Source organism: Chryseobacterium lathyri, assembly GCF_030812195.1.
Classification (GTDB): domain Bacteria; phylum Bacteroidota; class Bacteroidia; order Flavobacteriales; family Weeksellaceae; genus Chryseobacterium; species Chryseobacterium lathyri_A.
This window is the reverse complement of sequence record NZ_JAUSSF010000002.1, coordinates 634,384-691,251: the sequence shown is the minus strand read 5'-3', so window position 1 is coordinate 691,251 and position 56,868 is coordinate 634,384. Positions and strand designations below refer to the sequence as shown.

Genomic DNA, 56,868 nt, shown 5'->3' with positions numbered 1-56,868 from the left:
CAGCTTTTGCTCGAAAACTGCATCAAACACAATTTTGCGACCTCTTCAAAGCCTCTGGTCATTAAAATATTTTCGGATAATGATACCTTATGCATAGAAAATAATCTTCAGGCAAGAGAGCAGATGAAAGAAAGCGCGGGGATTGGCTTGGCTAATATTGTTCAGCGGTATGCCCTTCTTACCAAGAAGAATGTTTTCATTGAAAAATCAGAGGATTATTTTAAAGTAAAAGTTCCGATACTATCCAATAAGCCAAATAATATCAGTATAAAAGCTGGCAATGAAAACGAATCCTATGAAAAAGCCAAAAAACGCGTAAAAGATTTAAAAAGCTTCTATGGAAATCTTATTTCCTACTGCACAATCATCCCCTTTTTAATCATTTTGAACCTTATTGTTTCTCCTAAAAATCTTTGGTTCTATTTCCCAATGTTAGGATGGGGAATTGGTGTGGTTTCCCACGCATTTCAGGTTTTTGGGGTTGGAGAATCATGGAAAGAAAGGAAAATCCGGGAAATTATGGATAAACAAAAAAATAGAAATAATGGAAACCTACGATGAAAATGATATCCGGTACCAGCAGGCCAAAAGGCAGGTTGAAAGATTAAGAGGATTTTATGGGCATTTATTCTCGTATATTGCAGTAAATGCTGTGATTGTCCTTTATAATTATAGCCAGTTGGAACCCGGTGAAAGTTATTTTCAGTTCAAAAATTTCTTCACGGCAACATTTTGGGGAATTGGGCTGGTAGCTCATGCTATTGTCACTTTTTTACCCAATATCAGCTTCGTTAAGAATTGGGAAGAAAAGAAAATCAGGAAACTGATGGAGAAAAGAAGAGCTGAAAAATTCTGAAAGTGAAGTTTAAATTTACTTTTCATCTTAATCTTAATCTTAATCTTAATCTTAATCTGGAAATATGCATGTACTACAAGTTTTGTTTACGATTTCAATGGTTGCCTGGTTTCTTACGGAGATTCTTTATAAAAACATTTTGAAATCCGGCAAAGAAGACAAGAAAGACAAAGATAAATCTACACTGAATATCTTATGGATGGCTATTCCATTTTCCATTGCAGCTTCAGTGACAGTATCTTATATGACAGAATTTCCAATCACTGAAGGAGTCTGGGTTTTATATGCAGGGGAAGCATTTATTCTCCTAGGAATTATATTCAGATTTATAATTATCAGATCCTTAGGGAGATACTTTACAGTGGATGTGACTATAAAGCAAGATCATAAAATTAAAAAAGAAGGTTTCTATAAATACCTGAGACATCCGTCGTATGCATTTTCTCTTTTAACTTCTTTAGGATTAGGTCTTTATCTTAATAACTGGGCTTCATTGGTTCTGGCTTTCCTGCCGCCATTTATAGCTTTCACTTACCGTATCAAAATTGAAGAGCAGGCTCTGATAGAACAGTTCGGAGAGGAATATATAGAATACCGGAAAAAGACCAAAAAGCTCATCCCTTTTATTTACTGATCCTCCTTTTCATTAAATATAATCATCTGTAAAATCTGTAGGATGCGGGAACTTACAGCTAAGCTAACCTTTTTACGATTCAGAAAGCATATTCTACGGTTCAGTCATATAAAATTGATCGGAATTCTATTTCTGACCTATCTTTGATTCAACAAAAAACAAATTTACCTTTTAAAATAAAGATTATGGAAACATTAGGTTATACAAAAGAAACACTGGCTTATGAAAAAGCAGTAAAAAGAGTAAAAGAACTGAAAGGATTCTACGGAAATCTTACTTCATACTGTTTGGTTATTCCTTTCCTGCTCGTATTGAATTTGCTTACATCTCCAGAGCATTTATGGTTCTACTGGCCAATGTTGGGATGGGGAATCGGAATTTTAGCACATGCAGTGAACGTTTTCGGAATCGGAAAAGAATGGGAAGAAAAAAAGATCAAAGAATTGATGGATCAGGACGCGAAGAACATAAAAACATTATAATTTAACCAGAAAATTTAACGATCATGGATTACGATAGTGCATACGAAAGAGTCACCCAACTAAAGAAATTTTACAAAAGCCTTCTTTGGTTTGGGATCGTAGCCGGAATTATATTTTTTGATGATGTTTTTGAAAAAGGAAAAATTGATTTTTCTTTATTCAACGGATCTGTTATTCTGGTTATATGGGGCATTGTTTTGACTGTAAAAGCTGTAAAGCTGTTCCTTTTAGATACAGAATGGGAAGGGGATATCATAGAAAAAGAGATGAGGAAAAGCAAAAGAGCATAGAATTTTTAAACTGTATTTTTTTCTCTAATTTTATTCTTTATTAAAAAACCATAACTCAATGATAAAGACGGTCATTATCGAAGATGAAAAACCTGCTTTAAGGAAACTGGAAAGAATGCTGAGTAATTTCCCTGAAATAGAGATTATTGGTAAAATAGAATCGGTAGAAGAAGGAATTGCTTGGTTTTCTGAAAATGAACATCCGCAGCTGATCTTTTCAGATATTGTTCTTGGCGACGGCTTATCTTTCGATATTTTTGAAAAAATGCCCACCAAAGGCTTTATCATTTATACCACAGCTTTTGATCAGTATACTCTGAAAGCATTTAAGCTGAACAGCATTGATTATCTTTTAAAGCCTATTTTAGAAGAAGACCTTTTGGGAGCAGTAGAAAAATTCAAATCATTTATCCCGGCAAGCAATACTACTGGTTCTGAAGATATCAAACAGCTGATCAGGAAAGAAAAATCTACACTTTCCAGGGTTTTGGTGAAAATAGGGTATAATCTGAAAATAGTCCAGGCACAGGAAATAAGCTGCTTTTTCAGTGAAAATAAGATTGTCTACCTTCAGACCGGAGAACGCGCTTATCCGTCAGATTTCACCCTGGATGAGCTGGAAGATATTCTGGAAGAAAAGAAGTTTTTCCGGGTAAACAGGCAGTTTATCATCAATTCAGATTATATAAAAAATATCCATACATCACCGTATTACAAGGTTGATATGGAGTTTCAGCCACAGGAAGAGATCACGGTCAGCCGTGACAGGGTAAAAGATTTTAAGGAATGGCTGGTAGGGTAGATTATTAGATACTAGATTTCAGACATCAGACATCAGACATCAGGCTGGGAGTAAGGTTAAGGCCAAGACTGGAATATTTTAATTTTAAACCCAGAACCTTAAATTCTCTTTACCCTAAAATCCTCAAGCTATCAAACGAAATGTAACTACCTGTAATCTATCCTATTAGATTCGGTGTCTTCAAGTTGTTGTATAATAGATTTGGGAATTTCATCACTGTCAATCGGAAAGCTGATAGAGTCGGAAATAAATGTCTTTCGGTCTGCTTTCTGAAATATCTCGAACAGGGCTATCGGCTCTTGATTAAAACTGATACATGTACTTATAAAATGAACCTCATGGAGCTTATATTCTGGATTTTTGAGCTTTTCCTTAATATCTTTTATCCTTGAGATAAAATGTCGCTGGCGGATGAACGTATTGCTGTTCATAATAATGAATATGTAATCAGAATAGGCCGTCACTTTTCCGAAATATTTATGGTGGTCGCCGCCGCTTCTTTCGATGAAATATTCGCCGGTGGTTTCAGACTTATAGATCTCCATAGCGGACCGCCATATACGCTCTTCCCGAGCCTGAAGAGGATTCTCCGGGAGGTTTCTGTTGTAAGAATACCAGCAGCCAACCAAACGGTCCAGCAAAGCCGCATTCTGATTCACATTATTCATATCAATCCTGAGGCTATTGAAATTGAATGCTTCAGTATTGGAATTTATAAAATCAATGTAATTGGAATAGCCTAAAACCTTAACGATCTGGCTTAGTTTAGCAAGATTTGGCCTGCTTAGAACTGCATTGTTATTTTGCTGGTATTTCTTTAGTTTGTTGATAATCAGATGCTCATAGAGGTAATTGGACCCCAGGAGATCTGGGTCTTTTTTGATTTCTTTTTCAGAATAATCACCGATGATCAGGTCATTAAGCTCTGCGCTGATGTATGACCATTCGGTTTTCGTCACATCTGCCCAATGATTTTTCTTTAAAAAATGCAGGCTTAAAAAATTCATTAATTTCTCAAGATGTAGTATATCTTCCTTTTTCATCAGCTTTAGTCTTAAATATTAATATACAAGATAAATTCCAATTTATAAGACTAATATAAGATTTTTATACGTTTAAATAAGATTTTTGAAAGACTTTTATATTCTAAAATCAAATGATATTTGAGTAGAAAAACAAAAGTTAACACAATGAAAACAACAATCTTATTAAAAGACGAAATCCTTTGGAACAGGATCCAGGGTTTTTCATTAGATGCTTCAGATGCTGATTTTCCTTTTTCAAAAAAACTGGCCAAAGAAGAACGATGGACATTAGATTTTACTCAAAAAGCCATTCAGGAGTATAAAAAATTTGTTTATCTCTGCTGTATCCTTCCTGATGGAGCCTCTCCAAGCGAAACGGTAGACAAAGTATGGCACATGCATTTAATTTATACTCAAAATTACTGGGAAGATTTTTGCCCGAATATTTTAAAGAGAAAACTCCATCATCATCCTTCTAAAGGAGGTTCTAATGAAAATACAAAACACAGGAACTGGTTTTCAGATACCTTGAAAAGCTATCAGGAGATTTTTCATCAGGAAGCTCCTAGGGATATCTGGCATGAAAAAGAAAAAAGCGGGGTCAGGACAATCTGGCTGAGGAGGTTAAGAATTATCCCTTTATTGATTGCCCTTTTTATGCTGTCGTCCTGTCTGGGAGAAGTTATAGGGACATTAACATTGGTTGCATTACCGATCATTGGCTTTTTTATTTTCTTTCATATTGTCGGTGCATTTCAGGCTAGCAGCGAAAATGTTGTCGTTAAAAAGAAAGATGACAAAAGCATAGACGGAAGTGGTGATGGAGGCGGCTCCAGCTGTAACGGCGATGGAGGGGGAAGTGGGTGTAGCAGTGGCTGCGGAGGAGGTTGTGGTGGTTGCGGAGGAGGATGTGGCGGTTAAAAAAAAGGAACTATGAAAAAGATAATCATTCACTTAATACCGGTATTCATAAGTATTACAGGACTGGCGTTATATTGCCATACATTCAATCCCATTATTGTAAGAGGACCGGAATTTTTAAAATTCTATTTTACCCTGACCATAGGGTTTTATCTCTCTGTTTACTGTTTAAAATTCTTCAGAGAGAATCTTTCTAAGATCACTTTTTACTTCATGATCTTTATTTTTCTCCTGGGTGTTATCAAATTAATCAAAGGAGTGATTTTAGAACGTCCGGTAGGAATTTTATTCAGTATTCTGGTAGCGGAAATTATTGTCAATATGATTTTTATATCAACTGAATTCAAGGATAAAATTAAGTATTAAAAATTAACAGACCAATAAAAAAGAAAACCCGAAACAATAAATGCTTCGGGATTTATAAGTATCATTAAGATAATTTAATTGTCTTGTTCTTCCTTTGTCGGTTTGTAGCCGTATTTGCGTACCATCACATAAGTGATCACTGCAAGAATAAGAGTGGCAGCAATATTTGAAGCTTCCGTATGTACAATCATCTGATAAAGATTATACCCAAAAACGGCACTTACAACAGGGATTAAAAGTAGATTGACAAAAGCATACTGATTTTTTGAAGTCGTTTTCATAGTGATATTTTTTATTGTTATTTACTGAGTAAGTCTAACAATCCAAAATTCGTTACAGAAAATTTTCAATTTTTTTTCTTTAGGCAATAACACCGCTTCCAATAAGCTCCTCACCAATATACCAGGCTGCAAACTGGCCTTCTGCAATCGCTGACTGAGGCACTTCAAATTCAATATAAGCTGCATTTTCAAACTGATAAAGAGCCGCTTTCTGTAAAGACTGCCTGTACCTGAATCTTGCCATTACTTCCATAGATTCTCCATTTTCAAGCCTCATATCCTCACGAACCCAATGCAGTTCCGAATTGTTAATTTTTAATGCTTTTTTGTGCAGTCCCGGAGAACTGTGACCTTCTCCCACAAAAATAATATTGTTTTCCATGTCTCTGGAGATGATAAAACAGCTCTCTTTATGCCCGCCGATACCAAGCCCCCGGCTTTGCCCGATCGTGAAAAATTGAGCACCTTGATGCTTTCCGATTACTTTTCCGTCGGACTTTTTATAATTGATTTTCCTGGATAGAAATTCCAGCTCTTCTTCCTTCGAAGAAAATTGAGGTTTTTCTACCGAAAACAAAGGGGAATCCTTGAAGATTTCTACGATTTCTCCTTCTTTAGGAACCAGCTGCTGCTGTAAAAACTGGGGAAGACTTACCTTTCCGATAAAGCATAATCCCTGGGAATCTTTTTTGTCAGCAGTTACAAGACCGATCTCTTTGGCAATTTCCCTTACCTGAGGCTTGGTAAGCTCTCCAATAGGGAACAGCGCTTTTGACAGCTGATCCTGGCTCAGCTGACAAAGGAAATAGGACTGGTCTTTATTATTATCCTTTCCGGCTAAAAGATGGAAGATTTCCTTTCCGTTTTCATCAAAAGTGGAATTCACCTGTGCGTAATGCCCTGTAGCCACTTTATCAGCGCCTAAAGACATTGCCGTCTTCATGAAAACATCAAATTTGACTTCCCTGTTGCAGAGAACATCCGGGTTCGGGGTTCTTCCTTTCTGGTATTCATCAAACATATAGTCAACGATACGCTCTTTGTAAAGCTCGCTCATATCGATCACCTGAAAAGGAATCCCCAGCTTCTGGGCAACCATCAGGGCATCATTACTGTCTTCAATCCACGGACATTCATCCTCCAGCGTTACTGAAGCATCATTCCAGTTTCTCATAAACAAAGCCACAACTTCATGACCTTGCTGCTGCAGCAAATACGCTGTAACACTGGAGTCTACACCTCCAGACAATCCTACTACTACTTTCATTTTATTTCAATTTTACGGAACTCTTAACGGGAGCCCTTAGTTTGACCCGGCAAAAATACAATTAAAAAGATTCGCAAAAAAACCATAATTTTAAACATTGATAAAAACGATATTAATATGAAAAAATTTATTATTCCCATAATGCTGATGGTTTCAGGATCTATATTTTCCCAGATTACCACCAGCACACCCGTCGCAGAAACCAACCGCTGGACCTTCGGTGGAGGAATAGGGCTGGGATTTGGCAGCAACAGTTCATTTTATCTTCAGGCTTCTCCCAGAATAGGTTACAGAATTACTGATGATCTTGAAGGCGGAGTAGTGGGGAGTGTTTCCTGGCAGACTTCTGATTATTATAAATCCACGATGTTCGGAGTAGGGCCTTTTGCCAATTATTACTTTGCCAGATCATTTTATGTCGGAGCCAATCTTCAACATTATTTCATCAATTATAAAGACAAATTTTACGACTACAAAGTGAATGAGCAGGAAACAGCCCTATATCTTGGTGGCGGTTATATGCAGAGAATAGGAGGGAACTCTTTTATGCAGCTTGGAGTAATGTATAATGTGTTGTGGAAAGAGAATTCGAGTGTTTTCTCTAGCGGTCTTGTCCCAAGTATAGGCTTCGTAGTAGGACTTTAATCTTTGTTTTATAAGCATTGTTTTTACAATATTTTCTAATCACAGACTTCACGGATTTGCACAAAGTACTTAAAGAGCATACATTTCGATAGCCATTAGGCAGGATCTGTGCAAATCCGTGAAATCTGTGGTTAAAATAAAGAGGGCGTCACGAATTATTAATAGAAAAGGCTTTAGCCAAACATATAAAAAAAGCACCGGATTTTCCGGTGCTTTCAATATAATAATGTTAATCAATTACGATTGAGAAGATTTTTCAGTCGTTTTTTTTGCTTTAGGAGCCTTTCCGATTAATGCATCTTTTGTATCATTAAGATCCAGGATCACTGTTTCTCCTTCAGATAATTGCTTGTTTACCAGCATTTCTGCTAATAAATCTTCAATATATTTCTGGATAGCACGTTTCAAAGGTCTTGCTCCAAAGTCTTTATCCCATCCTTTTTCAGAGATAAAGTCTTTCGCTTCTTCAGTTAACTCAACTTTATAGCCTAATTTTTCAAGTCGGCCATATAATTTGTTCAGTTCGATATCAATAATTCTTTTAATATCATCCTGTACAAGAGAGTTGAAGATCACAATGTCATCAATTCTGTTTAAGAATTCCGGAGCAAATGCTTTCTTAAGTGCATTTTCAATCGTACTTCTTGCTCTTGAATCTGTACTTGTTTTCTTGGCTGAAGTTCCGAATCCTACACCGTCTCCGAAATCTTTAAGATCCCTTGTTCCGATGTTTGAAGTAAGGATAATGATCGTATTTCTAAAGTCGATTTTTCTTCCTAAACTGTCTGTAACATGACCTTCATCCAGAATCTGTAAGAGAATATTGAACACATCAGGGTGGGCTTTTTCAATCTCATCCAGAAGAACCACAGCATAAGGCTTTCTTCTCACGGCTTCAGTCAGCTGTCCGCCCTCTTCATATCCAACGTATCCCGGAGGCGCACCAACCAATCTTGAAACCGCAAATTTTTCCATGTATTCACTCATGTCGATTCGGATCAGTGATTCATCAGATTCGAAAAGCTCTCTTGCCATTACTTTGGCAAGCTCGGTTTTACCAACCCCGGTGGTACCAAGGAAAATAAAAGTACCGATAGGGCGGTTCGGATCTTTAAGGCCGGCTCTGTTTCTCTGAATTGCTTTCACAACCTTCTTCACGGCATCTTCCTGACCGATTACTTTTCCGTTCAGCTTTTCATCCATCTGAGCTAATTTGTCAAGCTCATTTTTACCGACTTTCGTTACCGGAACACCACTCATCATAGAAACCACTTCTGCTACATTTTCTTCCGTTACGGTTTCTTTTTTCTCCTTTACATCTTTATCCCATTTCTCCTGAGCTGCATTCAGCTCCATCTGAAGGCGCTCCTCTTCATCTTTAAGCTTTCTGGCCTCAAGATAATCCTGGGCTTTCACTGCTTTCTGCTTCATTTCTTTGATATCCTCGATTTTCTTCTCGAAATCAATAATTTCGGTAGGAACTTTCATGTTTTTGATATAAACACGTGAACCTGCTTCGTCCATAGCATCAATAGCTTTATCCGGTAAGAAACGGTCTGTAATATATCTTGATGTCAAATTGACACACGCCAGAATTGCTTCAGGAGTATACACTACATTATGGTGCTCTTCGTATTTATCTTTGATCTGATTCAGAATCTGAATGGTCTCATCAATGGAAGTAGGCTCTACCATTACTTTCTGGAATCTTCTCTCCAATGCGCCGTCTTTCTCTATGTACTGACGGTACTCATCGAGAGTTGTAGCCCCGATGCATTGAATTTCGCCCCTTGCCAAAGCCGGTTTAAACATATTGGATGCATCTAAACTTCCTGTGGAGCTTCCCGCACCAACAATAGTGTGAAGCTCATCAATGAATAGGATCACATCTCTGTTCTTTTCCAGCTCAGTCATAATGGCCTTCATTCTTTCTTCAAATTGACCACGGTATTTTGTTCCGGCCACTAAACTTGCCAGATCCAAAGTGATCACACGCTTTCCGTAAAGTACCCTGGAGACTTTTTTCTGTTGAATTCTTAAAGCTAGCCCTTCCGCAATCGCTGATTTACCAACTCCTGGTTCCCCGATAAGAAGCGGGTTGTTTTTCTTTCTACGCGATAAGATCTGAGAAACTCGTTCAATTTCTTTTTCACGGCCGATTACCGGGTCTAGTTTTCCATCTCTAGCCAAAGAAGTTAAGTCCCTGCCGAAGTTATCCAGTGTAGGAGTTTTGCTTTTTGCAGAGCCTAAATTTCCTGAAGGCTTTCTCATTTGCTCAAATTCCTCTCTGTCATCATCATCATCATAAGCACTCATTTGCGGTGCCTGTCCGGAATTTTTAAGCATCGTCTGGTATTCTCTTGAAACTCCTTCATAGTCGATGTCATAAGCTCCCAGAATATTTGAAGTAGGGTCCTCATATTTGTAAAGAATGCCTAAAAGCAGATGAACGGTATTAATTTCATTGCTTTTATATTGCCTGCATTCCAGCTCAGCACGTTTGATCGCATGATCTGCCATCTTAGTGAAAGAAATATTAGTAACCTCCTCAGAAATAGGATTAAGACTTGCTGTATTTAGAGTTTCAATTTTTCTTCTGATTTGTGTTAAATCCGCATTAAGGTTTTGAAGGATTTCTTTTGCAGAGTTTTCTGTTTTTATAATACCTAAAAGTAGATGTTCTGTATTAAGAAATTCACTTTTGAGCCTTTTCGCTTCGCTCTTGCTTTGTTTGAACACTTGGCTCAAACCTTGTGAAAACTTATAATCCATAATATATCTCATTAGAATAATGGCAGCGGTGCCATTTATTCATTATCTAAATTACAAATATTTTACCAAAAATCAATTAATGACTTTATGGCAGAAAAAATTTTATTATCTTATTGAAAATGATTAAGTTTGTTATCCTTTAAAAATTCCCCATGAATCCCGAAATTACTACATATATTGGTTATTCTGCATCCATTTTTATAGTACTGAGCTTTATATTAAAAGATGTAAGAAAAATCAGAATAGTCAATATGATAGGCTGTATCTGCTTTGTCATTTATGGTATCTTCAATGGAATGCTTTGGCCGGTTATTATCCCAAATGGGCTGATCTGCTTTATTCAGGTTTATCATTTACTGGCCGGAAATAAAAAGTAATGAAGAAAAAAGTAATTACTTCTGCCTTCAGTAATCTGTATACAGATCAGCGAATAGAAAAGGTGTGCAGGACCTTATGTGAGAACGGTTACCAGATAGAATTGATAGGGAATGACTGGAATGGAGCGGAACAAATGGAGCGGCCTTATCCGTTTTCAAGGATACATTTATCTTCCACAAGTTTAAAAACAGCTTACTTCGAATTTAACTGGAAACTGTATCATCAATTAAAGAAAAAAGCCGATCATAGTACGATTCTTTATGCCAACGATGTTGATGCGCTGCTGTCAAATTATCTTATTGCTAAAAAATTAAATATCCCATTGGTTTTTGACAGCCATGAAATTTTTTCAGAAATGCCTGCAATTCAGGGCAAAATGTCACAAAAAATCTGGAGATATCTGGAAAAGAAAGTCATTCCTAAACTTAATTTTATGATTACGGCCAGTGAAAGCTATGCCAAATGGTTTCAAAAAAAGTACGGGGCAGATCCGGTAGTCATCCAAAATGCGCCCAAACGACAGGACTTTGTCATAAAAATTCCTGAAAATAACCCTAAAATATTTTTATATCAGGGATCCATTAATCCCTTTCGGGGTATTGATAAGGCTATTCTGGCGATGCATCATCTTGATGGTGTGGTTTTTAAAATAGCAGGTGACGGACCGAGAAAGAAAGAATATGAAGATCTCGTCAGTAAAGAAAAACTTGAACATAAAGTCCAGTTTTTAGGAAAATTAAAACCGGAAGACCTGAGAAAAATAACGGTAACGGCTGATGTAGGGATGAGTATCGAAGAAAATGGAGGCGAAAGTTACTTTTATTCACTTCCGAACAAGGTTTTAGACTGTATTCAAGCCCGCGTTCCATTAGTGCTGGCGGATCTCCCCGAAATGCAGAATATTAAAAAGCAGTTTGATGTAGGAGAAATTATTAAAGACCATCAGCCAGAAAATATTGCCGCTGCAGTAAGAAAAATCCTTCATAAAGGAAGAGGAAGCTATCAGGATGAGCTTGAAAAGGCTTCTAAGGTATTTTGCTGGGAAAATGAAGAGATAAAACTGTTGAAAGTTTTTGAAAAAGCATCAAAATAAATAATCTTTATAAAAAATGGTATCTTTGCATTAAAAATTTGTTAAAAAAAATGACCATTAAAGAAAAACAGCAGGAAATCATTGAAGAGTTTGCGTTTCTTGATGACTGGGAACAAAAGTATGAGTATATTATTGATCTTGGAAAAGAATTGAAAGGACTTCCCGAAGACCGCAAAACTGATGATAATTTAATCAAAGGATGCCAGAGTAAGGTATGGATTGATGCTGAATTTAAAGATGGTAAGCTTTTTTTTAATGCAGACTCCGACGGAATTCTTCCAAAAGGGATTGTTTCTCTTCTGGTAAGCATTTACAGCGGTCATTCCACTCAGGAAATCTTAGATTCTGATTTTGAATTCATTTCAGAGATCGGGCTTCAGGAATTTCTTTCGCCGTCCAGAGCGAACGGGTTAATGGCGATGACAAAACAGATCAAATTTTATGCAGTTGCCTATCAGCTAAAATCGTAGCCGTGACCAGAATTCTAGCATATCGTTTTTCTGCTTTTGGCGATGTCGCGATGACAGCGCCTGTCTTCCGGGAATTTCTGGAACAGAATCCAGATGTGGAAATTATTATGGTTTCCAGGAAAAATTTTGAAAGCTTATTTGCTGATATTCCAAATGTTACCTTTAAAGGAATTAACCTTGATGATTATAAGGGTATCTTTGGATTGAGAAGACTGGCTAATGAGCTGATGAAAGAATTCAATCCTGACCTTATAGCCAATCTGCATGATGTGATCAGAACCAAAATCCTGGATAGAATCTACAGAAGAAAAGGATTTAAAGTTTTCAAAATAAACAAAGGAAAAGAAGAAAAGGAGGAACTTACAAACGTCTGGAATTTGAATAAAATTCAGCTAAAAAAGACCGTTGAGCGCTATGCAGATGTCTTCCGCGCGATGGGTTTTAACGTTGAGCTTTCCCATAAACTTAGGCCGGCATTGGGACAGAAATCAGGAATTGGTCTGGCTCCTTTTGCACAGCATAAAGGAAAAATGCTTCCTTTGGAAAAATCATATGAGCTGGCAAAAATCCTTTCAAAAAAACAGACCATATATTTCTTTGGCGGAGGCAAAAAAGAAACTGAAACCCTTGAGAAATGGGAAAGTGAAATTCCGAATACCAAAAGTCTTTCAGGAAAATTGAATCTTGCAGAAGAGCTTCAGAAAATTTCTGAGCTGGAATTGATGATCTCTATGGATTCCGCCAATATGCATCTTGCAAGCCTTATGGGAACCAGATGTATATCCGTTTGGGGCGCAACGCACCCTTATGCGGGCTTCCTGGGTTTCGGACAAAGCGAAAACGATGTGGTTCAGGTGACGGATCTTACCTGCAGACCCTGCTCTGTTTTTGGGGATAAAGAATGTTACCGTGGTGACTGGGCTTGCCTTGAAGAACTTAATATCCAAAAAATAGTAAAAGCTGTCAATTCTTAAAAATTATCTTACTCATTTCCTTCACATTAGCATGATCAGAGTAATTCTTTTCCAAGACTTTACTTCTGGCTTCGTTTTCATTATAATCTTCAGATGCTGCTTTAATAATCTGTTGGCGGATTTCATCTGAGGTAGAGCCCGTACGGCATAAACTCATCAGAGCAGGGTCATCTGTGATATTCTGATTAATAATGACAAATCTGCTGTTATACAATGCGTTAAATAGTTTTACCTTCGTACCTGAATTCTGATAGGAGAGAAGAATGTTGGCATGGGCATTCTCAAAAAGCCGGCGAAGGTTTTCATTAGTTTCAATAGGTACAAGGCTTATATTTCCGATGCTATTGATCTTCTTTTTTAAGTCGTCACCAGCGCGGTCGGATGCCACTACAAGCCTATGCCGGGGAAGGGTTTTAAACATTCTGATGGTTTCTTCCAATGCTTTTTTGTTGTCAGATATGCTCAGATCACCATGAAAAAGAAAATAATCTCCTTTTCCGTTCAAATATTTTACAGTTTCGTTACCATGAAAGATATGGATAAGACGGGCATTTTTTGAAATTGAATCCACGTCATTAAATTCTTTCTCAGAAAGACAGAACACACTTTCGAATTCCTTTAAAATTCTTTTCTGATAATGGGCAAATTTTAAGGATTCTATCTTATAAATGATCTTTTTTAAAATATTTTTTTCTGAAGAAGAAAGCCCTTTATAATATTCAGATTCATTGTTGTGGAATCTGAGATAGAGTTTGTTGTCTTTAATTTTTAATCTGTGGATAATTTGAGTTGTTTGCAGGCCTTCAAACAATATCGGAGCCTCTATGCTTGTAAGGTTTTCAAGAAGGGCATCAGAAGTTCTTATGGCAGCCGCAAAAGGGATCATCGAAAAATAATAAAATGGATTTTTCTCCTTTTTATAAAAGAAGACGTTTTCCGTAATATTTTTGATCTCCTGATCGGATGTTTCCGGAATATTGTCTACAAAACAATGAAGATGGACTTTAATGCCCGATTCCGAGAGTGCTTTGATTTTATAATAAACATCAATAATACCACCGTAAGAGGGAGGATAAGGATAATTGAATGATATAAGATGAAGTTCCTTCAAAAAACAGGGTATTTATGGCTGTAAGGTCACAAAGGTAAGAATATCCTGAATGTTTTAAACAAAAAAATCTCCCTTTAAAAAGAGAGATTTTGTGGGCCCTGAGGGATTCGAATTCTCTTAGTTTAAATGTTGATATGTAGTATTTTACAGGTTTGTCTTAATCAGGGTATGCCTAAAAGTATGCCTTTTTACTCTATAAGTATCTTCAAATATGGAAATGTATTTGAAAAATAAATCAGTCTGATTTCTCTACTAGCAGGAAAATAGATATTCCAATAAATTACCTTTCTACTAATAAACTTATGTATAATCATGCCATCAGGCAGGATATCAAAGTTTACACTTGTTGACCTATCTGATAAAGCCTTATTTATTCTGTTATAATAGTGTTCTGATTTCTTGTCAAATTCCAGTATTACAACTTCCAATATATCCCAATAGAATATTAATTCTGTTCTATGAGGTGTAAAGTTTAAAAACTTCGTTATTTTACTTCCTACCCATAAATAGCTACAATAAGCATTATCAGGTATGCTGTCTGCAATACTCATTAGGTTTAGTTCCCAGTTGTCATATTGATATCCAATTCTAAATGGTATTCTTGATTTCATAGATTAGTAAATAAAAAACCACCTGAAATAGGTGGCTTAAAAAGTCTACTGATACTTTATAATTTTAATCTTTTCAGAGTTATAAGCTTTAATTATTTCTACAACACCTATTATTTTTCCTTTTTTGAAATAAATTTGAAAGCCACGATACCCATAGCTTTTAAATACAGAGTTATCATAGTTTACTGTTGTTATATCAGGCTCTAGTGTTACAATAAAGGGTTCTTCATTATCTTTTACATCTCTTAATTTCAAAGGATAATTGCGAATGCTTAGCCCATTATTGTGAAAAAGAGTAGGAGGTTTTCCTAAATCAAGAGCTATTTCAGTAGAAGTATTATATACTTGTCCATCTAATTGATAATGAGTTGAATTAAAAATATACTGTGATTTTAATGCTAATGGATATAGCAAAACCAAAATAAAGGTTATGATTTTCATGTTTGTCAGTTTTAATATTTATGGAAGTTCTGTTTTAGGTATTTTATAAGAGTTTAGGAACTCTATTATCTCATCTGCATTAGCTTCTGTGAGCCCCACTTTATCATCTATGTGGAAGAAGTGCTTCTCTTGAATATCAAGTATATCATCTTCATCATCTATGATAACATAGTTTTCTAAACTTCCTTTTAAAGTTCTGTGATAATCTCTAATCCATTTAAGAATTTCAAGACCTCTCGGAGCTAGTTCAAATGTGTTTTTATAATGAAGTGATTCTGTAACACTGATTATCTCAACATTTAGATTAACTTCTTTAAATAGCTCATTGATTTCCTCTAAACTCCTTATAAGTCTCCATGCAGAAGACAGGACCACTTTAGCACCAGTACTGCTTATTATCCAGTTTAGTGCAGTAACATTTCTTGGATCAAAATGAGAGTTCTCTTTATGATGGGAATGTAGACTTTTATTCTTGTAATACTCTGCATTATTGAGTACTCCATCTATGTCTAGAAAAATAATTTTCATTTCTTTTTGGATTTAAGTTTAAATATCAAGAAAAGAAATCCTATTACTCCTAGACTGATTAATCCCCATTTAATAGCCTTTTTAGTTTCATATTCCTTCTGCATCTGTTGAAAAGTTATCTCATCAGGCATTTCATAGGGGCTAAGCCCATTAGCTTCTGCCATTTCCTCATATTCTTTTGGAAAAGTCTTGATACTTTGAGAGGCACTGCCATAAAGCCCAGATTTATCTTCTCCATAAGTATTAGAAGCTTTAGGAACATGAGAATTTTCTTTACTGTTAGCTTTCTTCCAGAATTCTTCCTTTGATAATTCTTGCTTAGTTTTTTTAGAAATATCTCCTATTCTTAATATTCCATTGTAATTACTAAAACCTTTCATCTTATCATTCTTAAAAGTAATAGTAGCTATGCCTGTTTCTCCATATCTCCAAATCTCTTCTCCAAATTCCTCATAGACTTCTATACTGGTAGGCTCACCTTGCACTTTCTTTACTTCGTGTTTAGTAGATCCTATATTGATATATTGTGCATACAGAGTATTTAAACTTGATAGCATAAGAATAAATAAGGGTAAGATTAAGATCTTTCTCATTGTTGAGTTTATTTGGTTGTTAATTTATCTTTTAGTACTCTATATGCCTTACGGGAATCCATCAAGTAATATTGTCATATATGGCATTAAATCCAACAAACTTAACTCATTCCTTTGATATTGCCAAATATGTCAAGTATGGAGAAGTCAGAATTATTAAAATCTGTGGGTAAAAGAATACAGAAAATAAGGAATAATAAGGGTTTAACCCAAGTTGAGCTAGTAGGAAAAATTAATGGTGAAATTGATACTACTAATATTTCAAGAATAGAAGCTGGAAGAACTAATCCTACGATATTTACTCTTTACAGAATATCAGAAGCCTTAGAAGTAAAACTTTCTGATCTAGTAGATATTGTCTTAATAGAAGAGTAGTCCTTTCAAAATTTGGCTATTATATTATATCTTGTAAAAGATGAGACTTATTTGTTTGATATTTACAGGGAATTAAAATCACCTGTGCGTTTGATTTGAGATATTTTACATATATGCCCCTTATAGAACAATAGAATATATCAGAGAATTCTCTGTTAATTTTAAAATGTAAATATTTTAAGATTAATATTTATAGTAGTCCTTCATCAGCAAAACTGTAATAAGATTCTTTATTGATAATTAAATGATCAAGTAATTTGATTTCTAAAAATTCACATGCTGTTTTCAATTTACTTGTAATATCCATATCAGCTTTACTTGGTCTCAGATTTGTGCTGGGATGATTATGAATTAATATGATATGAGTTGAAATAGACTTCAATGCAATAGAAAGAATTATCCTTATATCTACTACACTAGAAGATATACCTCCTTTTGATAAGCTATAAATACCTATAACTTTAAGAGCATTGTTAAGAAACAAGACTTTAGCTTCTTCAAACATTTCAATTGTATCTAGATTCCACTTATTGAGAGCTACTTTATGTGATACTTCACTGGTAGAAACTATAGTATCTATTATGTTAGGAGAATAAGAAACCTGTATTTCTGATATTTGATGATACTGCATAAATAAAAAGGATTTAAGTGAAGAATTAAGAATAAAAACTTCCAATCTCGTATTTACACCTTATAGCATACAATACGAAAGTGGAAGTTTTATGTAATAGAGCTCTATTGAACTCTAAGATTAATCCGCTAAGACATGGTCATATTTTCCATTAGTAGAAAAAGCTTCCAAATCTGCTTCAAAGTTACCAGATGTTACCTTATTAGACTTTATTGAGCTAGAAGGAACACTACTTTCGGGAACATACACGAACCTATGTTGCATAATAATGGATTCTCCTGTCTCTTTAATTACATACTCATAAGGCTCACATTCTTCTTTCTGAACACTACCCTGAAGTTCTGTGCCAATTAATGCTTTACAGGTTTCTTCATCAAATGTAGATGAAATGAAAGCCTTTTTGGCTGTAGCATAATACTGTTTGGTCTTTTGGCTTAATACCATTTCAATTCCTCCTTGAACTTCTAAAGCACAAAATGTTGTACCATCCTCTCTTTGTCTTGTTTTGTAACGGATAATTCTTACCATTGTTTTTAAGTTTTGAGTTAGATTTTCACCTCCTCTAAAAGATTAATGCAGATTGTACTATGGTTGTAGAAATAATTTATAGTCTGCCTAAATTTTTGTTTTCTGTTAGAAAAGGTGCGGGGGAACTTCCCCCAAACATAAGTGGGGGGCATTAGTTCTGAGGAGGAATGAGCTTTCGAATGGTTTTTTAAAATTTGAAATGTAAAAAATTTCTGCAAAAAGTGTATTTTTGATAAAATAACCATATCAATACTTTCAAATGAGTCTATTAGATAAATTCAAAATTGTTAAACCACGTGAAAATTCAGGTTCAATGGCATCTAATAGATTTGATTTCCAGAAGAACTGGGCAATATGTAAACTTATTGAATTACTTTCTAATGGCGATTCTGATTTCTTGTTAGCATTTGAATATCATGAGGATATCATATTACTTGATTCAAGTTCAAATCCTAGCCAGATAGATTTTTTTCAGATTAAAACAAAAAATAAAGGTGCTTATACACTAAATGAAATTTTGAAAAGGAAAAAACTCAAAACAGAAGATTCCGGTTCAATATTAGGAAAGCTTTTTATCAACAGAACAAATTTTAATGACGAAACAAATAGTTTAAATATTGTTTCAAACACTTCGTTCAAACCTAGTGGGATATCAAGTGGTACATTCTGTTGTAATCAGCTTAACGATAATGAGAAAAAAGAGATTGAGAAAAGTTTAGAATCTGAACTAGGAATTAGGTGGCTTGAGGAATTTTTAGATATTATTTTCTTCCACACTTCAGATTTAACAGTTAATCATCATAATGAAATCACGAAAGATAAGTTAAATAAACTTATAGAAAATAATTATTCATCAGATGTAAAATTCAATCCTTCACTTGCTTATAGAACAATTTTTGATGAGGTTAATAGAAGAAATAATATTGAAAAAGATATTAACAGTTTTGAAGAATTAATTAAGTATAAAGCTATATCAAGGGAGGATTTTGAAAAAATGTTAAATATTGTAGTTTCTGTACCAAATAAATTAGAAATGTTAAAAACAAGAGTTTTCAACTCTTTAGATGCACTTGGAATAAATGTATTTCTACGTAAGAAATTAGTTGAAGCATGGAAAGATGCTGAAATTCAATACTTAACAATCAATAATGTTTTTTTCTTTAAATGTATAGAAATAATTAAAAACTCAATAGATACTAATTTGGAAAGTCTACAAGGAGATACTTTTGAAAGCTTAGAAATTATTTATACAGATATAACTTCTAACAAAACCATAAAGGAACAAAAAATATTTAATGAATACTTTTTGAAAGCTATCATTTTAAAAGAATTTTATGATGAGTAACAATTTTCACAAACTAATAAGAAACCTAAGAACCAGTAAATATGAAAAGATTAGTCTTCGAGGAGATTCAGATATTGTCTCACAGAGAAAGAAAAGCAATAAAAATACAATTCAACCCAAAAAAGACAATAATAAAGGGAGCTAATCAAGTTGGTAAGTCAAGTTTAATTAAAAGTATTTATTACACTTTAGGTGCAACACCAGTAAAATTAAATACAAACTGGACTAAAGCAGAGCCTATAACATATCTAAAAATGAAAATTGACACATTGTCAATTTCTGTATTGAGATATGATAAATCAAGGTATGTAGTTGTTGATGAAAATGGAACTGTTGTTTCACATAGTTTTAAAAGCCTTTCAGCATATCTAAACTCACTCTTTGATTTCAATTTATTTATATCTAATAGAAATGGTGAACCAGAAAATCCTCCAACTCCATATCTATTCCTGCCATTTTATATTGACCAAGATAAAAATTGGAATGACAGTTGGAATGCTTTTAATGGTCTACAACAATTTAGTAATTGGAAAAAACCTCTTTTGGACTATCATTCGGGTATAAGAGGTAATAAATATTATGAGACAAAAACTGAATTAGATGCAACTAAAATAGAGTTGGATGAAACTAAAAATGAGATTGAAACTTTAAATAAGATTCTGCGAGGAATAAAGGAAAAACTACATAATGATGATTTTAGTATTACTGTTGATGACTTCAGTAATGAAATCACAGAGCTTTTAGCAGAGTGTGAACTTCTAAAATCAGAGCAAAATAAGCTGAAACAAAAGTTAACAGATTTATATAATCATAAATCAGTAATTGAATCTAGGATTGCAATTGTTGAAAATTCAATTAAAGAAACTCAAGCTGATTATAAGTTTGCACTAAATTATGTGGATGAATCTATTGATTGTCCAATGTGTGGGGCTCATTATGAAAACAACTTTAATGAAAGGTTTTCGATTGCTGAAGACCAAGAAAAATTAGAAGAGCTTCTTATAGAGTTAAAAAATGAACTACTTAAAGTCGGTGAAAATATTTCTAAGTATGATAAATCTTTTATAGAGAAAAAGATAGATTTTGAAAAAATTGAAGAAGCTTTAAATTCTAAAAAGGAAGAAATTAAACTTGCTGATATTATTGAAAATGAAGGAAAGAAAAAAGTCAATGAGATTTTCAAGAATGAACAAAATTTAGTTTATCAAAAGATTGGAAATGCTAGAACTAGATATGAGCTTTTAGAAAAACAACTTAAAGATATTAATAAAGAAGGAGAAAATAAAAAGCATAAAGTAATGCTATCTTACAGATCTAATCTTAAAAAATTTCTTGAAGAGCTAAATATTGATACAGAAAAAACCAATCCAACAGTTTTTGAGAGAATGGATGCTAAAATGAACGAGCAAGGAAGTAATCTACCTAGAGCCTTATTAGCATATTACTTTTCTATATTAAAAGTCATGAATACCTACTCTACATCAACTTTTTGTCCAATTGTAATTGATTCTCCTAATCAGCAAGAACAAGATGGAGAAAACAGAAAGGCTATAATGAATTTTATCTATAATAATCAGCCTGAAAACTCTCAGCTTATTTTAGGTTTAGTAGATGATATTGACACTTCATTATTTGATGGAGACATTGTTATGTTAGAAGATGAAAAATACTCTTTATTAAAAGAAAAATATTATAAAGAGGTAAGTGACGAGCTTTCTCCAATTATTTTAGATGGAGTATTTAATGATTTACTTTGATATAATATATCTGCACTCCAAGTGGAGTGCAGATATATAAAAATCATAAATAGTGTTAATAACAACAATATATAATTTAAATCACTGTTTAATATAGATTTTTTTATTCATATATGGAAGCTTTGATGTTAAAAGCTTTTCTCTTTCAAGAGGGAAATCATCAAAAGCTGTTGTTGATACAACTGTATATGTACCCCATGTTTTTTCTATGATTTTTTCTAAATAGCTGTTAAAAGATGATGATATTCTTTCTTTATCTTTTTCTGAAACAATTCCATTTAAAGCAAATGGTCTAATGGTTTGAATAATGCCATCATACAAGAAATTCTCATCAATTTCATGCATTAAATCATAATAATTTAATTGGTTAATATTACTCAAAAATAAGATTAACAGCGATTCATTCAAAGGAAGTATCTTTTCATTTTTCTTCTCTATGTAAAGGCTTATAATATCATCCTCACCAAATATGCCTAAGCTAAATTTTAACCCATCAATTAAAGCTTTATAATCATAAGTTTCCTGATTAGTTTTCATATATTCCAAATAATTAATCCCCCAATTATAAACGGATTCATATGGAATCCCTGAATCATATTGGTTTCTAACAAGATTGGTTATTTCTTTTACTTTGATGTAGCCAACCAAATCATTAGATAAACTCGTTACTCTTATACCATTTGATTCCACAAGACAAGTATTTTGTAACCCAACCTGTGTAAATTTTGGAATTATTCCTAATTGACCAACTATCGAATCATTGATCAATATGGGCTCTAAATGTAAATCTGGAATTTTAGCTAGTTCAATAAGTTTAACTTGTGAAGAACTGAATTCTGTGTAAGTAAGATCTAGTATTTCTTGAAAATTGTATTTATACCCATCATCAATTACATTTTTTTCAATTTGAAATAATTCACCTAGTTCTTCAACCTCAATCTCACATATTGGGGAAGGTATTAGGTGAGTAATTAAATGGAGCAAGGTGTTACATTTTATTTCATGTAGAAAACCTTCAGTGTAAGGATTTTTATTTAATACAATTGAAACTTTTGTCCCAAAACTACTATTTAAAGTAAGATCTTCTTCTTGTTTAAATAATGGATTATCATTTAATCCATGTTCAAAAACCAGCTTATTTCTTTTGTTATATGGCTCACCATATTTTAGAGAGTCTATTTCGATATAAGTACCTAACATAAAAACTGAAAAAAAGCCAATACCAAACTTTCCAATGGATTTAAACTTCTCCTGTGCAATACCTACATATTCATCATAAAAATCATAAGAATTCCAATAAGAACTACCAAAGTCAAGTAACTGGTTGCACAGTATGCTCTTACTCATTCCAATGCCATTATCTGAAATTTGAAGAACATATTTATCATTTTCTAGATTCAAATTGATCGTAATCTTTCCTTCAAAATTTTCTTCTTTAATCCTACGCAAACTAATGGCATCAAATGAGTTTTGAATTAATTCTCGTATTGCAAAATAAGAAAAGTTATATAAGTTTTTGCCTCCAACATTTGCAGCTAAAATCTTCGGATTTGAAACCTTTATATTAGTATCAACTGACTTCCATCCTTCTGTTTTAATATAATTCTCTCCTAATTGTAAGGAATTATCAACAGATTTTACTCCTTTAGCTGAGAATGCTTTTTTATTTGCTTCTAAAAAGTATAAATCAGCTTTCTTTAGCTCATTATCTAAAACTTTTAAAGCATCATGGCATAACCACCATGCTTTTTTTTCAGATGGATTAAAAGGTGAATTTGATATAAATTTTAAATAACCATTATCTAAAGTAGGAAAACCTAATTTCTTTTGAAAGATCCAGTGCTCTTTAGATATTCCATGTATTTCAAGTCCAATTTCGCTATAAGTTAATGGTGTTCTTAAATTGTCAAGATGCGCTGCGTCACTAACTCTTAATATAAACGCTAGTTTCTGACAGTCTATTTTCCAGTCTGTATGAGTTGGCTTTATATAAATACCAAGCTCATTTTCTATAAAAGAAACGTTACAGCTATGACTTTTTGAAATTTTGCCAATAATTGTAGCAAATTCATCTCTCAAACTTTCATTCTCAATAACCCATTTTCCAGAAGCTAATTTGGATTCTGCAATCTTTAAGGAAAATTCACCATGGAGTTTCCTTACACAATAAAATAAAGCCTCATCATGAACATTTTCTAAATGTTGGTGTAATGCTACATAATCTTTATAAAGATCAGTTGCTTCAATCTCTTCTTTGTTATTTAATATAGAAAAGCACATTCCAGCATCATGAATTAAAAAGCACATATGCAGCACATATGCTTCTAATGGATTTAGATACTGTTCATCTCCTATTATTAATTCAGCATAATTCCAAAGCATTAGTGAGTGGTCAAGAGAATGGTCTGTTAAGCCAGGGAAATCATTTCTAATATTTAAAAGATTGTCTTTTAGATTATTCTCAGAAATATTAATTTGATTCAATAAATTATCAATAAATTCTGCATCGTGATATATTTCTTTACAGAAGGATTTTTTGAAAAGATTGTTTCTCATCATTATAACTATTTTAACAAATATACTATAAACAACTCTATAAAAAATAATAACTCTAGTGCAGAAATTGGCTATAATAAATTATTCTTCTAACTCAAAAACCAATGATAATCAGAACTACCATTAAGTGCTTTCTGAATACCTTTTGAAAACTCAAAGGCATTCAGATTTCTATCTAGAAAAGTATCTATATAACTGCTTTTATTAGCTTGTGTAAAGAGGTTGTAAACATCCCAAAGGTTAATCCTGCCATCCTCTTTCCTACAGAAATTCCTGTCCTCATAATAATCCTTAGCTATAGTATTAATATGGCTATCATTAAAGTTTAATAAAGGAATATTCTGTTTTTCAGACCTAGGTAAATGCTGATATAACCTACTTCTGCCTATAAGCTGTGCAAATTGATGTTCAGAAAGATAATCTTGTGTAAGTTCCTTCATTTCCATGAGATGAAGCTCAGCACTATAACTCTGCATAGTTTGTAGTGCCTTAGAGTACAGCTCATTAGCGTTAGATACTCTTAAATCTTCAAGAAATCCATCTGTAGATACACAAAGATTACAACATACTTTATTCTGAAAACCAATAAAGAACTTGAACCTTTCCAAAGACTTCTTATTATAAAGATTTTCAAGATTATATGACCTTACCCCGCCAACAGTAAGAGAAAGCTCATTACCATTCACTATATCAGTAATATTGGGAACTTTAATAATGAAAGCCATTCTTTCATAGTAAATGGCCTTTTCATGCTCTAAAAGTTCTTTTACAGGCTTATAGATAGCAGAAGGAACTCTACCTTTGATTTGATGAGAAACCCTAATTTCTGGTTCTATAATGCTGTGATGTGGAAATACTTTCTGAACAGCACTTAAGACAACTTCAATGAACTCCTGATGAGCAATTGTTTTCTCATTATCCTTACTAAAGACTGGCACTATACAATCTTGTTTTAAATGATGTAGAGGCACTTCTGTAGTATTAGCTATAATAAAAGGACTTGGCTCATTTTCTTTTCCTACTTCTATAGCAGAAGAAACTATAGGATTAGGCATTAAAAAAGCCTGAACAGATTCTTTATGTTCAGGCTCTTGTTTAAAATTTAATTCTACTTTATCAGTAATCCCATTCATTCTACTTGGATAGAATACTTCTGCATCTTCAAAACCATCATCTTGTAAGAATAAATCTCTGATTGGCTTCTTAGCTAGATTCCTTAATTCTAAACCACCATCATTATTATTCCCTATTATGTTAGTAGAATTTGAAATATCAAAAGCGTCTTCTAAAGTAGCTGGTTTAATGTTATTTTGAGTGTCCATTTTGTGAAAAGTTATTTGGGTTAGTTAAATGAATAAGTATTGATTTCCTTGCTTCAAAATCTGGTTTTAAAGAGACATGATATTGAGGAAATTGCTTATATAAGCCTAAGAGTTCAGCTACAGAGTTACAATTTTGAATAGCATTATAAACCTCTTCTTCACTAGCTTCTATCAGGTTAGGAGACTGTTGTTTAGTAGAGTTATTATTAGGTTTACTTCCTGAATTACACCACTCTAAAATCATTTTACCTGTTTTAGAAGTAATAAGAAATTCAGGTTTATTCATAAATAATCCTGTCCTGTCTTTAGAAGCCTTAGAAAGATGATTTTCATTAATAAGCTCGAAGTTTATAGTTAGCTCATACTCAAAACCATCTCTAGTGATTTCCTTAGTTCCATGTTTCACAACTTGGGTTTTACCATTACTCCCTATATCAAGGGAATAATCTATTTTCCTTCTAGTAGTTGTAATAATATGGCAGCTTGATTGCAATATCTTATTGATAAAAGCCTGATGTCTTGGAGTTACATTACTCCAATCTTGAAATCTACCTCCTAATTTTTCATGTATTTCTAAACACCCTCCTGTACCATTCCATTCATGACTTGCAGAATCTATAATAATAACTTCAATTCCTGACTTCTCACATAATTCAATTGCTTGAATATATCTTTCAGGGCCATAAGGAGCTTGTAAATCCAATACATTATAATTACCCAAAGCTGAATACAGAGATGCAGAAGAATTTTCTGTGTCTATAACAGCTATTTTGCTCCAGTCATTTGTAATTCCATAAGCTAATTGTAGAGCAGAATAAGTTTTCCCGAAACCTGATGCTCCGGATAAGCCAAGTCTTAACTTGACCTGTTGTCTTTGTGATTGTTTTAATTGCATAATAAAAAGTTTGTAAAAAAAATAGAGTGAAAACACAATTTGGCTATTAGCCTCAATTATGCATGAATAGGGCAAAAACCCTTGAAAATGTCAAAAAAAAGCCTTATCTTTGCGAGACTCAAAGCTAAGTCCTTAGCAGGCTTCCTCCTCTGAATTCGTGCGTTGCTAAATCAAAGATTTTTAAGATGGGGGAGATTTAAAAAGAACCCCCTATGTCTTAACCTGTAAATTGTAAGTTCCTTCTGGAACTATAGAATATGGATGTAATAAAAATGTCCACTTTTCGTAGGAGTAATATTATACAATACGGAAAATGGACATTTTTTAGAATAAATCTTCTAGATTGGAATATACTTTTAAATTATCTAAGTTGATATAATTTTTAACTTCTAGTAGATTTAATCTAGCTTTAAAAGGAATTAACTTTATGGATCTTACTGGCTTAACATTCCTCCTACTACCAAGAAAGTTTATTTTGGGATCAGCAGCTCTTTCTTCTATATCAAGAAAGTCCTCTCTTAAGATGAAATAAAATGTTTTTAATTTGCTCCTCAAGGATTTACTTTCCTCAAACCTCCTTTTGAATTCAAAAACTCCAATTTCTAGTAGTTTATCAGCCTTATACAAGTTGAGTAATTTTCTAACTTTTGCAATGTCTTCTGTTGTAAAGAATTCTTCATAATAACTTGAAGGAATAAAATGATAAGAATCACCACCTCTTCTATACTCATTAAGGGATGCTATCATCTTTTCTCTGAAATAATTGAGTGTTTGATAGAATTCGACTCTATTTTTATAAGAATCATCATCTATTATAGAGTCAATATCTAAGTCTTTAGTATAAGCTATTGAATCACTAAAGTAATCTCCTCTTGAGTAATCCTCATCATGTAAAGATTTTAATTTACCTTCTTTTAGCTTATTAGTAAAAAGTAAAAGTTGTAATTCAAACTTCTTTGCTTGTGGTGTTCCTTCAACAATATTTTCAAAAGAATCTCCTCCTGCTTTCTTATAAAGTAGCTGATAATCCTTAAATAATGATGTTTTAAAGTCATTATAAAAAAGTGAGAAATTAGTAAATGGAGCTAATGATAATGCATAGTCTTCCCCATAAAACTGATTGAGTACTGTGTTTAGCATCTCTTGGACTTTACCTTCCTCAAATTTGATAACAGGCCTAAAGCTTATTTCTTGCAATCTACAATTAATAAACTGATTGGCTAATGCACTATAAGTTACATAAGAGCTTATATCCCCTCCAAAGAAAGGAACTTCGTTAGCAAGGAAATCTTCTCCCGTTTCCAATTTAAATTCCTGAAAGGATGGGAAAAGCAGCCTTGGTAAAGTGGCACTTCTAGATAAGGAATCTATTGCTGTAATCTCATCTTTTATATTTCCTTTTAGCTTATTCTCATAGAACTCTCTTAAAAGAAAATCTTGTCTATTTAGTTTGATATATTTTACCTTGCTATCAGGAGCTTTGTAATGTTGAACTAGATTATAATACTGCTCAAAAACTTCCTTCTGTTCTGGTGTCATGCCAGAATAAACCAAACTATCATAGTGAAAATAGTCTGGCTTAGGTAAAACAATATGTATTTCCCCCTTAGTTCTTTGTCTTGCTAATGCTTGGATTACAGAGTTAACACCTCCTGAAAAGATGCCATACTTATTTCTAAAAGGTAATCTAGTACTTCTAGGAGGAAAAATTATGACAAATGCATGATTGTCTTTTTTAATACTAACACCTGTTTTAAAATTAGTTCCCACATTACATTTTTCATTATCATACTGATTAGTAGGTTCAGCATTTTCTTCTCTTTGATTAGTATTCAGTTCAGAAGTACAATCTTTTATCTCTCCATAAGTATCTAGAAGTAACTTTCCAATTTCATCCTTTGGATTGATTAAGCTTTTAGCTAGGTTTTTAGAATAACATAGTATGTCAACATTTTTCTTACGGGTTATCAAGCTTTTAATTAAACTATCTATCTCTATGGTTTTAGAAGTGAAATTGTAAGCAGAAGAGTAGTGTAAATATAAAGTACTTTGTTTCTCAATAAATCTCACTCTTTCAGACTCAATAATCTGAATTTTATAGTCTGTAAGTTCAGCTAAATATTCTATTACAACCTTAGAAGCTTCATTGTAAGTAGCACTTAGTATAAAATTCTTTTGAATCACATTTCTCCATTTCCATAAGTTGAATATATATTCTTGTTGAAAGTTATGATAGGAGTCATGTATTTCATCATAAATGAAAACAACCTTTATTCCTTCCTTTTCACAATGGGTTACAAGGGTATTTATATACTCTCTTTTGATATCAGAGTTTTTAAATCCATCTTCTCCTGGATTTCCCAATAAAGTGTTTGCTGTAACAACCTGAATTTCTCTTTTAGTATAGTCAATACCAGTACTTCTTCCCAAGTTATCATAACTATAAATCTGATCAGCAGGAACTCCTGATTCCTCAATATCATCACAATACTGTTTAACTAAACTTACGAAAGGAGAAACAACAAAAACTAAATATCTTTCATTTGAGTCAAAGTACCTTTTTACAGTTTGAATTATAGCATATGATTTACCTTGTCCAACAGGAGCATTGATTACTACAGTGTTTTTATGCGCAAGTTCTAAATGGGTTTGTAAGGTATCATTTATATAGCCATTAGTATCAGGAGATATTAATATTTTGTCCCCTCCATTTTCAATTTCAAAATCAGTTCTTGGAACTCTTGTTCCCGAAGCATCTAAAGTAAACATGAAATCTTCAGGATTAATCTCTTTAAATTCTATAGGGAATGAATCAAATTGACTCAGCTTGGCATCTAGTAACATAAATTGAAAATTAACTCTCTGTAAAAATACAAAGAGTTAATAATACATAATGCTCACCTAAGCTTAGAATTTAACTTACTCATCTGTTCTCCAATCTTCTTCTTAACTACCTTAGCATAATGTTGTTGAGTAATCCCTATCTCTGAATGCCCTAAAAGCTCACTCACAATTTCCATAGGAACATCATTGTAAAGTAGAATAGTGGAAGCAAAGGTTTTTCTTGCTATATGGTGGGTAAGAGTTTTGTTGATACCCACAATCTCAGCTATCTCCTTTAAATAGGAGTTGAACTTCTGATTAGTAATAACAGGAAGAAGCTGTGTTCCTGTTCTATATTTGTCTAAAATATTTTTAGCTTTGGATAGTAAGGGAATATCATAATCCCTCTTAGTTTTCTGCCTGTTAATATGAATCCACTTATTACTATCATAGCCTGTCTGAATATCACTTGCCTTAAGATTTGCCATTTCTGTATATGCTAATCCTGTGTAACAACAGAAAATAAACATATCAGCTACTTGTTGTAATCTTTCAGAAGCAAACTGATGTTTTTCCAATGTTTCCAATTCCTCTTTAGATAAGAATATTACTTGTTTCTTAGGTTTCCTGTTCTTATAGAGTAGGAAAGGGTCTTTAGCTAAGAAATCTAATCCTACAGCTAACTTTACTATCTGCTTAAACCTCTGTATAGTCTTATGAACTGTATTCTGCTTAAACTGTTTTTCAGCTTTAAGATAGAACTCAAACTCAGTAATAAATGCTATTGTCATGTCTTTCAGGAGATAGTCTGATTTGTTGTACTTGTATTTTATAAAAGACTTTACATGTGCTTGTGTCTGGTAGAACTTAGCTACAGATACTTGTGTTGTAGAGATGCCTATCAGCTTTTCCTGTTTAGTAATATGTAGATGAAATACTTCCATAATAGATTTTTCCTGCTTGATGTTTTCTCCTTTGTACTGTCTGTAGATATCATCTACATCAAAGTCCTTTTCTTGTACTTGTAGGAATAAAAAAGCCTGATTAATGTCTTGTTTAATCAGGCTGAGTTGTGTGTTAATTTGATTATTTATTTTGTTAGGAGGAAATGCCTTTTGCTTTGAAGCATTCCAAGAATTTGGGTTTATAAAAACACCTGTTGAGAATGGCTTTCTTTGACTATCTAAAGTGATTCTACATTCAATTGCACAAACTCCTTTTGTGTTAATTCTGTTCCTTCTGATTAAAAATAGTATTGAAAGTTTCATAGTATTAATGAGGGTTTGAGTTGGTAACCTGAGAATTTTTTGGTAACCTAATTGGTAACCTGTGAATAGATTGTTAAGATGAAATATTGAGTAAATCAAATAAGATAATTCACAAAAATTAGGATGAATTTTTAATATGGTAACCTGAAAGAAATTATGGTAACCTAAATTTTTGCCTTAAAATTGGAAAATGTTGATTAAAATTAAACTTCTAAAAGAATGATTGAATACTTAAAAAGCCCATGAATAGGAGAGGGAAGTATATAAACAAAAAAATCTCCCTTTAAAAAGAGAGATTTTGTGGGCCCTGAGGGATTCGAACCCCCGACCCTCTGGGTGTAAACCAGATGCTCTGAACCAACTGAGCTAAGAGCCCTGAACTTTTTTTGAAAGGCTTCAGTTACCTTTGTGTGGGCCCTGAGGGATTCGAACCCCCGACCCTCTGGGTGTAAACCAGATGCTCTGAACCAACTGAGCTAAGAGCCCCTATACTTGTTTCCTCGTTTAGAGTGGTGCAAATATACGACTTATTCAGAAATCTCCAAATTTTTTTCTAAAAATTCTCCTACAACAAAGTTACTTCCGCCGATGAAAATCATTTCTTCTTTTGTACATCGCTCTTTTGCAGAAAGATACGCTTCCTGTACCGAATTGAAAATTTTATAAGAAATTTTTGCCTTCTGTAAGAGATTTTTATAGTCTTCAGGGTGCCTCCCTCTGCTGATAGCTGGTTTGGCAAAATAAAATTCAGAATTTTCAGGAAGGAGAGCCATTACTTCATCTATTTTTTTATCATTTACAAATCCCAAAATAACGTGTTTGTGCATGTTAATAGAGTTCAGTTGAGAAAATACATACTCCAGTCCTGCCTGATTGTGTCCTGTATCACAGATCGTAAGAGGATCTTTTGAAAATTCAAACCAACGCCCTATAAAACCCGTGTTTTGGTGTACGTGCAATAGCCCTTTTTCAATATTTTCTTCAGAAACAGAGATATTTAATTTTTTTAATTCCTTAACCAACGCGAGAACCACCCGGATGTTTTTCCTTTGATAATTTCCGTTAAGATCAGATGCCAGATCCGAATGTATTATTGTAGCATCAATGAACAGGGTATTTTCTTTATCCGCTTTTTGCCGGATAATATTTTTAACGGTCTCATTTTCATCTCCCGAAATTACTGGAATATTGGCTTTAATGATTCCCGCCTTTTCTGCAGCGATCTCTTCAATGGTGTTTCCCAAAATATTCTGATGATCCAGCTGTACATTGGTAATTGCAGATACTAATGGTTTAATAATATTTGTTGAGTCCAGTCTTCCGCCAAGCCCCACCTCAATTATGGCAAAATCTACCTTTTGCTGGTAAAAATATTCAAAAGCCATGATTGTTGTAAATTCAAAAAAAGAAGGTAGAATATCCTCAGGAAGAGTTTTCAGCCTTTGAATAAAATGATAGACAAACTCTTTACTGCAATTTTTTCCATTTACCTTAATGCGTTCCGTAAAATCAATAAGGTGCGGAGAATTATATAACCCAACTTTGTATCCCGCTTCCTGCAGAACCGAAGCAAGCATATTACTGGTAGATCCTTTTCCGTTTGTGCCTCCGATGTGGATGCATTGTATCTTTTCCTGTGGGTTTCCAAAGAAAGAACACAGCTTTATGATATTATCTAATCCAGGTTTATAGGCTTTCAGCCCGTCGGTCTGATAGTTGGGAGCCTGTACGAAAAGCCAGTCGACAGATTCCTGATATTGTTCGGTTGTCATGATGCAAAATTCTCAAAAGTTTTATTAAAATGAAACAATAATTTTTTTAAACTGTAACTTTTTTATATTTGGCTCGTCTAATATGGAAAATTCTTAATATGAAAAAAGTTTGGATTATCGTTTTTGGATTAAGTTGTCTGGGGCTAAGCGCTCAGAAGAAATGGTCCTTAAGAGAATGTGTAGACTATGCGGTGGAGCATAATCTTCAGGTTATCCAAAATCAATATTCTAAACAGATCCAGGATTCCAACCTTAAAATGGCTAAAAAAGAATACCTGCCTTCCGTATCCGCAGGAATGTCCAATTCAGTGGGTTTCGGGCAGCTTCCATTAGGTACGGGAAGTATCAGGAATGACAGATTCAACAACAGTGCGAATCTGGGTGCGGATGTTCTGCTTTACAATAATGGCAGACTAGAGAAAAACATCAGAAAAATACAGTTTGATGTAGAAGCCAGCCAATACGATATAGAAACCATTAAAAATGATATTTCTCTACAGATTGCACAGCAATATCTTACTGTTCTCCTGAACAAGGAAATTGTTAAAATCTCCCAGAGTGCGGTAGAAAATGCTCAGAAACAATATGACAGGGCTAAAATAACAACCCAGGTAGGAACAACTGCACAAACTATCCTGGCAGAAGCAGAAGCAGCCTTGGCAAGAGAAAAGCAGAATCTTAAAACTGCAGAAATAAATGTAGGGAGAGCTTTGTTTGCCATTGTTCAGCTTCTACAGCTTCCCGAATATAAAGGCTTTGATGTGGAAGATGTAAATGTTTCCGATACACTGCCGTCCCAGCTTAAGTCTGTGGATGACGTTCTTACTACAGCCTATGAAAACCAACCGCAGATAAAAGCTGCCGAAAGCAGAATCCGCTCTGCTGAAGCACAGACGGAAGTAACCAAGACCGGATTTTGGCCAACACTGACTGCGAATGCCGGTGTTTCTTCGTTCTATAATAATATGTTAAGTAAAAACTACGACCAGCTTGGGAACCTTGTTAATGATCCCTCTTTTTTCCAGCAGTATAAAGATAATTTCGGTCAGAATATAGGACTGTCTCTGAACGTTCCTATTTTCAACAAAGGAATTACCAAGCTGCAGGTAGAGCAGTCTAAAATTAATCAGAGTATCGCTAAAAATACATTGGAGCAGCAGAAGAACAGTGTAAGACAGAATGTTCAAAAAGCCCAATTTGATGTGGATGCCAATTACGAAACCTTCCTTTCGGCGGTAGAAACTGAGAAAAGCACCAAGCTGGCTTTAGAGTTTGCAGATAAAAGTTATGCGGCAGGAAGATCAACAATTTATGATGTGAATGTAGCCAGAAATAACTATGCCAATGCACAGGGTTCGGTTGCCCAGGCAAAATATAATTATCTTTTCAGCCTTAAACTGCTGAACTTCTACTCCGGAATTCCATTAACTTTGTAAAATGTCTATTCAGTCATTAGAAAAATATTTACCTCAAAACACCCATAAGTACTTAAGAGTCTGGTTTTCGGATTATTATATTCATATAAAAGTGACCCGAGGCAGGAATTCTAAGTTGGGAGACTACAGAAAGCTTCCTGATAACTCCCATGAAATAACAGTGAATTCAACACTGACGCCACCGCTTTTTTTCTTTGTCCTTACCCATGAGCTGGCTCATCTGATCGCTTTTGAAAAATACGGACGAAGAATATCGCCGCATGGGAATGAATGGAAGGAAACATTTAGGAACATGCTTCTTGAAAGTATTGAGATTTATGATGAGGATCTCAGACCTATCATCATAAGATTTTCAAAATCACCAAAGGCCAATTTTATGGCCAGTCCGGATCTCGTAAGGTATTTTCATACTGAGAAACAAGATGATAGGCTGTATTTCATTGAAGAGCTTCAGAAAGGAGAGTTTTTTATATACCGGAACGAAAAGTATTTATTAGAAGGTCTGATTAAAAAAAACTATCTTTGTAAGAATCTGGCTACAGGAAGAAAGTATTCTTTCAAGCCTCTGGCTAGGGTTGAAAAATGTAGGCAAGAATGTTAAAATCAGATAGATACTGTGTCATCATGGCGGGAGGAATCGGAAGCCGGTTCTGGCCTATGAGTACACAGAAATTTCCAAAACAGTTTCAGGATATTTTAGGAACAGGGCGTACCATGATTCAGCAGACTTATGACAGAATCAGCCGTATCATTCCTAAAGAACAGATATTCGTGATAACGAATAAAGAATACGTTGCGCTTTCCCATCAGCAGCTTCCGGAAATTCCTGAAGAAAATATTGTGGGCGAACCCCTCATGAAAAATACGGCAGCCTGTAATCTGTACATGGCTAACAAGATTGCTGAAATTAACCCGGATGCAACCATGATTGTTCTTCCGGCAGATCATTTGATCTTAAAAGAAGATACATTCCTGGAGAAAGTGGAGCTTGCTTTTGATCTTGCTGCCAGACATGATTATCTCGTAACCCTGGGGATTACGCCGACAAGACCTGATACGGGATACGGATACATTCAGTTTGTGGAAAAGAAAGGTTCAGATTATTTTAAAGTTAAAACCTTTACGGAGAAGCCTATTCTTGAAATTGCACAGAGCTTTTTAGAAAGTGGCGATTTCCTGTGGAATGCAGGAATTTTTATCTGGAATGTGAAAAGTATCCATCATGCATTTGAAATGTATCTTCCTGAGATGATGCAGCATTTTATGGCCTGCGAATATAATTCTGAAAAAGAGAACAGCTGCATCGAAACCATTTATCCGAAAGTTCAGAAAATTTCCATTGATAACGGAATTCTGGAAAAAGCAAAAAATGTATATGTTATTCCTTCAGATCTTGGATGGAGTGACCTGGGTACATGGACTTCTGTATACGAAAACACTGAAAAGGACAAGAACGGAAATGCAGTAAAGCTAAGGCATTTCCTGAATTATAACTCCAAAGGAAACATTATCCGCCTTAAGAACAATAATAAAGCCGTGATCATTGATGGTCTTGAAAATTTTATTGTTGTAGACACGGATAAAGCACTACTGATCTGCCCCAGAGACAATGATCAGCTGATCAAAGACTATGTTCTTGATCTGAAAAATTTTAAGAAAGGAGATAAATTCATGTAATATTGCTATCTTTCTGCTGATTTTTGAATTATGATGAAAACTGCAATACGATCAATCACTCTTATATGTATACTTTTGGGATTTTTAGGATATTCTCAGAACAAGAAGAACTTTTCCGGGATTCCAAACATTTTACAACAGATCATTCCGAATGACAGAATAGACTCCTGGGTCCTGGTTTATAACACTTATGGAAAAAACCAGGAGATCAAAACATCTGGCGGAAAAACAGATTATACCCCACAGTTTTCAGGATTTGATCTTTTCCCTGAAGAAGACAGCTTTTATTATATTGCATATGCTTCGGGTGGAAAAATAAATTATATTACAGATCTTGAAGGCCTGAAAAAGTTTGTAGGGAAAATTGACAATGCTGAAGAAGCTGCCATTGTTCTTACCGCTGAAGGGTATATGGTAGATGAGGAGTTTAAAGATGTTGCCGGTAATTATTATGAAGATGCTGCCAATTATTATCTGGATCTGGGGAAGCTTACTTCAAAGGAGTGCCCTTATCAGAAAACCCATTATACCCTGACTGTGAATAAGGCTACCGGGGCCGTCTCTAACGTAAAGGATAATGGAACCTATATTGAACTTTACAATAAGAAATGCGCCAATAATCCAAGGCTTTTAAAAATCCAGAAAAAAGAAGAACCAAAAGATGAGCCTAAGAAATCGACCAAACGAAAATAACGTTTACGAAACGGAAAGACTGATCATCCAGCCTATATCTGTGGATGACAAAGAGTTTATTTTTGAGCTTTATAACAGGCCGAAATTCATTAAATACATTGGGGACAGGCATGTTAAAACTGTTTCCGATGCAGAAAACTATATCAAAAACAGATTTCTTCCACAGTTTGAGAAATTAGGTTTCGGAAATTATCTGGTAGTTACCAAAGATAAAGGTGAAAAAATAGGAGGGGTAGGAATCTTTGAAAGAGAGGGCCTGGAGGTGGTGGATATAGGATTTTCCCTGTTGGAGGAATTTGAAGGGAAAGGCTATGCATATGAAGCTGCAGAAAAAGTAAAATCTATCGGAATGGATGAATTCGGACTGAAGAAGATTTCAGCTATTACTTCAAAGGATAACTTTTCTTCCCAGAAACTGATTGAAAAATTAGGTCTTGAATTCAAAAATTATGTTACGCTTCCAAATGAGGATGAAGAACTTATGTATTACGAGACGAAGTAGCCAGATTTAATATTGATATTATTATAAATAAGTATCGGCGGCCAAAGGCCGCCGATACTTATTAAGCATTATTTTATTATTTAAGCACCATTAAAATAAAAACTTATTTCTCTAAAATCTGTTCTGCAGCTGTTTTTGAAGTTACTTTCTCGATTACTCTTGTACAGATTCCGCTTTCGTCAAAAATAAAAGTTGTTCTTACAATGCCCATATATGTTTTTCCAAATGTTTTTTTCTCCTGCCAAACCCCGAACTTTTCGATAATATCATGGTTCTCATCAGCGATAAGATCATAAGGAAAGGCAAATTTGCTGTGGAAATTCTTTTGTTTTTTTACCGTATCGCCGCTTACGCCCAGAAGTTGAAATCCGGCTTTTTTAAGCTTTGAATAATTATCGCTCAGATTGCAGGCTTCTACAGTACACGTAGGAGTATTCGCTTGAGGATAAAAGAAAACGACCAATTTCCTTCCGATTAATTTCAATGAGGTTATTGTTTCTCCATCCTGATTTGTTCCTTCAAATTCAGGTAATTTATCTCCTACTTTCAGCATAATGAATTAATTTTGTTCAAATTTAATGGTTACATGACAAAAAAGCAAAGAGCGGAGCTCGTTCAGAGAGAATTGGATAAATTATATCCTACAACACCTATTCCGCTGGATCATACCGATCCTTATACACTCATGGTAGCTGTAGCGCTTTCTGCACAGACCACGGATAAAAAAGTAAACCAGGTAACTCCCGCCCTTTTCGAGGTGGCAGCAACACCGCAAAGGATGGCCAGACTGGAGGAATATCAGATCAAGGAGCTCATCAAAGAGATTGGACTTTCCAATACCAAGGCTAAAAATCTTAAAAGAATGGCAGAACTGTTACTGGAAAGACATAACGGTGTCGTTCCTCAGACTTATGAAGAACTGGAGGCACTTCCTGGGGTGGGTCATAAAACAGCTTCTGTTGTGATGAGCCAGGCCTTCGGATTTCCTGCTTTTCCAGTTGATACCCATATTCACAGACTGATGACGCAATGGAAACTTACTTCCGGAAAAAATGTTGTAGAAACAGAGAAAGATGCTAAAGCAATATTTCCTGAAGAAGTTTGGAACAAGCTTCACCTGCAAATTATTTTCTATGGAAGAGAATATTCGCCGGCCAGAGGAAAAGGAGAGAAAGATTTTATTACTAAGATGATGTTTGAAAAATAAAATACATCGTTTTAAAGAATATAAAAGAATTTATCAATTTTCATATTTTGTTATAAAGCATCATTTTTATGGTGTTTTTTTTGTGCATAATTGTGTCTTTTTTATCATTTTATTCACGAATTTAGGACATTTTTTTGTTTTAAAAGAAAAATATTTTTTTAATTTAAAAATGTATCTAGTTGATTTATAATACCATTTTGAGACAATAAGATATGTTTTTTCCTTCCTTTTCCTATAAAAGGTTTACCTTCATTTTGTAATTCAAAAAAAAGGGATATATTTGGCTCGATACCATTGATATTGAAATGAAAAAAAATATTTTACTGTTTTGTTTTACAGTATTTTTTTCTTTTTCGTGCAATAGTCAGATTCACCGTTTTTACTATGAACTGACTTATAAACCTTCAACCCATAATAAGGAGATGAAGAATGATTTGTTTTATCTCGATACTCTTGAAAACCAATCTATATTTATCCGGAAAGAAAAAAAAGAAACGGATTCTTTACTTGCTGCCAATATCAATTTCAACCCTACTTTCTCCTCTTTCGGAACAATGAACTTTAAAGTTGTAAAGGATACTAAAAACATGACCATTATTCTTAAGGATGATTTGCTGGCAGGAGTACTTTCGTATAAAGAAACGATACAGCTTCAATGGAGACTTTCTCAGGAGAATAAGGTATTAGATAATATCAAAGTGCAGAAGGCGGAGACAGATTATGGCGGCCGGAGCTGGATTGCATGGTTTGCTGCTGATATCCCGGTCTTTGACGGACCTTACGTATTCATGGGACTTCCAGGGCTGATTGTGGAAATGGAAGACTCTGCTAATCAATATCATTGGAGATTAATCGGAAACAAAAAAATCAGTCAGTCAGAATTGCAAATTGAAACAGTAATGGATGGTGAAGGATTGATCTCAAAAGAAGCCTATATCAAGAATAAAGAAAGTTTAATGAAAGATCCCCTGCCTGTTCTGATGCAGGCCATGTCTGAAGTTACAAAGGACACCAAAGCAATGGATAATATGCGCCAGCAGGCTGAAGCACTAAAGAAATATTATCAGGACAATGATAATTCTATCGAAAGATAGCTTAAAAATTTGCCTATAACCATGGAACTAAGAAAAGAAATCAATGCTGTTTTTTTATATCTGAAATCAATTGATGTGAAAATTGATAAGGACGATTATATCTATCAGGTAGAATCTCATCCTGAGACACCAAGTCTTCTGGCTTTTAGTGATGCTTTTAACTTTTTTGGTATTCCAAACGGAGCTTTTAATGTTGGTTTTGAAGAGCTTGAGGTTTTGCCGGAAACTTTTCTTACTATATTGGACCTAGGAGAAGGGCATTTAATTCTTTCTTATATTGAAAAAAAGGAAGATCATTTTATGTATACTGATAATGAGGGAGTTAAAAAAGACATTTCTTCATCTGAGATCTGTGTACTATGGACAGGAGCAGTATTAGTAGCAGAAGGTAATGATCAGATTATTAAATCATCAAATACGTTTTACAATAGGGTGCTGCCGGGTCTTGTTTTTTTTGCTGGTCTCACGGTAATGTATTTCATTGGTGGATGGTATCTGATGGGTTTTTCGGGAATTGCTATGTTGGGTCTGTTTTTTTCCTTTGAAGCCATTAAAACAGAGTTGGGCTTTGAGTCGGGCTTTTCGAACCAGTTTTGTGATGGCAGTGAGAATTCCAGTTGCAGTCAGATCATTAATTCTGAAAAAGGAAAGATTGCAGGATTTAAATTAAGTGATCTCAGTGTTTTTCTTTTTGGAACCCAGCTTTTTTTATTGATTATTTTTAACAGGGCCCTCCTAAATGATTATTATTTTCTGATATTCATCTCTTTGCTTGCGTGTATTCCTTTTACACTGTATTCCTTCTATTTCCAGATGAAAGTAGAAAAAAAGTGGTGTCCTATATGCCTAAGTATTATTGGAGTTATTTATGCGGAGATTGTTTATCTGTCCTTTAATAGCAGGGAGATTCTAAACAATTATACGCTGGATATTAAAACTATTTCTCTTTTTTCGGGTGTGTTAACTGTTTTTGTTGGCGGATACTTTTTGATCAAAAGAGCGCTTTTATCTTACAGCAGCTTAAGAAAAGATGCAGATTTTGACTCCAGATATATAAGACACTACCCATATTTTAAGAAAATCTTGACCAGTAAGGATCCAGTACTGCTGAAGGCAGATCCTATTCTTATAGGGAATCCTGATGCGCCGGTATCAATTACTTTTATAACGAGTCCATTGTGCAGCTATTGTAAGGAGGCTCATGAGTTTTTACAAAGAATTTACACCCACTATAAAGATCAGGTCAATATTAAAATCCGATTCAATATGACGGGAGTCGTTACAGCAGAAGTGGAAGAGATGCTGATCCAGCTCTTGAATATTTTCTATACGAAAGGAGAACAGAAATTTATAGAAGCACTCCATGACTGGTATAGCCACAGAGAAGCTGATAAATGGTTACAAAAATACAGTATAACACTTGTTAATCGGACGTTTCTTTTGAATAAACTGGTTTCTGTATCCTATGAAAACCTGCAGAATAACTTTTTTTTCACGCCGCATTATTTTATAAATAATTATGAATTTCCGGTGAGATTGAATAAAAAATATATTGAATTATTTATGCCGGATCTTGTTGAGGATCAATGGGACATTGGTGAGAAAAATATACCTGTTGAGGAGTTTGAAACTCAATATGGACAAATGGTTGACCAAAATTAAAACTATAATAAAGAGGAAGCTGAAAATCTAAAGAGTAGGCAAAAAATTAAAACAAAATTCTATGAAAAAATTACAAAAGCTGAGCTTAAATGCTATGAAAAGCGAAATGAGCAGAAACGAAATGAGAGTTATTAAAGCAGGCTCATCAGGAGAACCTGGAACGTGTAACTGTAACTCACAATACTGCTATATGAATAGTATGAAAGCTGTATGTGGAGGAGGTTGGCCAGCAAAATGCTGCTAATCTGAATAGGCTAACTTAAACAACTTCTGTAATTGCAATTCTGCAATTACAGATTTTTTTTCAACTTATGAATACATCAAGTTTAGTTTTAATTACCTGCTGGTACGGAAAATATCCATGGTATTTACCTTATTACCTGCATTCCTGCGCTTTTAATTCAAGTATTGATTTTGTTATTATAACAGACAATACAGATGAACTAAAAGATGTTCCGGTCAATGTAAGAATAGTACACAAAAGCCTGGACGATATTATCTGTGATACTTCCAATAAACTAGGCTTTCCGATCAATATAGATAATCCCTATAAATTGTGTGATTTTAAACCAGCTTATGGGTTTATGTTTCCCGATTTTATAGAAGGGTATGACTTCTGGGGACATTGTGATCTTGATCTGATTTATGGAGATATCAGGGCCTTTTTTACCAATGAATTTTTAAATGACCACGATTATATCAGTGTCAGAGATGATTATACAACGGGTTGTTTCGGCCTATACCGGAACAATGAAATGCTTAATACCTTTTTCAAGAGGAGTAAAGATTATACAAAAGTTTTCTCAGAAGCTGATCATTTTTGTTTTGATGAATGCAATTTCGTTTGGGATGACCTCGCAGAAGGGGTTTCAATCTTTGAAATTGAAACAGAGATTGAAAGTTTTACCCATCTTATGAAGAAAGCCGAACGGGATGGAATCTTAAGAACACACTTTGATTTTATTCTGATGGAAGGCTATACCGGGAGAGTGAAATTTGACAATGGTAAAATCATCTATAAAAATAAATATGAAGCCATCATGTTTCATATGTTTTGGCTTAAAAAAGTGTACAATCCAACAAAAGTTCCAAGGAAAATTCCAAATACCTACAATGTGAGCCCTACAAGAATCTACTGGTAACAGACATAATGTAGTTTAAGTAATGATTGAAAAGTGTTAAAAGCTAAAGAGAGAGCAATCTTGCGCTCTCTTTTTTATTGATGTAAAACAAATTTTCGATACTTTTTCTGATATTTTTTTAATGTATGATCTGCTGCTTTAAAATAATTTTCAATATTGCCGGTAATATTATTTTCTGCTGTTATATCAGAATACCCAAAATCTTTCTGCACGGAAATAAAAGGATACAACACCATTTTGTTGGCTGTAAGCTGGGATAAGAAGTTGTCTGCTGTATCATCCGGGCCGAAATCCGCATTCAGAATCTGTTCGAAAAAACGACTGTAAATAACCATGAACTGGGTACACCAAAAGTGGTTGATCCAGAACCTGTTTTCTGTAATAGGAACCACAAATCTGAAGCCTCCGCCAATGCCACCTGATAATATATCTGCTCCCTGTTCATTAGAAGCCAGAATATTTTCAATAAAAAAGTCCCTGTCATAATCCTCTGTGAAAATATGATCATCCTCTACAATAATGATCACATCATCATCATTGTCAATTGCAAGATGTACCGTTTTCCTGATGCTTTCCCATAAACCGATGTTTCCTTTTTCATGCTCACAGGCTTCTATAATCTGGCAGTCAAATTCCTGTTTGCCTTCAAATTCCTTTAAAACACTTTCCAATCTGTCCTCTCTGTGCTTCAGGTTAATAATGTAGGTGGGAATCATAATATCATCAAATTCATTTTGGCTCATAGGAATAATATTTTTTTATTTGGGAAAGCTCATCTAAAATCTCTTCTGGGTTCTCATGTATATCTGCAAAATCTGTTGTGTTTTCAAAAGAATTTATATCCTGATCATCATAAATGGAAATGAAAGGATGCATCACAAAAATATCGTCCAGGGATTGTGATAAGAAAAGTTCAGCAGGAGCTTGATCTGCGTTCTTGCTCTGGAGAAGAAGAGCAAAGGCTTTTTTGAAAATAACAATAAATTGGGCTCCTTTAAAGCCGTCAACCCAAAAAATATGATCGGTGACTTCCATTGCTTTTTCGAAGCCAAGAAGCCCTCCCAGCAATAGGTTACCGCCGAGCTTTTGTACATTCTCAATACAATTATTTAAATAAGGCATAGAAAAGTGAGGAGTAAACTGATGATAGGAGGTACATATAATAACGTAATCATCATTCAGATTATTTTTGATAGTATCTTGTATGCAGTTAATCAGGCTGTTAGCCTGGTTTTGGAGGGTGGTTTCCACCTCAAAGCCATTTGTTCTGAACGATTCCGTGTCATTGGCAGATTCATTTGGGGATGAAGTGAAAAAAAATATTTTTTTCATTAAATCATTTGATTTTCAAGGTTAAATAATAAACAATTAGAAGTCCAGCAGCCTTCTGTGATAATTAATCTGCCCCAGATGATAATCCAGATGAGTGATCAGATGAATTAAAAAATATCCTGTTGTCATTGTATCTTGGAAAACAACAACAGGATATTCCTTCTCAAGATCTTCAGCTGTTAATTCACTAAGCACATGATCTACCATAGCTATTGTTGCAGTTATTTTTTCAATAAGTTCGGCTCTTGGAATATCTTTTAATAAAAATTCCAGTTCCCTGTTTCTGATATAGCCTGTTTTACCAAGTTCTGCACCTATATAATTATTGAGATTTCCGACTAAATGCAGACAGAGGTTTCCTGCAGAATTTGCAATGTTTTTATCTGTTTTCCAGAGGGCTTTTTCATTCTCGTAAGATTCTATTTCTACTCTTAATTTATTTAAATCTCTGTTGTAGAGAGATTTCAGGCTTTCAATGATCATAGTGATTGCTATTATTAACTTGTTAAAATTTTTTCAAAAACAAAAAAAGATGGGACATTAAAATTAATCATCCCATCTTTAATATTATTCGTTTAAAGAAATTATTTCTGTTTTTTTGCCCAAAGTTCCATCTTTCTGTTCAGCACATCAAGCGGAAGGCATCCCTGGCTTAGGATTTCATCATGGAAGCTGGCCAGATTGAATTTGTTTCCAAGCTCTTTCTGATACTGTTCCCTAAGTTCCCGGATACGAAGGGAGCCAATTTTATAACCCAGTGCCTGGCCTGGCATTGCCATGTATCTTTCCACTTCTGCAGTTGCACTGGCTTCATCATAGGAAATATTACTTAAAAAGTATTTAATAGCTTCCTCTCTTTTCATGGTTCCTGTATGAATTCCCGTATCCACTACCAGTCTTACAGCCCTCAGCATCTGGTCACTCAGATAGCCCATTTTCTGGTAAGGATCTGTATACAGACCGAATTCAGGGCCTAATGTTTCACAATAGTGTGCCCAGCCTTCACCATAAGCACCGAACCATCCGAATCTCATAAACTTAGGAAGATTGGTGTTTTCCTGCTGAAGAGAAACCTGATAATGGTGTCCCGGAATAGCTTCGTGAAGGAAAAGAGATTCCATTCCTGAAGTTACATTGAATTTGGACGGATCCGGAAGCGGCATATAAAATATTCCCGGTCTTTTTCCGTCCGGAGTCCCCTGAATATATTCTGCACTGGCGCTTGCCTCCCTGAATTTTTCCGTTTGTCTGATCTCAAATTTTGTTTTAGGGGTTACACTGAACATAGTCTTCAGTTTAGGCGTAATCTTCGCTAAAATACCGTTAAATCCATCCAAAACCTCTTTGGAAGTCTTATAAGGCATTGCTTTAGGATCTGTCTTTACAAAGTTGATAAACTCTTCCAGTGTTCCTGTAAAGCCTACCTGCTGCTTTACTTTTTCCATTTCTGAGCGGAGCATTGCCACCTGCTGTAATCCTGTTTTATTGATCTCTTCAGGAGTTTTCTTTGTTGTTGTCCAGCTTTTAGCATAATATCTGTAAATCTCATTCCCGTTAGGAAGGCTGTTGTAGCCATCTGTATCCCGTGCTTTCGGGAGATATTCTTTTTCCAGGAATGTTCCAATTTTGGTATAGGCCGGAATGATCTTTTTTGTAATAGCATCAGCGTAAAGAGCTGAATACTTATCTTTTTGAGCTTTTGTAAAGCTTTTCGGGAATTTTCTAACAGGCCCGTAGAAAATATTTTTTTCCATATCCGTTGTGGTGATCTCCTCAGCTTTCATCTGAGGAATCATCTTGACAACCAGTTTTTTAGGAAGAACAATCTTATTGCTGATTCCTTCACGGAAATTTTCTGCAGCAGCATTCATCCAATCCGGGAATTTTTCCATTCTTTTCAGCCAGTCATCATAATCTTTTTCTGTTTTAAAAGGCTGGCTTCCTTCTCCGCTTCCGTACAATGGAAAGTTTAAAGGAAGACCTCCAAACTGTGTAAATGGAATGTATTCCGGATGATAGGCATATGCTTCAATTTTATCTTTTAAAGTATAATCCAGAACATCATAAACAACCTTTTCCTCATCTGAAAGACCTTTATAATCAACATTTTCCAACTGTTTCTGGACAGAATTGTAAAAAGCGATCTCTCCGGAAATAAAATCCCTGTCAATATTGATAGGAAGCTGGTCATTATATCTCGTATCTCCCTGAGATGTAGCCTCTAAAGGATACAACTTAAGATATTGCTCATAATAGTTGGATGCAATAGAATCCATATTGGTAGGCGTTACCTTCGTTAAAGGAGAATCAGATTTTTTGCAGGCTGCCAGGCTAATCACCAATCCCAATCCCAAAATACCTTTTGATAAAATGTTTTTCATTTTCAGAATCTTTATGAAGCAAAAGTAAGTATTATTGGCATATACAGAATAATCAATCATAATGATTTAAAAAAATAATTTTCAAAATATTTTCAACTTTAAATCAATTTTTTATCTTTGTCTAAAACGTTTAACAATCATATTATTACAGCTCTTTTTTAAGAAATAATGAAAGGGATTTTAAAAATTTACCATCCGGAGGAGACCCTAAAATACAATATTAGAAACACTTATTGTAAGGCGGTCTACAGCAACCAGCAACATTTATTAGAGGTTGAAATTATAACGGATGACAGTTTGGATCATGTAGATGATGATTCATTACAGTACAACTTTCCGCAGCTTTCACTTGAAATTTTTGATTTTCCGATCGAATCGAAGGAGATTGAAGGGAAAACGATCAAAATTAATGATTCTGATGAAGAAACCTATACAGAAGTGGATTTATTTGATGATGAGGATGCCTTTATCTATGATAATGAGCTCCAGTTTGAAAAAAATGAAGAAGGTGAGCTTCAGGTGATATGGAAGGGAACTATTGACGATTTCTATACCGGATCTGATACACCAATCCCATTCCGTCTAAAATGCGAATTTAAGCAGGACGGTATTGATATAGACGAAGACTAGCCGTTTTCTCATCATTTTTACAGCAGATTTCTTTTCAAAACTTCTTTTGGAAAGAAATTTGCTGTCTCTTAATAATAACAAATTTTAAGTTGTTTTTAAACAATTTTTAAGAGAGCAATTCATAATATTCCACTACATTTGTCGTTAAAATTTTATAAAAATTCACATTAATGCTGTTAACGGAACTTACTCAGATTTTATTTGCACAGATTACTGCTCCTGCAGTTGCAACAGACGATTTAGAATTTTCATTTTGGAAGATCATGTTCCACGGAGGAGCTTTCGCTAAAATAGTGATGTTTGTCGTTCTGGCTTTGGGTGTATTTTCACTGTATCTGTTCTTTGAACGTTTTTTCTTTATCAAAAGGCTGACTTCAAAAACAGATGCCAATTTCATGGAGAATATTGAAGATTTTATCAAAGAAGGAAAGATTGAATCGGCAGCGGATTACTGTAAAAGACAGAATTCTCCGGAAGGAAGGATTTTGGAAAAAGGAATTTCAAGATTGGGACGCCCTGTTTCTGACATCGTAAGTGCCATGGAATCGCAGGCCCAGGTAGAGGTAGCGAATATGGAGAAGAACCTGAACCTTTTGGCTGTGGTGCCAAGTATTGCACCGATGCTGGGGCTTTTAGGAACGGTTATCGGGATGATTATTGCTTTCTTCAACCTTTCTCATGCCACAGGATCTTTTTCACCTAAAACATTGTCTGAAGGTATTTATACGGCATTGGGACAAACGGCTGTAGGTTTGGCTGTAGCTATTCCGGCTAACTTTTTTTACAATATACTTTTAACAAGAATAGATAAGTTTGTATTGAAAGCTCAGAATATGTCGGGAGAATTTTTAGACCTTATCAATAAACCTTTATAAATCTTTCTTATGAAATTGCTTACAAACTATTGATCTTTCAGATAAAAATATATTAAGCGATTCCATCTGACCATTAAAAAAGTAAAAAGAAACAGATGAAAATTCAGAGAAGAAATAAAGCGAACCCGGAATTCAGTTTAGCAGCGATGACAGATGTTATCTTGCTGATGTTGATATTCTTTATGATCACTTCATCAGCTGCCAATCAAAGCGCAATTGATGTAAAGTTGCCAAAAGCGGGAGCGATTGAAGATAATATTCCCAATCCTTTAACGGTAAGTATTAAACCGGATGGAACTTATTTTGTTGATGATAATCCCGTTACGAGAGAACAGTTGGAGTCAGTAATTGTAAGTAAATTAACGGGTCAGACGAATAAATCATTTACCATCCGTGCAGATGAAAATACCATGCATAAAGATGTTGTCTTTGTCATGGAAATCGCTGAAAAGAATAAATTTAATATTGCTATTGCAACGGTTAAAGATAAATAATGTCTCCGGAACTGCCGGAAAGAATCATTTATGATGAGAAGTTACACTGTAAACAAAAATGAGCAAAATAAAGACAGGATAAAAAGTGCTATACTTTCTATCCTTATCTGGTCTGCAATTTTACTTTTTGTTTTTCTTTATAAACTGAAGCCGGAATTGGATAAACAACCGGATGAGGTGATGACAACAATGCTTGTTAATTTCGGGGACAACAGAAATGGAAACGGAATTGAAGAGCCTGCCGATCAGCCGGGAAGTTTGGCTGCAGCTACTGAAGAAGTAACTCCTGAACCAGCAGAAACAACTGTGCCGGAAACGAAAACCGTTTTAAAGCCTGAACCTGCGCCCGAGCTTAAGAAAACAGAGGTAAAGGAAAAAGTGATTACAGGCAGCAATTCGAAGGTCAGCGTACCGAAGAAAGAGGAATCAAAAAAAACAGATAAAAAGGTATCGACAAGCTCAAGCGCTTCAAAGAATACTAAAAAGGCGGGAGCAACAACAGCTAATTCCAAAACAGGAAATGGTGATGGAAAAGGAACTGCGGCCATCGGAAACCTTATCAGGGGAAGAGGGACAAAAGCCGGAAGCCAGGGTACGGGTGAGGGAATAGGAAATGCGGGAGATCCATTAGGAGGTGACGGTAACGGAGACAGTAAAGTAGGAATTGACCGAAAGCTGATAGGATATATTCCCGGAACAATGGGAAGAGGAGGTGCACAACCAAGCAATAGCTGTACGGCAAGCGGAACCATTACCATTGCCTACACAGTAGATAAAGCCGGAAATGTAGTCTCTGCAAGAAGATCAGGAGGAACATCGGATCCCTGTATTTCTTCTACCGGAATTTCTTGGGTTAAGAAGTATGTAAAAGCCGAGAAAGCAAGTACATCTTCTACCGGAACTTATAAAATTACATTCTAAAATATAAAAGCACCTTATTCAAGTGCTTTTTTTATTTCATTGATTCTATTGATCACGGGAAGAGCAAAAATTCCGCTGGTCTGTAGATAAAGTTCATAAAACGTTTTTGACTTGTCTAAAAAGTCTTTGTTGTCCTCTTGCTTACCTTTAAAGTAAAAAAGATTTCCCAGCATTTCATAGTAGTCTTTATGGTCTCTTTCCTGTCTTTCATTGACAATCGCAATGATCTCTTCTTTCGTTTTTGAAGAAATTTCTGTGAAATCTATTTTAAAAATATCTTTCATCAAAGAATCAAAATCCAGTTCTTTCTGCATTAAGCTTTCTTCAGGTTTGTCCAGGATCAGTTTTTCCAATGCTTGAGTTAACTGGCGGATTAATCTTAATGTGAATTCTTTATCTGTGATCATAATAAATTTAAAGTTTATAGTTTAATGTTAACTGAGGCCCTCAACTATCCTGTTTTTAGGCAAAAAACAGATACGCCAATGCAATTGCAGTAATAACCCCGACCAAATCTGCCAGAAGCATGGCAATTACTGTATATCTCGTATTCTTTACAGCTACTGCTCCAAAATATACTGCGATTACGTAAAATGTAGTATCTGAGCTTCCCTGAAGAACTGCTGCCAATTTCCCCTGGAAACTGTCTGCCCCAAATGTGGCCATGGTATCCACCATCATTCCTCTGGCTCCCGATCCGGAAAGAGGTTTGATCAGTGCAGTCGGAAGTCCGTCCACAAATCTTGGATCGAAGCCTGCAGTGTTGGCCACCCATTTCATTCCGTCAATAATCACATCGAAAACGCCCGAAGTCCTTAAAAGAGAAATTGCGATTAACATTCCCACCAAATAAGGAATGATCTTGACGCAGGTCGTGAAGCCTTCTTTCGCACCATCAATAAATGCATCGAAAACATTAATTTTTTTATAAACAGCACCGAGAACAATCGCCAGGAAAATGAAGAGAATCAGTCCGTTACTTAATACTTTACTGAACGTATCCAGCTCGTCCTTACTGAGTTGAACCAAATAGACAACCAGAAGCGCAATAAGAGCTGAAATTCCGCCTACATAGGCAAGAACAATAGGCTTTAATAAATTGATTTTCTGATATAAAGAAACAATAATCATCGCTGCCAATGTCGCTGCAAAAGTAGCAATCATGCAGGGAAGGAAAATATCTGTCGGGGTTTTAGAGCCCATCGAAGCCCGGATGGCGATGATTGAAACAGGAATCAGCGTCATTCCCCCTGCGTGAAGGCACAGAAACATGATCTGCGAATTGCTGGCAGTATCTTTATTAGGATTTAAAGTCTGAAGACTTTCCATAGCTTTTAACCCAAATGGGGTCGCGGCATTGTCCAAACCCAGGAGATTAGCGCTGAAATTCATCAGCATATGCCCGAAAGCCGGATGGTTTTTAGGAATTTCAGGAAATAATTTTGAGAAAAAAGGCTGTATAAAGCGGCTTAAAAGATTAATCCCGCCTGCTTTTTCCGCAATGCTCATGAATCCCATAAATAAAGTCATAATCCCGATCAGGCCAATACATATTTTTACTGCGGTTTCGGATGTTCCGATCACGCCGTCTGCTTCCTGGATTCTGTAGACGTTTACATTCTGTTTTAGAGAGTCTGTTTTATAATGGATTCTGCTGTCTGCAAAATCGTTTTTTTTCATCAGGCTGTCCCTGACAAGCGGAGTAAGTGTATTCATCGGCTGTGAAGTGATCTGAACCGTGTCACCTCCTTTTCCCACCACCATATCATTAAAGATGGTTTTGTAGTGGCCAGACGAAACGTATTTTATACTGGCAATGGCAATGGCAATGATAATGAAAGCCGACCAAATTCTGCTGAGGACCATTCGATTAAATTAAAATTTTAGAAAAGATAATAAATTAAATGTAAAACTGCTTAAAATTTTATTTTTTTGAACCATTAAAGAGCAATAAAAAACTAAGAATATAAGTGATTTTATTAACCTGAACTTAGATATTTAATAGTTTTAAAGAACGGAAATTATTCTTCATCCAAATAAACCAGATGACCTTCAAAGTTGTCATCCAGACTTTTAAGAACCTTGGCCTCATCCATTTTTTTTGCCAGGCTGTCGATAAAAAAGCCCTTCTCAAAAAACTGGCGGTGGATTCCCGGAAGCAGTTCCATGAAATAATCCATGCCGATTTTGTTATTGTGAAGATCCATTTTGGTTTCCAAAGGTTCGTTTGGAAACAGCTCCTCATGCATATCGGTTATTCTTTTGCAAAAATCCAGTGCCTTTTCGGGAGAGGAGACTTTACAGCAGTACATCATAATGAAACAGCACCACAGCGCATGTCTGAAAGCATTTCCAATGCCATTATTGGAGGCTGTTTTAGGGAATTTTTTCTGGGCGATGGTAAAAGCCTGAATGGTTGCATGAAAGCTTAATAATGCAAAAAGAGGATGGGGAAGCAGTAATGATAAAAGACGCATGATCTTTTTCAGACTCATGCTCCGGATGGCATTAAAAAATATCTTGAAAGTCCTCATAAATAAAAATCTCTCCCTAATTAGAGAGAGACTGTATAGTGTTTGTTACAGATCTAAGCGTTTACAGCTAATAAATTGACTGTTTTAGCTACTGTATCTTTAATTTCAGTTCTTTTTACGATAAAATCTACAAAGCCTTTTTCCTGTAGGAATTCAGAGGTCTGGAAACCTTCAGGAAGATCTCTTCCGATTGTTTCACGGATTACTCTCGGGCCTGCAAAACCAATAAGCGCTCCCGGTTCAGCCATGATAATATCTGCTGTCATGGCGAAAGAAGCCGTGATTCCTCCAAAAGTAGGGTCACAAAGGTAAGCGATGTATAAAAGTCCTGCTTCAGAAAGTTGAGCCAGTTTAGCCTGCACTTTAGCAAGCTGCATCAGAGAGTAAGTTGCTTCCTGCATTCTTGCCCCTCCGGACTGACAAATGATCATGTACGGAAGTTTGTTGGCGATACAATAATCTACTGCTCTTCTGATCTTTTCCCCCATTACAGAGCCCAAAGATCCGCCGATAAAAGCAAAATCCATACAGGAAACTACCATTTCAGTTCCTTTTACGGTTCCTACAGCATTTCTGATGGAATCTGTAAGTTTTGTTTTGGCTCTTACCTCTTTTAAACGGTCTTTATAAGGTTTGGTATCCTTGAAATTTAAGATGTCAATACTTTCAACATTGGCATCCAGTTCAGTGAACTTACCTTCGTCAAAAAGGATCTCAAAAAATTCAGCACTTCCTATTCTTACGTGAAATCCGTCTTCAGGAGAAACGTAGCTGTTTCTTCTCAATTCATCATGCTCCACTATTTTTCCTGATGGAGTCTGATGCCAAAGGCCTTTGGGAACATCCTTTTTTTCATCAGTAGAGGTGGTAATGTTTTTTGCTTTTCTTTTAAACCAGTCGAATGCCATTTTGATTGTATTAGGGTATAAATGTAAAATGTATTAATGTAAATTGCATTCATGATGAATACTATTTACATTAATACAAATGTACAGTTCTTATTTTAAAGTATTTACGTTATTTAAGTCTTCAAACGCTTTAACCAGTCTTGTAGAGAAAGTATCTTCACCTTTTCTTACCCAAACTCTTGGGTCATAGAATTTCTTGTTAGGCTTTTCCTCTCCTTCAGGGTTTCCGATTTGAGCTCTTAAATAATCAATATTGTTAACCATATAATCTCTAACCCCTTCTGTGTAAGCGAACTGAAGGTCAGTATCGATATTCATTTTGATAACTCCGTAGTCGATAGCCTCTCTGATCTCCTCTAAAGTAGATCCCGAACCTCCGTGGAATACAAAGTTAACCGGCTTGTCAGCTGTTCCGAATTTCTCCTGAACATATTTCTGAGAGTTGTCAAGGATTTTCGGGGTAAGAACCACGTTCCCTGGCTTGTAAACTCCGTGTACATTACCGAAAGCCGCAGCAATGGTAAAGTTTTCAGAAATAGCCTTTAATTTTTCGTATGTATACGCTACATCTTCCGGCTGAGTATATAGTTTTGAATTGTCAACATCTGAGTTGTCTACGCCGTCTTCTTCACCACCAGTAACCCCGATTTCTACTTCAAGAGTCATTTTAAGCTTAGCCATTCTTTCGAAATACTGAGAAGAAATTTCAATGTTTTCTTCCAAAGGCTCTTCAGAAAGATCAAGCATGTGGGAAGAATAAAGAGATTTTCCGGTTTGTCTGAAGAATTCTTCGTTAGCATCCATCAATCCATCGATCCAAGGCAATAATTTCTTAGCGCAGTGGTCTGTGTGTAAAATGACAGTTGCTCCATAAGCTTCTGCCAGTGTGTGGATATGTTTTGCTCCGGCAATAGCTCCTAAAATAGCTGATTTCTGTCCATCATTATTTAACCCTTTTCCTGCGTTGAACGCAGCTCCGCCATTTGAAAACTGGATAATTACAGGAGAGTTTAATTTCGCTGCAGTTTCCATAACAGCATTTACATTGCTTGAACCAATTACGTTTACTGCAGGCAGTGCAAATTTGTTTTCTTTGGCATACTGAAAAATATCAGTAACTAATTGACCTGTGGCAACTCCTGCCGGAAAAATTCTGCTCATGTTTTACTTTTTATTTTAAATTATTAGGCGTTTTTAAAATTCCTGTAAAGGTAATCATTTTTGAGGAATTACTAATTTCTTTTGTCCCTGCCCCAAAGCAGCTTCTGACGGATTGTTTCGTAGAAACTTAAATGGTTTGGCTGTACCAGAAGTATTTGAAAATCTGCCTTTTTGATGATAATTTCTTTGTCGGTTTCTATATGGACCAGTCTAGAGTCCAGGGAGAGGGAGTACTGTGGCACCCTGCTTTCCACTTTAAATTTTATTTCTACTCTGTCATTTACAACCAAAGGTCTCACATTCAGATTGTGGGGAGCAATAGGGGTAATGACAAAATTTTCATTGTTCGGAGAGATGATTGGCCCGCCACAGCTTAAAGAATAGGCTGTAGACCCTGTAGGCGTAGAAACGATAACTCCATCCCCCCAGAATACGTTCAAAAATTCGTTATTGATATATGAATCTACCGTAATCATAGAGGTTGTTTCCTTCCTTGATATGGTAACGTCATTTAATGCATAAGGGAAAAAATCGTCAGATTTTGGAGAAACCACTTCGATAACGGCACGGCGGCTTGTTTTGACATCACCCTTTAAGATGGCATCAAGTTCTTTGAACGCTTCCTCTTTTGTAAAGCTGGCCAAAAAACCTAATCTTCCGGTATTTACCCCAACAATCGGGATTTCAAGATCTTCAATAAATGTTAATGAATTTACGATTGTTCCGTCACCTCCAAAAGTAAAGAAAAGGTCTACTTCCTTATCCAGTAGGTCCTGTTTGTTATTGAAGGTTTCAAATATCTTCGAGAACTGAAGCGCTTCAGCCATTTCATCATACAGAACAGATTTTACGCCTCTGGTTTCAAGTTCTGAAATAAACTTGCTTAAATATAAAAAAGTATCGAGGTCTTTTTTCTGAGAATATATGGCTGCGTTCATGTTATATTTCTATGAATTTTTGGAAAAACCCGAATCTGTCCTTAAACAGATCCGATTTTTCATCAGAATAGTATTTTTCAACAATTCTATAATCGTACCGGTCAAAAGTGGCATCTATTGAAGAAAGGTTTTCATTGCTGATCTTAATGGTTACCTGAATCACTTCATCAGACATTAAAGTGATGAATCCGCCATAGAACTTTGAGTTGTTGCTTTCCACAATATTGGCGATCTCCGTCATCGAATATTTCCTGGCCGGGGTTTCAATTGTAAGGATGGCTCCGGTCTCTGAAAACAACGGGTAGCGGGAAAGATTCTGGAAGATATCCTCACAGGTGATATATCCAAGATATTTTTCATTTTTATTGATCACCGGAATTATATTGGCACTGAACGTATAGAAGAGACGGATGCTGTCCATAATGTTATTATCTTCCAGGATGGCAAAACGCTCAATCTGATGCTCAAGGTCCTTTAATATTCCATCACCGTCATAAAGAAAATCCTCTGCAATGGCTCCATAAAAGTGATGGGACTTTTTTATGAAAACATGGGAATAGCCAAAATCCTCTAACGTATTCCTTGCTGATTCTATTGAGTCAGTCAGGCTAAAACACGGAAAGTCTTTTGAGATATAATCCTTGATAAACATTGTGCTAATTTATAAAAAATTAAATGAAACTTTTTCTCAAAACATCACTTTTTTTCTGGAAAAATTAAAAAAACGATGTTAAAATTTGTTTGTAAAGAAAAAAAAGGTATCTTTGTCGCCTTTCATTTTTACTTTTTATTAGATTTATTTCAAACTGCACTGTCTTTTAAGGACATATGCAGTTTTTTATTTTAGGGCTTTCGCAAACTCCCACATCACAATTCCGCCGCATACACTTACATTCAGAGAGTGCTTGGTTCCAAGCTGTGGAATTTCAAGAAATGTATCAATATTCGGGAGGGCTTCATCACTTATTCCTTCCACTTCATTTCCTAAAATCAGCGCATATTTTTTTGACTTGTCAATACTGAAATCTGTGATCATGATGCTGTCTGTTGTTTGTTCTATCCCTATGATTTCATATCCACGGCTTTTATAATTATTAATTGCCGCGTTAATATTGCTTTCGTGGCCCCAGTCTACACTTTCCGTAGCTCCAAGTGCTGCTTTGTGAATTTCGCGGTGTGGTGGCTGCGGAGTAATGCCACAAAGGATTATTTTTTCGATCAGAAAAGCATCTGCTGTTCTGAACGAAGCCCCTACATTGTGCATGCTCCTTAAATTATCTAAAATAATGACCAATGGAATTTTCTCAACCTTCTTAAATGTTTCTACGTCTATTCTGTTAAGTTCTTCCAGTTTTAATTTCTGTACCAATTGTTTTATTTTGTTGAGATTAATTTTCCGTCTTTGTAGATCTCTGTTTTTTCAACGCTTCCGTCTTCACGGTAATGAACTCTCGTTCCATTCCATTTATCGTTGGCGAATTCTGTTTCACGCTGCAGTTTTCCTGATGGATGAAATGATTTCCATTTTCCGACTGCAAGTCCGTTCTCATACTGACCGATCTGTTTTACGGATTTCCCGTTTTCGTAGAAAACTTTGCTTTCACCGTGTAATTTAGCAAATTTATAATTGGAAATTTCAGCCACAACTCCTGAAGGGGTATAAAAAGTAGCGGTAAAGCTGTTGTCATAAACATTTTTGTCGCCATTTCTAAAAACTTCTTTTGAAGTAAGAACGCCGTTTTTGTCATAATAAGACCATTCTTTCACCTTAAAGTCCTTCTTATATTCCCCTTTAGCTTGGACTTTCCCGTTGTCATGATAATACACGGCATCGCCTTCCACCTTTCCTTTTTTCCATTCGAGAACCTGCTTTACCTGTCCGTTATCATAGAAAGCTTTGCATGATCCTTCCTGGAGTCCATCCTTAAATCCGCATGGTTTTTGTGCTATTGCCCATGAGGATGCAGTCATTAATAGCAGAAAAAAGTATTTCATAGATATTTTTATTTCAAAAATAGTAAAATACTTATATTTGACTTAAAATATTAACATGAAAAAAATATCCACTTTACTGCTGTTGGTATTCGCTTTTTTATTTTCACAGGCACAAAATACCTATTATCCGCAGGCTTTTTTTGATAAAAAGATAGCCAGGGAGATGCTTAGCTTTGGAAATTCTACGATAGAAGGAGTAGCCTCCACAAAACAGAAAAACAATTGGGGGATCAAACCCCTGCTTGGGGCAAAGCATTATGCTCCTAAAGGAACTGTAGTGATGCTTTTTCCTGTAACTCCTTATTTTGATGAGTTTTATAGTATGAGAAGAAAGTATGAGAATAAGAAAACAACGGTCTATATGTCCGAAGATGCCTTTAAATACAGACTGGAAGCTTTAACGGACGATCGCGGAAGGTTTAGGTTTGAAAAATTAAAACCCGGAAAATATTACCTGGAAACAATTGTTAATTTTACAGCAACGGCAAGCTATCAGGAGCAGACCGGAAGATCAGATGCCTATAATGCCTATGGTGGTTATCTGTATTCTACCCCCATATACCAGACCTTTTTTTACGGTTATTCTGCGGCGAACCGCGAAAGCAAATTTGTAGAAATAAAAGCAGACGGAGAAATCAAAGAAATCAACCTTTAAGGTTGATTTTTACTTTTTCAGTCCTATGGTCTGATGGACGCTCCTCTCAATATTTTGTGCCAATGCTTCCATAGGAATATCATTTTCATCATTATTGAAAGGGTCTTCAATTTCTTCAGCAATTAGCTCCAGGCTCATCAGAACATAATAGACAAATACGGTAAGCGGGATCATCAGAAGCCCAATGGTAATCACATAGGCAATCGGCAGTGCCAGGACATATAAGATGATGAACTTCTTGACAAAAGAAGAATAAGAATAAGGAATAGGGGTGTTTTTAATTCTTTCACAGCCTCCGCAAACATCCAGAAACCCGGAAAGCTGAGTATCAAGATACAGCATTTCGATATCTGATATCTTTCCTTCTTTTTTCAGCTGATTGAGTTTATAAGTTAAAAGAATGATAATTTCACTGGGACCATGATGCTTCAGGTATTTTTCAATTTCGGAGTAATCCTCATCCAGAGCCAGTCTTGTAGATTCCTGGGAAAGATGCTTAGCCAGAAAATGAGGAAAGTATTTTAAATATCTTGAGATCTGTTCTGCGTCTTGCCGGTTGTCACCCAAAATAGCATTGATCTTTACAGCAAAATTCCGGGTGTCATTCACTAATTTTCCCCAAAGTTTTCTGCCTTCCCACCATCTGTCATAAGCCGTATTTGTTCTGAAAACCAATAGCAGCGACAATACAAAGCCCAACAGGGAATGGATCATTCCAACATTGCTTACCCCTGATTTTGTGGTAAGATGAAGATATTCTACCTCCAGATACTGAATTCCCCAGGAATAAAGCCCCACGAGGATCATCGTAGGAAAGAG

At 35.1% G+C, this 56,868-nt stretch carries 63 protein-coding genes and 2 tRNA genes (2 of these 65 cut by a window edge); 31 read left to right on the top strand and 34 right to left on the bottom strand.

The genetic code is table 11. The annotated features are described in order from the left end of the window. From J2T03_RS13350 to J2T03_RS13325, 6 genes are all read left to right on the top strand, one after another. Positions 1–561, top strand: partial view of a histidine kinase gene (locus J2T03_RS13350; protein ID WP_307211731.1) — the 3' end only. 774 nt of this gene lie to the left of the window's left edge; only the last 561 of its 1,335 coding nucleotides appear in the window; its start codon lies beyond the left edge, outside the window; the stop codon is at positions 559–561. After that, positions 545–856, top strand: a complete 312-nt coding sequence (locus tag J2T03_RS13345) for a 2TM domain-containing protein (protein ID WP_307211729.1) — start codon at positions 545–547, stop codon at positions 854–856. Before J2T03_RS13350 ends, J2T03_RS13345 begins: the two co-directional genes overlap by 17 nt. A gap of 64 nt (positions 857–920) precedes the next feature. Beyond that, entirely contained in the window at positions 921–1,490 is a 570-nt protein-coding gene (locus tag J2T03_RS13340; RefSeq protein WP_307211727.1) for a methyltransferase family protein, read from the top strand. Positions 1,491–1,675: 185 nt separating this feature from the next. Beyond that, entirely contained in the window at positions 1,676–1,972 is a 297-nt protein-coding gene (locus tag J2T03_RS13335; protein ID WP_306841037.1) for a 2TM domain-containing protein, read from the top strand. A gap of 23 nt (positions 1,973–1,995) precedes the next feature. Further along, complete coding sequence (locus J2T03_RS13330; RefSeq protein WP_307211724.1) at positions 1,996–2,262, top strand: 2TM domain-containing protein; 267 nt, start codon at positions 1,996–1,998, stop codon at positions 2,260–2,262. 58 nt (positions 2,263–2,320) lie between these two features. Then, entirely contained in the window at positions 2,321–3,064 is a 744-nt protein-coding gene (locus J2T03_RS13325; protein WP_307211721.1) for a LytR/AlgR family response regulator transcription factor, read from the top strand. A gap of 146 nt (positions 3,065–3,210) precedes the next feature. Here J2T03_RS13325 and J2T03_RS13320 read toward each other — a convergent pair whose 3' ends face one another. Next, the gene (locus J2T03_RS13320) at positions 3,211–4,107 is read right to left on the bottom strand and encodes a hypothetical protein (protein WP_306841030.1); all 897 of its coding nucleotides are present in this window, start codon (positions 4,105–4,107) and stop codon (positions 3,211–3,213) included. Between the two features lie 147 nt (positions 4,108–4,254). Here J2T03_RS13320 and J2T03_RS13315 point away from each other — a divergent pair, with 147 nt between their 5' ends. Both J2T03_RS13315 and J2T03_RS13310 read left to right on the top strand, forming a co-directional pair. Further along, the gene (locus tag J2T03_RS13315; RefSeq protein WP_307211718.1) at positions 4,255–5,010 is read left to right on the top strand and encodes a glycine-rich domain-containing protein; all 756 of its coding nucleotides are present in this window, start codon (positions 4,255–4,257) and stop codon (positions 5,008–5,010) included. Between the two features lie 12 nt (positions 5,011–5,022). Further along, the gene (locus J2T03_RS13310) at positions 5,023–5,376 is read left to right on the top strand and encodes a hypothetical protein (protein WP_307211715.1); all 354 of its coding nucleotides are present in this window, start codon (positions 5,023–5,025) and stop codon (positions 5,374–5,376) included. 74 nt (positions 5,377–5,450) lie between these two features. Here the strand turns inward: J2T03_RS13310 and J2T03_RS13305 are convergent, their stop codons facing one another. Together J2T03_RS13305 and mnmA are read right to left on the bottom strand one after the other, a co-directional pair. Next, complete coding sequence (locus J2T03_RS13305; protein ID WP_306841026.1) at positions 5,451–5,657, bottom strand: hypothetical protein; 207 nt, start codon at positions 5,655–5,657, stop codon at positions 5,451–5,453. A gap of 79 nt (positions 5,658–5,736) precedes the next feature. Next, entirely contained in the window at positions 5,737–6,924 is a 1,188-nt protein-coding gene (gene mnmA, locus J2T03_RS13300) for a tRNA 2-thiouridine(34) synthase MnmA (RefSeq protein ID WP_306841024.1), read from the bottom strand. 117 nt (positions 6,925–7,041) lie between these two features. Here mnmA and J2T03_RS13295 point away from each other — a divergent pair, with 117 nt between their 5' ends. After that, the gene (locus tag J2T03_RS13295; RefSeq protein WP_307211712.1) at positions 7,042–7,569 is read left to right on the top strand and encodes a hypothetical protein; all 528 of its coding nucleotides are present in this window, start codon (positions 7,042–7,044) and stop codon (positions 7,567–7,569) included. A 237-nt stretch (positions 7,570–7,806) separates the two neighbouring features. Here J2T03_RS13295 and J2T03_RS13290 read toward each other — a convergent pair whose 3' ends face one another. Continuing rightward, positions 7,807–10,341, bottom strand: coding sequence for an ATP-dependent Clp protease ATP-binding subunit (locus tag J2T03_RS13290; RefSeq protein ID WP_306841022.1), 2,535 nt, complete (start codon positions 10,339–10,341; stop codon positions 7,807–7,809). 152 nt (positions 10,342–10,493) lie between these two features. Between J2T03_RS13290 and J2T03_RS13285 the strand changes: the two genes are divergently transcribed. The 4 genes from J2T03_RS13285 to J2T03_RS13270 are packed head-to-tail and all read left to right on the top strand — an operon-like array spanning position 10,494 to position 13,256. Beyond that, entirely contained in the window at positions 10,494–10,718 is a 225-nt protein-coding gene (locus tag J2T03_RS13285) for a uroporphyrinogen decarboxylase (RefSeq protein WP_111954019.1), read from the top strand. Then, positions 10,718–11,812 carry a glycosyltransferase gene (locus J2T03_RS13280; RefSeq protein ID WP_307211709.1) on the top strand — a complete coding sequence of 365 codons (1,095 nt, stop codon included), beginning with the start codon at positions 10,718–10,720 and terminating at the stop codon, positions 11,810–11,812. Before J2T03_RS13285 ends, J2T03_RS13280 begins: the two co-directional genes overlap by 1 nt. Before the next feature lie 50 nt (positions 11,813–11,862). Continuing rightward, entirely contained in the window at positions 11,863–12,282 is a 420-nt protein-coding gene (locus J2T03_RS13275) for a SufE family protein (RefSeq protein WP_306841018.1), read from the top strand. A gap of 2 nt (positions 12,283–12,284) precedes the next feature. Next, positions 12,285–13,256, top strand: coding sequence for a glycosyltransferase family 9 protein (locus J2T03_RS13270; protein ID WP_306841016.1), 972 nt, complete (start codon positions 12,285–12,287; stop codon positions 13,254–13,256). On the opposite strand, the gene J2T03_RS13265 is transcribed toward J2T03_RS13270, so the two are convergent. The 5 genes from J2T03_RS13265 to J2T03_RS13245 all read right to left on the bottom strand — a co-directional run bounded on the left by J2T03_RS13265 (position 13,246) and on the right by J2T03_RS13245 (position 16,540). Then, complete coding sequence (locus tag J2T03_RS13265; protein ID WP_307211706.1) at positions 13,246–14,367, bottom strand: hypothetical protein; 1,122 nt, start codon at positions 14,365–14,367, stop codon at positions 13,246–13,248. The genes J2T03_RS13270 and J2T03_RS13265 overlap by 11 nt on opposite strands. A 188-nt stretch (positions 14,368–14,555) precedes the next feature. Then, positions 14,556–14,978 (bottom strand): hypothetical protein, encoded by a 423-nt coding sequence (locus J2T03_RS13260; protein ID WP_307211703.1) that lies wholly within the window; start codon positions 14,976–14,978, stop codon positions 14,556–14,558. A gap of 45 nt (positions 14,979–15,023) precedes the next feature. Beyond that, complete coding sequence (locus J2T03_RS13255) at positions 15,024–15,419, bottom strand: hypothetical protein (RefSeq protein WP_307211699.1); 396 nt, start codon at positions 15,417–15,419, stop codon at positions 15,024–15,026. 18 nt (positions 15,420–15,437) lie between these two features. Further along, positions 15,438–15,947: an HAD domain-containing protein gene (locus J2T03_RS13250; RefSeq protein ID WP_307211697.1), complete on the bottom strand. Its 510-nt coding sequence runs from the start codon at positions 15,945–15,947 to the stop codon at positions 15,438–15,440. Next, positions 15,944–16,540, bottom strand: a complete 597-nt coding sequence (locus J2T03_RS13245) for a hypothetical protein (RefSeq protein WP_307211694.1) — start codon at positions 16,538–16,540, stop codon at positions 15,944–15,946. Before J2T03_RS13245 ends, J2T03_RS13250 begins: the two co-directional genes overlap by 4 nt. 138 nt (positions 16,541–16,678) lie before the next feature. On the opposite strand from J2T03_RS13245, the gene J2T03_RS13240 reads away from it, so the two are divergent. Then, positions 16,679–16,915: a helix-turn-helix domain-containing protein gene (locus J2T03_RS13240; RefSeq protein ID WP_307211692.1), complete on the top strand. Its 237-nt coding sequence runs from the start codon at positions 16,679–16,681 to the stop codon at positions 16,913–16,915. Between the two features lie 190 nt (positions 16,916–17,105). Here the strand turns inward: J2T03_RS13240 and J2T03_RS13235 are convergent, their stop codons facing one another. Next, positions 17,106–17,546 (bottom strand): JAB domain-containing protein, encoded by a 441-nt coding sequence (locus J2T03_RS13235; protein ID WP_307211691.1) that lies wholly within the window; start codon positions 17,544–17,546, stop codon positions 17,106–17,108. Between the two features lie 120 nt (positions 17,547–17,666). Beyond that, positions 17,667–18,074 (bottom strand): hypothetical protein, encoded by a 408-nt coding sequence (locus J2T03_RS13230; RefSeq protein WP_307211688.1) that lies wholly within the window; start codon positions 18,072–18,074, stop codon positions 17,667–17,669. Between the two features lie 259 nt (positions 18,075–18,333). On the opposite strand from J2T03_RS13230, the gene J2T03_RS13225 reads away from it, so the two are divergent. After that, entirely contained in the window at positions 18,334–19,419 is a 1,086-nt protein-coding gene (locus J2T03_RS13225) for a dsDNA nuclease domain-containing protein (RefSeq protein WP_214587749.1), read from the top strand. A 41-nt stretch (positions 19,420–19,460) separates the two neighbouring features. Then, positions 19,461–21,176 carry a hypothetical protein gene (locus tag J2T03_RS13220; RefSeq protein ID WP_307211680.1) on the top strand — a complete coding sequence of 572 codons (1,716 nt, stop codon included), beginning with the start codon at positions 19,461–19,463 and terminating at the stop codon, positions 21,174–21,176. A gap of 81 nt (positions 21,177–21,257) precedes the next feature. On the opposite strand, the gene J2T03_RS13215 is transcribed toward J2T03_RS13220, so the two are convergent. The 8 genes from J2T03_RS13215 to J2T03_RS13180 all read right to left on the bottom strand — a co-directional run bounded on the left by J2T03_RS13215 (position 21,258) and on the right by J2T03_RS13180 (position 31,812). After that, positions 21,258–23,735 (bottom strand): HD domain-containing protein, encoded by a 2,478-nt coding sequence (locus J2T03_RS13215; RefSeq protein ID WP_307211677.1) that lies wholly within the window; start codon positions 23,733–23,735, stop codon positions 21,258–21,260. An 86-nt stretch (positions 23,736–23,821) separates the two neighbouring features. Further along, complete coding sequence (locus J2T03_RS13210; protein ID WP_307211674.1) at positions 23,822–25,054, bottom strand: DUF3871 family protein; 1,233 nt, start codon at positions 25,052–25,054, stop codon at positions 23,822–23,824. Beyond that, the gene (locus J2T03_RS13205; RefSeq protein ID WP_307211671.1) at positions 25,038–25,949 is read right to left on the bottom strand and encodes an AAA family ATPase; all 912 of its coding nucleotides are present in this window, start codon (positions 25,947–25,949) and stop codon (positions 25,038–25,040) included. Before J2T03_RS13205 ends, J2T03_RS13210 begins: the two co-directional genes overlap by 17 nt. 324 nt (positions 25,950–26,273) lie before the next feature. After that, the gene (locus J2T03_RS13200) at positions 26,274–28,793 is read right to left on the bottom strand and encodes a DEAD/DEAH box helicase family protein (protein WP_307211668.1); all 2,520 of its coding nucleotides are present in this window, start codon (positions 28,791–28,793) and stop codon (positions 26,274–26,276) included. A 53-nt stretch (positions 28,794–28,846) separates the two neighbouring features. Further along, positions 28,847–30,040 carry a site-specific integrase gene (locus J2T03_RS13195; RefSeq protein ID WP_307211665.1) on the bottom strand — a complete coding sequence of 398 codons (1,194 nt, stop codon included), beginning with the start codon at positions 30,038–30,040 and terminating at the stop codon, positions 28,847–28,849. A 301-nt stretch (positions 30,041–30,341) separates the two neighbouring features. Next, a tRNA-Val gene (locus J2T03_RS13190) sits at positions 30,342–30,416 on the bottom strand. A 35-nt stretch (positions 30,417–30,451) separates the two neighbouring features. Next, a tRNA-Val gene (locus tag J2T03_RS13185) sits at positions 30,452–30,526 on the bottom strand. 41 nt (positions 30,527–30,567) lie between these two features. Continuing rightward, positions 30,568–31,812, bottom strand: a complete 1,245-nt coding sequence (locus J2T03_RS13180) for a bifunctional folylpolyglutamate synthase/dihydrofolate synthase (RefSeq protein ID WP_307211663.1) — start codon at positions 31,810–31,812, stop codon at positions 30,568–30,570. A gap of 98 nt (positions 31,813–31,910) precedes the next feature. Between J2T03_RS13180 and J2T03_RS13175 the strand changes: the two genes are divergently transcribed. From J2T03_RS13175 to J2T03_RS13155, 5 genes are read left to right on the top strand one after another with little or no spacing between them, the layout of a single operon-like run. Next, the gene (locus J2T03_RS13175) at positions 31,911–33,248 is read left to right on the top strand and encodes a TolC family protein (RefSeq protein ID WP_306841012.1); all 1,338 of its coding nucleotides are present in this window, start codon (positions 31,911–31,913) and stop codon (positions 33,246–33,248) included. Between the two features lies 1 nt (position 33,249). Further along, on the top strand, positions 33,250–33,849 hold the full coding sequence (locus J2T03_RS13170; protein ID WP_306841009.1) for a SprT-like domain-containing protein: 600 nt from the start codon (positions 33,250–33,252) through the stop codon (positions 33,847–33,849). Then, positions 33,843–34,925, top strand: a complete 1,083-nt coding sequence (locus J2T03_RS13165) for a mannose-1-phosphate guanylyltransferase (RefSeq protein WP_306841008.1) — start codon at positions 33,843–33,845, stop codon at positions 34,923–34,925. The genes J2T03_RS13170 and J2T03_RS13165 overlap by 7 nt, the downstream gene beginning before the upstream one ends. Before the next feature lie 30 nt (positions 34,926–34,955). Then, complete coding sequence (locus tag J2T03_RS13160) at positions 34,956–35,618, top strand: hypothetical protein (protein ID WP_307211661.1); 663 nt, start codon at positions 34,956–34,958, stop codon at positions 35,616–35,618. Then, positions 35,587–36,120 carry a GNAT family N-acetyltransferase gene (locus tag J2T03_RS13155; RefSeq protein WP_306841004.1) on the top strand — a complete coding sequence of 178 codons (534 nt, stop codon included), beginning with the start codon at positions 35,587–35,589 and terminating at the stop codon, positions 36,118–36,120. Before J2T03_RS13160 ends, J2T03_RS13155 begins: the two co-directional genes overlap by 32 nt. A 103-nt stretch (positions 36,121–36,223) precedes the next feature. Here J2T03_RS13155 and bcp read toward each other — a convergent pair whose 3' ends face one another. Further along, positions 36,224–36,673 (bottom strand): thioredoxin-dependent thiol peroxidase, encoded by a 450-nt coding sequence (gene bcp, locus J2T03_RS13150; RefSeq protein WP_306841002.1) that lies wholly within the window; start codon positions 36,671–36,673, stop codon positions 36,224–36,226. 33 nt (positions 36,674–36,706) lie between these two features. On the opposite strand from bcp, the gene nth reads away from it, so the two are divergent. The 5 genes from nth to J2T03_RS13125 all read left to right on the top strand — a co-directional run bounded on the left by nth (position 36,707) and on the right by J2T03_RS13125 (position 41,225). Further along, on the top strand, positions 36,707–37,327 hold the full coding sequence (gene nth, locus J2T03_RS13145; RefSeq protein ID WP_306841000.1) for an endonuclease III: 621 nt from the start codon (positions 36,707–36,709) through the stop codon (positions 37,325–37,327). 305 nt (positions 37,328–37,632) lie between these two features. Beyond that, a complete protein-coding gene (locus tag J2T03_RS13140; RefSeq protein ID WP_307211658.1) occupies positions 37,633–38,421 on the top strand; it encodes a GLPGLI family protein in 789 nt (262 codons plus the stop codon). Positions 38,422–38,442: 21 nt separating this feature from the next. Further along, on the top strand, positions 38,443–40,083 hold the full coding sequence (locus J2T03_RS13135) for a vitamin K epoxide reductase family protein (protein WP_307211656.1): 1,641 nt from the start codon (positions 38,443–38,445) through the stop codon (positions 40,081–40,083). Between the two features lie 61 nt (positions 40,084–40,144). Further along, positions 40,145–40,327 carry a TIGR04149 family rSAM-modified RiPP gene (locus tag J2T03_RS13130; protein WP_306840994.1) on the top strand — a complete coding sequence of 61 codons (183 nt, stop codon included), beginning with the start codon at positions 40,145–40,147 and terminating at the stop codon, positions 40,325–40,327. A gap of 67 nt (positions 40,328–40,394) precedes the next feature. Further along, a complete protein-coding gene (locus tag J2T03_RS13125; RefSeq protein WP_306840992.1) occupies positions 40,395–41,225 on the top strand; it encodes a DUF6625 family protein in 831 nt (276 codons plus the stop codon). A gap of 74 nt (positions 41,226–41,299) precedes the next feature. On the opposite strand, the gene J2T03_RS13120 is transcribed toward J2T03_RS13125, so the two are convergent. The 4 genes from J2T03_RS13120 to J2T03_RS13105 all read right to left on the bottom strand — a co-directional run bounded on the left by J2T03_RS13120 (position 41,300) and on the right by J2T03_RS13105 (position 44,938). Then, positions 41,300–41,968 carry a hypothetical protein gene (locus tag J2T03_RS13120; protein ID WP_307211653.1) on the bottom strand — a complete coding sequence of 223 codons (669 nt, stop codon included), beginning with the start codon at positions 41,966–41,968 and terminating at the stop codon, positions 41,300–41,302. Further along, complete coding sequence (locus J2T03_RS13115) at positions 41,955–42,557, bottom strand: hypothetical protein (RefSeq protein WP_307211651.1); 603 nt, start codon at positions 42,555–42,557, stop codon at positions 41,955–41,957. The genes J2T03_RS13120 and J2T03_RS13115 overlap by 14 nt, the downstream gene beginning before the upstream one ends. A gap of 36 nt (positions 42,558–42,593) precedes the next feature. Then, entirely contained in the window at positions 42,594–43,040 is a 447-nt protein-coding gene (locus J2T03_RS13110; RefSeq protein ID WP_307211647.1) for a DinB family protein, read from the bottom strand. A 101-nt stretch (positions 43,041–43,141) separates the two neighbouring features. Continuing rightward, positions 43,142–44,938, bottom strand: a complete 1,797-nt coding sequence (locus tag J2T03_RS13105; protein WP_307211644.1) for a DUF885 domain-containing protein — start codon at positions 44,936–44,938, stop codon at positions 43,142–43,144. 168 nt (positions 44,939–45,106) lie between these two features. Here J2T03_RS13105 and J2T03_RS13100 point away from each other — a divergent pair, with 168 nt between their 5' ends. From J2T03_RS13100 to J2T03_RS13085, 4 genes are all read left to right on the top strand, one after another. Next, positions 45,107–45,568, top strand: coding sequence for a hypothetical protein (locus J2T03_RS13100; RefSeq protein WP_306840984.1), 462 nt, complete (start codon positions 45,107–45,109; stop codon positions 45,566–45,568). 170 nt (positions 45,569–45,738) lie between these two features. Continuing rightward, on the top strand, positions 45,739–46,443 hold the full coding sequence (locus tag J2T03_RS13095) for a MotA/TolQ/ExbB proton channel family protein (protein ID WP_306840982.1): 705 nt from the start codon (positions 45,739–45,741) through the stop codon (positions 46,441–46,443). Positions 46,444–46,538: 95 nt separating this feature from the next. Then, entirely contained in the window at positions 46,539–46,937 is a 399-nt protein-coding gene (locus J2T03_RS13090; protein WP_306840980.1) for an ExbD/TolR family protein, read from the top strand. Between the two features lie 33 nt (positions 46,938–46,970). Further along, entirely contained in the window at positions 46,971–47,858 is an 888-nt protein-coding gene (locus tag J2T03_RS13085) for a ferric siderophore ABC transporter substrate-binding protein (RefSeq protein WP_307212332.1), read from the top strand. 14 nt (positions 47,859–47,872) lie between these two features. Here J2T03_RS13085 and J2T03_RS13080 read toward each other — a convergent pair whose 3' ends face one another. The 9 genes from J2T03_RS13080 to J2T03_RS13040 all read right to left on the bottom strand — a co-directional run bounded on the left by J2T03_RS13080 (position 47,873) and on the right by J2T03_RS13040 (position 55,394). After that, complete coding sequence (locus J2T03_RS13080; protein ID WP_306840978.1) at positions 47,873–48,265, bottom strand: hypothetical protein; 393 nt, start codon at positions 48,263–48,265, stop codon at positions 47,873–47,875. A gap of 55 nt (positions 48,266–48,320) precedes the next feature. After that, a complete protein-coding gene (locus tag J2T03_RS13075; RefSeq protein WP_307211643.1) occupies positions 48,321–49,724 on the bottom strand; it encodes a nucleoside recognition domain-containing protein in 1,404 nt (467 codons plus the stop codon). A 155-nt stretch (positions 49,725–49,879) separates the two neighbouring features. After that, entirely contained in the window at positions 49,880–50,392 is a 513-nt protein-coding gene (locus J2T03_RS13070; RefSeq protein ID WP_307211640.1) for a DUF6973 domain-containing protein, read from the bottom strand. 53 nt (positions 50,393–50,445) lie between these two features. Then, a complete protein-coding gene (gene accD, locus J2T03_RS13065; RefSeq protein WP_034739627.1) occupies positions 50,446–51,300 on the bottom strand; it encodes an acetyl-CoA carboxylase, carboxyltransferase subunit beta in 855 nt (284 codons plus the stop codon). A 90-nt stretch (positions 51,301–51,390) separates the two neighbouring features. Continuing rightward, the gene (gene fbaA / locus J2T03_RS13060; protein WP_306840967.1) at positions 51,391–52,461 is read right to left on the bottom strand and encodes a class II fructose-bisphosphate aldolase; all 1,071 of its coding nucleotides are present in this window, start codon (positions 52,459–52,461) and stop codon (positions 51,391–51,393) included. 71 nt (positions 52,462–52,532) lie between these two features. Beyond that, complete coding sequence (locus J2T03_RS13055; protein WP_306840965.1) at positions 52,533–53,399, bottom strand: NAD kinase; 867 nt, start codon at positions 53,397–53,399, stop codon at positions 52,533–52,535. Position 53,400: 1 nt separating this feature from the next. Continuing rightward, on the bottom strand, positions 53,401–54,051 hold the full coding sequence (locus tag J2T03_RS13050) for a CBS domain-containing protein (RefSeq protein ID WP_306840963.1): 651 nt from the start codon (positions 54,049–54,051) through the stop codon (positions 53,401–53,403). 186 nt (positions 54,052–54,237) lie between these two features. After that, on the bottom strand, positions 54,238–54,768 hold the full coding sequence (locus J2T03_RS13045; RefSeq protein ID WP_306840961.1) for an RNA methyltransferase: 531 nt from the start codon (positions 54,766–54,768) through the stop codon (positions 54,238–54,240). 5 nt (positions 54,769–54,773) lie between these two features. Beyond that, positions 54,774–55,394, bottom strand: coding sequence for a toxin-antitoxin system YwqK family antitoxin (locus J2T03_RS13040; RefSeq protein ID WP_306840959.1), 621 nt, complete (start codon positions 55,392–55,394; stop codon positions 54,774–54,776). A gap of 55 nt (positions 55,395–55,449) precedes the next feature. Here J2T03_RS13040 and J2T03_RS13035 point away from each other — a divergent pair, with 55 nt between their 5' ends. Continuing rightward, positions 55,450–56,049 carry a hypothetical protein gene (locus tag J2T03_RS13035; protein WP_306840957.1) on the top strand — a complete coding sequence of 200 codons (600 nt, stop codon included), beginning with the start codon at positions 55,450–55,452 and terminating at the stop codon, positions 56,047–56,049. Between the two features lie 9 nt (positions 56,050–56,058). On the opposite strand, the gene J2T03_RS13030 is transcribed toward J2T03_RS13035, so the two are convergent. After that, on the bottom strand, positions 56,059–56,868 hold the 3' portion of the coding sequence (locus J2T03_RS13030) for a bestrophin family protein (protein ID WP_307211636.1). It continues 72 nt past the right edge of the window; the window shows 810 of its 882 coding nt (coding positions 73–882); its start codon lies off the right edge, out of view; it ends in the stop codon at positions 56,059–56,061.

Bases quoted from the DNA above. Each gene is read 5' to 3' on its own strand.
- J2T03_RS13345 (WP_307211729.1), top strand. From the start codon at position 545: ATGGAAACCTACGATGAAAATGATATCCGGTACCAGCAGGCCAAAAGG.
- J2T03_RS13340 (WP_307211727.1), top strand. From the start codon at position 921: ATGCATGTACTACAAGTTTTGTTTACGATTTCAATGGTTGCCTGGTTT.
- J2T03_RS13335 (WP_306841037.1), top strand. From the start codon at position 1,676: ATGGAAACATTAGGTTATACAAAAGAAACACTGGCTTATGAAAAAGCA.
- J2T03_RS13330 (WP_307211724.1), top strand. From the start codon at position 1,996: ATGGATTACGATAGTGCATACGAAAGAGTCACCCAACTAAAGAAATTT.
- J2T03_RS13325 (WP_307211721.1), top strand. From the start codon at position 2,321: ATGATAAAGACGGTCATTATCGAAGATGAAAAACCTGCTTTAAGGAAA.
- J2T03_RS13320 (WP_306841030.1), bottom strand. From the start codon at position 4,107: ATGAAAAAGGAAGATATACTACATCTTGAGAAATTAATGAATTTTTTA.
- J2T03_RS13315 (WP_307211718.1), top strand. From the start codon at position 4,255: ATGAAAACAACAATCTTATTAAAAGACGAAATCCTTTGGAACAGGATC.
- J2T03_RS13310 (WP_307211715.1), top strand. From the start codon at position 5,023: ATGAAAAAGATAATCATTCACTTAATACCGGTATTCATAAGTATTACA.
- J2T03_RS13305 (WP_306841026.1), bottom strand. From the start codon at position 5,657: ATGAAAACGACTTCAAAAAATCAGTATGCTTTTGTCAATCTACTTTTA.
- mnmA (WP_306841024.1), bottom strand. From the start codon at position 6,924: ATGAAAGTAGTAGTAGGATTGTCTGGAGGTGTAGACTCCAGTGTTACA.
- J2T03_RS13295 (WP_307211712.1), top strand. From the start codon at position 7,042: ATGAAAAAATTTATTATTCCCATAATGCTGATGGTTTCAGGATCTATA.
- J2T03_RS13290 (WP_306841022.1), bottom strand. From the start codon at position 10,341: ATGGATTATAAGTTTTCACAAGGTTTGAGCCAAGTGTTCAAACAAAGC.
- J2T03_RS13285 (WP_111954019.1), top strand. From the start codon at position 10,494: ATGAATCCCGAAATTACTACATATATTGGTTATTCTGCATCCATTTTT.
- J2T03_RS13280 (WP_307211709.1), top strand. From the start codon at position 10,718: ATGAAGAAAAAAGTAATTACTTCTGCCTTCAGTAATCTGTATACAGAT.
- J2T03_RS13275 (WP_306841018.1), top strand. From the start codon at position 11,863: ATGACCATTAAAGAAAAACAGCAGGAAATCATTGAAGAGTTTGCGTTT.
- J2T03_RS13260 (WP_307211703.1), bottom strand. From the start codon at position 14,978: ATGAAATCAAGAATACCATTTAGAATTGGATATCAATATGACAACTGG.
- J2T03_RS13255 (WP_307211699.1), bottom strand. From the start codon at position 15,419: ATGAAAATCATAACCTTTATTTTGGTTTTGCTATATCCATTAGCATTA.
- J2T03_RS13250 (WP_307211697.1), bottom strand. From the start codon at position 15,947: ATGAAAATTATTTTTCTAGACATAGATGGAGTACTCAATAATGCAGAG.
- J2T03_RS13245 (WP_307211694.1), bottom strand. From the start codon at position 16,540: ATGAGAAAGATCTTAATCTTACCCTTATTTATTCTTATGCTATCAAGT.
- J2T03_RS13240 (WP_307211692.1), top strand. From the start codon at position 16,679: ATGGAGAAGTCAGAATTATTAAAATCTGTGGGTAAAAGAATACAGAAA.
- J2T03_RS13235 (WP_307211691.1), bottom strand. From the start codon at position 17,546: ATGCAGTATCATCAAATATCAGAAATACAGGTTTCTTATTCTCCTAAC.
- J2T03_RS13230 (WP_307211688.1), bottom strand. From the start codon at position 18,074: ATGGTAAGAATTATCCGTTACAAAACAAGACAAAGAGAGGATGGTACA.
- J2T03_RS13225 (WP_214587749.1), top strand. From the start codon at position 18,334: ATGAGTCTATTAGATAAATTCAAAATTGTTAAACCACGTGAAAATTCA.
- J2T03_RS13220 (WP_307211680.1), top strand. From the start codon at position 19,461: ATGAAAAGATTAGTCTTCGAGGAGATTCAGATATTGTCTCACAGAGAA.
- J2T03_RS13215 (WP_307211677.1), bottom strand. From the start codon at position 23,735: ATGATGAGAAACAATCTTTTCAAAAAATCCTTCTGTAAAGAAATATAT.
- J2T03_RS13210 (WP_307211674.1), bottom strand. From the start codon at position 25,054: ATGGACACTCAAAATAACATTAAACCAGCTACTTTAGAAGACGCTTTT.
- J2T03_RS13205 (WP_307211671.1), bottom strand. From the start codon at position 25,949: ATGCAATTAAAACAATCACAAAGACAACAGGTCAAGTTAAGACTTGGC.
- J2T03_RS13200 (WP_307211668.1), bottom strand. From the start codon at position 28,793: ATGTTACTAGATGCCAAGCTGAGTCAATTTGATTCATTCCCTATAGAA.
- J2T03_RS13195 (WP_307211665.1), bottom strand. From the start codon at position 30,040: ATGAAACTTTCAATACTATTTTTAATCAGAAGGAACAGAATTAACACA.
- J2T03_RS13180 (WP_307211663.1), bottom strand. From the start codon at position 31,812: ATGACAACCGAACAATATCAGGAATCTGTCGACTGGCTTTTCGTACAG.
- J2T03_RS13175 (WP_306841012.1), top strand. From the start codon at position 31,911: ATGAAAAAAGTTTGGATTATCGTTTTTGGATTAAGTTGTCTGGGGCTA.
- J2T03_RS13170 (WP_306841009.1), top strand. From the start codon at position 33,250: ATGTCTATTCAGTCATTAGAAAAATATTTACCTCAAAACACCCATAAG.
- J2T03_RS13165 (WP_306841008.1), top strand. From the start codon at position 33,843: ATGTTAAAATCAGATAGATACTGTGTCATCATGGCGGGAGGAATCGGA.
- J2T03_RS13160 (WP_307211661.1), top strand. From the start codon at position 34,956: ATGATGAAAACTGCAATACGATCAATCACTCTTATATGTATACTTTTG.
- J2T03_RS13155 (WP_306841004.1), top strand. From the start codon at position 35,587: ATGAGCCTAAGAAATCGACCAAACGAAAATAACGTTTACGAAACGGAA.
- bcp (WP_306841002.1), bottom strand. From the start codon at position 36,673: ATGCTGAAAGTAGGAGATAAATTACCTGAATTTGAAGGAACAAATCAG.
- nth (WP_306841000.1), top strand. From the start codon at position 36,707: ATGACAAAAAAGCAAAGAGCGGAGCTCGTTCAGAGAGAATTGGATAAA.
- J2T03_RS13140 (WP_307211658.1), top strand. From the start codon at position 37,633: ATGAAAAAAAATATTTTACTGTTTTGTTTTACAGTATTTTTTTCTTTT.
- J2T03_RS13135 (WP_307211656.1), top strand. From the start codon at position 38,443: ATGGAACTAAGAAAAGAAATCAATGCTGTTTTTTTATATCTGAAATCA.
- J2T03_RS13130 (WP_306840994.1), top strand. From the start codon at position 40,145: ATGAAAAAATTACAAAAGCTGAGCTTAAATGCTATGAAAAGCGAAATG.
- J2T03_RS13125 (WP_306840992.1), top strand. From the start codon at position 40,395: ATGAATACATCAAGTTTAGTTTTAATTACCTGCTGGTACGGAAAATAT.
- J2T03_RS13120 (WP_307211653.1), bottom strand. From the start codon at position 41,968: ATGAGCCAAAATGAATTTGATGATATTATGATTCCCACCTACATTATT.
- J2T03_RS13115 (WP_307211651.1), bottom strand. From the start codon at position 42,557: ATGAAAAAAATATTTTTTTTCACTTCATCCCCAAATGAATCTGCCAAT.
- J2T03_RS13110 (WP_307211647.1), bottom strand. From the start codon at position 43,040: ATGATCATTGAAAGCCTGAAATCTCTCTACAACAGAGATTTAAATAAA.
- J2T03_RS13105 (WP_307211644.1), bottom strand. From the start codon at position 44,938: ATGAAAAACATTTTATCAAAAGGTATTTTGGGATTGGGATTGGTGATT.
- J2T03_RS13100 (WP_306840984.1), top strand. From the start codon at position 45,107: ATGAAAGGGATTTTAAAAATTTACCATCCGGAGGAGACCCTAAAATAC.
- J2T03_RS13095 (WP_306840982.1), top strand. From the start codon at position 45,739: ATGCTGTTAACGGAACTTACTCAGATTTTATTTGCACAGATTACTGCT.
- J2T03_RS13090 (WP_306840980.1), top strand. From the start codon at position 46,539: ATGAAAATTCAGAGAAGAAATAAAGCGAACCCGGAATTCAGTTTAGCA.
- J2T03_RS13085 (WP_307212332.1), top strand. From the start codon at position 46,971: ATGAGAAGTTACACTGTAAACAAAAATGAGCAAAATAAAGACAGGATA.
- J2T03_RS13080 (WP_306840978.1), bottom strand. From the start codon at position 48,265: ATGATCACAGATAAAGAATTCACATTAAGATTAATCCGCCAGTTAACT.
- J2T03_RS13075 (WP_307211643.1), bottom strand. From the start codon at position 49,724: ATGGTCCTCAGCAGAATTTGGTCGGCTTTCATTATCATTGCCATTGCC.
- J2T03_RS13070 (WP_307211640.1), bottom strand. From the start codon at position 50,392: ATGAGGACTTTCAAGATATTTTTTAATGCCATCCGGAGCATGAGTCTG.
- accD (WP_034739627.1), bottom strand. From the start codon at position 51,300: ATGGCATTCGACTGGTTTAAAAGAAAAGCAAAAAACATTACCACCTCT.
- fbaA (WP_306840967.1), bottom strand. From the start codon at position 52,461: ATGAGCAGAATTTTTCCGGCAGGAGTTGCCACAGGTCAATTAGTTACT.
- J2T03_RS13055 (WP_306840965.1), bottom strand. From the start codon at position 53,399: ATGAACGCAGCCATATATTCTCAGAAAAAAGACCTCGATACTTTTTTA.
- J2T03_RS13050 (WP_306840963.1), bottom strand. From the start codon at position 54,051: ATGTTTATCAAGGATTATATCTCAAAAGACTTTCCGTGTTTTAGCCTG.
- J2T03_RS13040 (WP_306840959.1), bottom strand. From the start codon at position 55,394: ATGAAATACTTTTTTCTGCTATTAATGACTGCATCCTCATGGGCAATA.
- J2T03_RS13035 (WP_306840957.1), top strand. From the start codon at position 55,450: ATGAAAAAAATATCCACTTTACTGCTGTTGGTATTCGCTTTTTTATTT.